42 protein-coding genes, 2 tRNA genes and 6 pseudogenes (2 of these 50 only partly in view) are annotated in these 57671 nt (G+C 34.3%); 16 read left to right on the top strand and 34 right to left on the bottom strand.

The genetic code is table 11. From position 1 onward, the window contains the following. The 4 genes in view from OOT12_RS04160 to clpB are tightly spaced (at most 27 nt apart) and all read right to left on the bottom strand, a layout consistent with a single transcriptional unit that may run on beyond the window. Positions 1 to 300, bottom strand: the 5' portion of a protein-coding gene (locus OOT12_RS04160; RefSeq protein ID WP_264375302.1) for a PleD family two-component system response regulator. It extends 1077 nt beyond the left edge of the window; 300 of the gene's 1377 nt are visible here — the first part of the coding sequence; it begins with the start codon at positions 298 to 300; the stop codon falls past the left edge of the window. Further along, on the bottom strand, positions 272 to 562 hold the full coding sequence (gene tatB / locus OOT12_RS04155) for a Sec-independent protein translocase subunit TatB (RefSeq protein WP_264375303.1): 291 nt from the start codon (positions 560 to 562) through the stop codon (positions 272 to 274). The genes OOT12_RS04160 and tatB overlap by 29 nt, the downstream gene beginning before the upstream one ends. 5 nt (positions 563 to 567) lie before the next feature. Next, on the bottom strand, positions 568 to 5238 hold the full coding sequence (locus tag OOT12_RS04150) for an NAD-glutamate dehydrogenase (protein WP_264376422.1): 4671 nt from the start codon (positions 5236 to 5238) through the stop codon (positions 568 to 570). 27 nt (positions 5239 to 5265) lie between these two features. Next, complete coding sequence (gene clpB / locus OOT12_RS04145) at positions 5266 to 7827, bottom strand: ATP-dependent chaperone ClpB (RefSeq protein WP_264375305.1); 2562 nt, start codon at positions 7825 to 7827, stop codon at positions 5266 to 5268. 98 nt (positions 7828 to 7925) lie between these two features. On the opposite strand from clpB, the pseudogene OOT12_RS04140 reads away from it, so the two are divergent. Continuing rightward, positions 7926 to 8276 (top strand): annotated as a pseudogene (locus OOT12_RS04140) (FAD-dependent monooxygenase); the annotation flags it as partial. Positions 8277 to 8507: 231 nt separating this feature from the next. On the opposite strand, the gene OOT12_RS04135 reads toward OOT12_RS04140, so the two are convergent. Beyond that, positions 8508 to 9446, bottom strand: a complete 939-nt coding sequence (locus OOT12_RS04135; protein WP_264376421.1) for a type 1 glutamine amidotransferase family protein — start codon at positions 9444 to 9446, stop codon at positions 8508 to 8510. Between the two features lie 60 nt (positions 9447 to 9506). Next, a tRNA-Phe gene (locus tag OOT12_RS04130) sits at positions 9507 to 9579 on the bottom strand. Positions 9580 to 9653: 74 nt separating this feature from the next. Between OOT12_RS04130 and coaD the strand changes: the two genes are divergently transcribed. Beyond that, a complete protein-coding gene (gene coaD / locus OOT12_RS04125; protein ID WP_264375308.1) occupies positions 9654 to 10160 on the top strand; it encodes a pantetheine-phosphate adenylyltransferase in 507 nt (168 codons plus the stop codon). A 71-nt stretch (positions 10161 to 10231) separates the two neighbouring features. Further along, on the top strand, positions 10232 to 10441 hold the full coding sequence (locus OOT12_RS04120) for a zinc-finger domain-containing protein (RefSeq protein ID WP_007302836.1): 210 nt from the start codon (positions 10232 to 10234) through the stop codon (positions 10439 to 10441). 15 nt (positions 10442 to 10456) lie between these two features. Here the strand turns inward: OOT12_RS04120 and OOT12_RS04115 are convergent, their stop codons facing one another. The 3 genes from OOT12_RS04115 to OOT12_RS04105 all read right to left on the bottom strand — a co-directional run bounded on the left by OOT12_RS04115 (position 10457) and on the right by OOT12_RS04105 (position 13968). Further along, a complete protein-coding gene (locus OOT12_RS04115) occupies positions 10457 to 11083 on the bottom strand; it encodes a phosphatidate cytidylyltransferase (RefSeq protein ID WP_007302837.1) in 627 nt (208 codons plus the stop codon). Next, on the bottom strand, positions 11073 to 11768 hold the full coding sequence (uppS, locus tag OOT12_RS04110; protein ID WP_264375309.1) for a polyprenyl diphosphate synthase: 696 nt from the start codon (positions 11766 to 11768) through the stop codon (positions 11073 to 11075). The genes OOT12_RS04115 and uppS overlap by 11 nt, the downstream gene beginning before the upstream one ends. Before the next feature lie 268 nt (positions 11769 to 12036). Beyond that, positions 12037 to 13968 carry a hypothetical protein gene (locus OOT12_RS04105; RefSeq protein ID WP_264375310.1) on the bottom strand — a complete coding sequence of 644 codons (1932 nt, stop codon included), beginning with the start codon at positions 13966 to 13968 and terminating at the stop codon, positions 12037 to 12039. Positions 13969 to 14118: 150 nt separating this feature from the next. Between OOT12_RS04105 and odhB the strand changes: the two genes are divergently transcribed. Continuing rightward, complete coding sequence (odhB, locus tag OOT12_RS04100; RefSeq protein WP_264375311.1) at positions 14119 to 15291, top strand: 2-oxoglutarate dehydrogenase complex dihydrolipoyllysine-residue succinyltransferase; 1173 nt, start codon at positions 14119 to 14121, stop codon at positions 15289 to 15291. 93 nt (positions 15292 to 15384) lie between these two features. Here the strand turns inward: odhB and OOT12_RS07465 are convergent. Both OOT12_RS07465 and OOT12_RS04080 read right to left on the bottom strand, forming a co-directional pair. After that, positions 15385 to 16300 (bottom strand): annotated as a pseudogene (locus OOT12_RS07465) (IS5 family transposase). 74 nt (positions 16301 to 16374) lie between these two features. After that, entirely contained in the window at positions 16375 to 16803 is a 429-nt protein-coding gene (locus tag OOT12_RS04080) for a hypothetical protein (RefSeq protein ID WP_264685174.1), read from the bottom strand. Between the two features lie 98 nt (positions 16804 to 16901). Between OOT12_RS04080 and OOT12_RS04075 the strand changes: the two are divergent. Next, positions 16902 to 17735, top strand: a pseudogene (locus OOT12_RS04075) (IS256 family transposase); the annotation flags it as partial. A gap of 35 nt (positions 17736 to 17770) precedes the next feature. Here OOT12_RS04075 and OOT12_RS04070 read toward each other — a convergent pair. After that, positions 17771 to 19003, bottom strand: coding sequence for an IS256 family transposase (locus OOT12_RS04070; protein WP_264685173.1), 1233 nt, complete (start codon positions 19001 to 19003; stop codon positions 17771 to 17773). Between the two features lie 74 nt (positions 19004 to 19077). Between OOT12_RS04070 and OOT12_RS04065 the strand changes: the two are divergent. Next, a pseudogene (locus OOT12_RS04065) lies at positions 19078 to 19479 on the top strand (transposase); the annotation flags it as partial. Here OOT12_RS04065 and OOT12_RS04060 read toward each other — a convergent pair. The 5 genes from OOT12_RS04060 to OOT12_RS04040 all read right to left on the bottom strand — a co-directional run bounded on the left by OOT12_RS04060 (position 19476) and on the right by OOT12_RS04040 (position 28113). Further along, positions 19476 to 20519, bottom strand: a complete 1044-nt coding sequence (locus OOT12_RS04060) for a hypothetical protein (RefSeq protein ID WP_264685172.1) — start codon at positions 20517 to 20519, stop codon at positions 19476 to 19478. The pseudogene OOT12_RS04065 and the gene OOT12_RS04060 sit on opposite strands and share 4 nt — an antisense overlap. Before the next feature lie 203 nt (positions 20520 to 20722). Next, positions 20723 to 21868: a hypothetical protein gene (locus tag OOT12_RS04055; protein ID WP_264376431.1), complete on the bottom strand. Its 1146-nt coding sequence runs from the start codon at positions 21866 to 21868 to the stop codon at positions 20723 to 20725. Positions 21869 to 21944: 76 nt separating this feature from the next. Beyond that, positions 21945 to 25160: a glycoside hydrolase/phage tail family protein gene (locus tag OOT12_RS04050; RefSeq protein ID WP_264375336.1), complete on the bottom strand. Its 3216-nt coding sequence runs from the start codon at positions 25158 to 25160 to the stop codon at positions 21945 to 21947. A gap of 320 nt (positions 25161 to 25480) precedes the next feature. Beyond that, on the bottom strand, positions 25481 to 26848 hold the full coding sequence (locus OOT12_RS04045) for an AAA family ATPase (RefSeq protein WP_264685171.1): 1368 nt from the start codon (positions 26846 to 26848) through the stop codon (positions 25481 to 25483). Between the two features lie 305 nt (positions 26849 to 27153). Next, positions 27154 to 28113 (bottom strand): ankyrin repeat domain-containing protein, encoded by a 960-nt coding sequence (locus tag OOT12_RS04040; RefSeq protein ID WP_264376432.1) that lies wholly within the window; start codon positions 28111 to 28113, stop codon positions 27154 to 27156. A 245-nt stretch (positions 28114 to 28358) separates the two neighbouring features. On the opposite strand from OOT12_RS04040, the gene OOT12_RS04035 reads away from it, so the two are divergent. Next, entirely contained in the window at positions 28359 to 28619 is a 261-nt protein-coding gene (locus OOT12_RS04035; RefSeq protein ID WP_264377293.1) for a hypothetical protein, read from the top strand. Further along, positions 28597 to 28878: pseudogene (locus tag OOT12_RS04030) on the top strand (transposase); the annotation flags it as partial. The gene OOT12_RS04035 and the pseudogene OOT12_RS04030, both read left to right, overlap by 23 nt. Before the next feature lie 115 nt (positions 28879 to 28993). Here OOT12_RS04030 and OOT12_RS04025 read toward each other — a convergent pair. Together OOT12_RS04025 and uvrA are read right to left on the bottom strand one after the other, a co-directional pair. Beyond that, the gene (locus OOT12_RS04025; protein ID WP_264375339.1) at positions 28994 to 29698 is read right to left on the bottom strand and encodes a ComF family protein; all 705 of its coding nucleotides are present in this window, start codon (positions 29696 to 29698) and stop codon (positions 28994 to 28996) included. A 51-nt stretch (positions 29699 to 29749) separates the two neighbouring features. Beyond that, on the bottom strand, positions 29750 to 32563 hold the full coding sequence (gene uvrA, locus OOT12_RS04020; protein ID WP_264376433.1) for an excinuclease ABC subunit UvrA: 2814 nt from the start codon (positions 32561 to 32563) through the stop codon (positions 29750 to 29752). A gap of 325 nt (positions 32564 to 32888) precedes the next feature. Here uvrA and OOT12_RS04015 point away from each other — a divergent pair, with 325 nt between their 5' ends. Both OOT12_RS04015 and OOT12_RS04010 read left to right on the top strand, forming a co-directional pair. Further along, positions 32889 to 34220 (top strand): ankyrin repeat domain-containing protein, encoded by a 1332-nt coding sequence (locus tag OOT12_RS04015; RefSeq protein WP_264685170.1) that lies wholly within the window; start codon positions 32889 to 32891, stop codon positions 34218 to 34220. A gap of 60 nt (positions 34221 to 34280) precedes the next feature. After that, positions 34281 to 35279 carry a pyruvate dehydrogenase complex E1 component subunit beta gene (locus OOT12_RS04010; protein ID WP_264375341.1) on the top strand — a complete coding sequence of 333 codons (999 nt, stop codon included), beginning with the start codon at positions 34281 to 34283 and terminating at the stop codon, positions 35277 to 35279. 2 nt (positions 35280 to 35281) lie between these two features. On the opposite strand, the gene OOT12_RS04005 is transcribed toward OOT12_RS04010, so the two are convergent. Continuing rightward, on the bottom strand, positions 35282 to 35638 hold the full coding sequence (locus tag OOT12_RS04005) for a TrbC/VirB2 family protein (protein WP_007302624.1): 357 nt from the start codon (positions 35636 to 35638) through the stop codon (positions 35282 to 35284). 199 nt (positions 35639 to 35837) lie between these two features. Between OOT12_RS04005 and lepB the strand changes: the two genes are divergently transcribed. Next, positions 35838 to 36623 (top strand): signal peptidase I, encoded by a 786-nt coding sequence (gene lepB / locus OOT12_RS04000; RefSeq protein WP_264375342.1) that lies wholly within the window; start codon positions 35838 to 35840, stop codon positions 36621 to 36623. Positions 36624 to 36626: 3 nt separating this feature from the next. On the opposite strand, the gene OOT12_RS03995 is transcribed toward lepB, so the two are convergent. The 4 genes from OOT12_RS03995 to iscU are packed head-to-tail and all read right to left on the bottom strand — an operon-like array spanning position 36627 to position 39723. Then, positions 36627 to 38519 carry an Hsp70 family protein gene (locus OOT12_RS03995; protein WP_264375343.1) on the bottom strand — a complete coding sequence of 631 codons (1893 nt, stop codon included), beginning with the start codon at positions 38517 to 38519 and terminating at the stop codon, positions 36627 to 36629. Then, on the bottom strand, positions 38497 to 38955 hold the full coding sequence (locus OOT12_RS03990; protein ID WP_264375344.1) for an iron-sulfur cluster co-chaperone HscB C-terminal domain-containing protein: 459 nt from the start codon (positions 38953 to 38955) through the stop codon (positions 38497 to 38499). The genes OOT12_RS03995 and OOT12_RS03990 overlap by 23 nt, the downstream gene beginning before the upstream one ends. Then, positions 38948 to 39334 carry a HesB/IscA family protein gene (locus OOT12_RS03985; protein ID WP_006012614.1) on the bottom strand — a complete coding sequence of 129 codons (387 nt, stop codon included), beginning with the start codon at positions 39332 to 39334 and terminating at the stop codon, positions 38948 to 38950. Before OOT12_RS03985 ends, OOT12_RS03990 begins: the two co-directional genes overlap by 8 nt. Positions 39335 to 39339: 5 nt before the next feature. Then, positions 39340 to 39723 carry a Fe-S cluster assembly scaffold IscU gene (gene iscU, locus OOT12_RS03980; RefSeq protein ID WP_007302620.1) on the bottom strand — a complete coding sequence of 128 codons (384 nt, stop codon included), beginning with the start codon at positions 39721 to 39723 and terminating at the stop codon, positions 39340 to 39342. A 177-nt stretch (positions 39724 to 39900) separates the two neighbouring features. Here iscU and ftsY point away from each other — a divergent pair, with 177 nt between their 5' ends. Together ftsY and OOT12_RS03970 are read left to right on the top strand one after the other, a co-directional pair. Then, the gene (gene ftsY, locus OOT12_RS03975) at positions 39901 to 40812 is read left to right on the top strand and encodes a signal recognition particle-docking protein FtsY (RefSeq protein WP_264375346.1); all 912 of its coding nucleotides are present in this window, start codon (positions 39901 to 39903) and stop codon (positions 40810 to 40812) included. Positions 40813 to 41398: 586 nt separating this feature from the next. Further along, complete coding sequence (locus OOT12_RS03970; protein WP_264375347.1) at positions 41399 to 41653, top strand: hypothetical protein; 255 nt, start codon at positions 41399 to 41401, stop codon at positions 41651 to 41653. Between the two features lie 107 nt (positions 41654 to 41760). Here the strand turns inward: OOT12_RS03970 and radA are convergent, their stop codons facing one another. Together radA and OOT12_RS03960 are read right to left on the bottom strand one after the other, a co-directional pair. Continuing rightward, positions 41761 to 43104, bottom strand: coding sequence for a DNA repair protein RadA (radA, locus tag OOT12_RS03965; protein WP_264376435.1), 1344 nt, complete (start codon positions 43102 to 43104; stop codon positions 41761 to 41763). 66 nt (positions 43105 to 43170) lie between these two features. After that, positions 43171 to 44442 (bottom strand): MFS transporter, encoded by a 1272-nt coding sequence (locus tag OOT12_RS03960; RefSeq protein WP_264375349.1) that lies wholly within the window; start codon positions 44440 to 44442, stop codon positions 43171 to 43173. Positions 44443 to 45092: 650 nt separating this feature from the next. Between OOT12_RS03960 and topA the strand changes: the two genes are divergently transcribed. After that, positions 45093 to 47543, top strand: coding sequence for a type I DNA topoisomerase (gene topA / locus OOT12_RS03955; RefSeq protein ID WP_264685169.1), 2451 nt, complete (start codon positions 45093 to 45095; stop codon positions 47541 to 47543). 184 nt (positions 47544 to 47727) lie between these two features. On the opposite strand, the gene OOT12_RS03950 is transcribed toward topA, so the two are convergent. The 8 genes from OOT12_RS03950 to OOT12_RS03915 all read right to left on the bottom strand — a co-directional run bounded on the left by OOT12_RS03950 (position 47728) and on the right by OOT12_RS03915 (position 55933). Further along, positions 47728 to 48540 carry a P44/Msp2 family outer membrane protein gene (locus tag OOT12_RS03950; protein WP_264375370.1) on the bottom strand — a complete coding sequence of 271 codons (813 nt, stop codon included), beginning with the start codon at positions 48538 to 48540 and terminating at the stop codon, positions 47728 to 47730. A gap of 100 nt (positions 48541 to 48640) precedes the next feature. Further along, positions 48641 to 50659, bottom strand: coding sequence for a type IV secretory system conjugative DNA transfer family protein (locus OOT12_RS03945; RefSeq protein ID WP_264375371.1), 2019 nt, complete (start codon positions 50657 to 50659; stop codon positions 48641 to 48643). A 30-nt stretch (positions 50660 to 50689) separates the two neighbouring features. Beyond that, positions 50690 to 51682 (bottom strand): P-type DNA transfer ATPase VirB11, encoded by a 993-nt coding sequence (gene virB11 / locus OOT12_RS03940; RefSeq protein WP_264375372.1) that lies wholly within the window; start codon positions 51680 to 51682, stop codon positions 50690 to 50692. A 1-nt stretch (position 51683) separates the two neighbouring features. Then, positions 51684 to 53192: a TrbI/VirB10 family protein gene (locus OOT12_RS03935; RefSeq protein ID WP_264376436.1), complete on the bottom strand. Its 1509-nt coding sequence runs from the start codon at positions 53190 to 53192 to the stop codon at positions 51684 to 51686. 16 nt (positions 53193 to 53208) lie between these two features. After that, the gene (gene virB9 / locus OOT12_RS03930; protein ID WP_264375417.1) at positions 53209 to 54000 is read right to left on the bottom strand and encodes a P-type conjugative transfer protein VirB9; all 792 of its coding nucleotides are present in this window, start codon (positions 53998 to 54000) and stop codon (positions 53209 to 53211) included. Next, positions 53987 to 54667, bottom strand: coding sequence for a VirB8 family type IV secretion system protein (locus tag OOT12_RS03925; RefSeq protein ID WP_007302609.1), 681 nt, complete (start codon positions 54665 to 54667; stop codon positions 53987 to 53989). Before OOT12_RS03925 ends, virB9 begins: the two co-directional genes overlap by 14 nt. 72 nt (positions 54668 to 54739) lie before the next feature. After that, positions 54740 to 55825, bottom strand: a complete 1086-nt coding sequence (locus OOT12_RS03920; RefSeq protein WP_264375374.1) for a GTP cyclohydrolase II — start codon at positions 55823 to 55825, stop codon at positions 54740 to 54742. Positions 55826 to 55845: 20 nt separating this feature from the next. Continuing rightward, a tRNA-Leu gene (locus OOT12_RS03915) sits at positions 55846 to 55933 on the bottom strand. A gap of 190 nt (positions 55934 to 56123) precedes the next feature. On the opposite strand from OOT12_RS03915, the gene OOT12_RS03910 reads away from it, so the two are divergent. Together OOT12_RS03910 and OOT12_RS03905 are read left to right on the top strand one after the other, a co-directional pair. After that, positions 56124 to 57359 carry a metallophosphoesterase family protein gene (locus tag OOT12_RS03910; RefSeq protein ID WP_264375375.1) on the top strand — a complete coding sequence of 412 codons (1236 nt, stop codon included), beginning with the start codon at positions 56124 to 56126 and terminating at the stop codon, positions 57357 to 57359. 15 nt (positions 57360 to 57374) lie between these two features. Continuing rightward, positions 57375 to 57671 (top strand): annotated as a pseudogene (locus OOT12_RS03905) (transposase) (its annotated part continues 44 nt past the right edge of the window); the annotation flags it as partial.

Genomic DNA, 57671 nt, shown 5'->3' with positions numbered 1-57671 from the left:
ATCCGCACCAGCATTAATTCCTTCCACTCTATCATGAGTGTCATGCAGCGCAGTTACCATAATTATTGGAATATAAGTCGTTAAGGGATCATTCTTTAGCTTCTTACAAACCTCAAAACCACTCATTTTTGGCATCATGACATCAAGTAAGATAATATCTGGCTGCTGTTCCGCTACTAAATCTATCGCCTCCTCGCCATCATAAGCTACAATAACTGTATAGTACTCTGCTTTTAGCTGAGCCTCCAAAAGCTTAACATTAGATGGTATATCATCTACTACTAGGATTTTTGCTGTCATTTTTTGTACTATCTAAATTGTAAGTAGGATAAAGCTTGCCATCTTCACCAATTATGTAATTGACTTTTTCAACGTTATGCTCTTCATATAATTCTTTAATTCCGGTATCCTTCAACAATTTCCTAACTCTTGATTTTACAACCCAGAAATACCTATATATATTTTTAATAAGATTAAGAAATACAGGTACTTTACTTTTATCAAGAACAATTATACTCACTAAAGCTACAACTAAAACTTCTGACAGACCTATATTAAACATTTTTCCTATGAAGCAAGTATTTTAACTCTTCTGATTATGAGTATTAATTTACTTAAATCAAGTTTATAAGCGACCATCTCATCTAAAAAGCTATTGTAGCGCTCTATATAATCCTTATCATTAATAGCCCAAGTTTGAACCTTGTCTACATGATTATCAGTAGCTTTTATAACTTTAACAGCTAGCTTATGTTGATAATTGCTTAAATCATCTAATAAATCATTAATTAAGCTGCGATCCCAATAGGAAGAATGGCTTTTCATCTTGCCAGCAACTGTTCTAATCATATCAAATCTTAGCAGCGACTTTAATTCAAAGTATATTCTACCAGCCTCAAGGATGGACAAAGATGTCTGCTCAGCAACAGATATAACGTCCAGCGCATAAATAAGAATACGTAGATCAGCAACCCTTTTTGCTAGATCTTTATTTATGTTAAGCTCTAACAAAGAAGCTAATCCATGATTATAGACCTCTAATAGGTGCTCATCTAAAATATCATGGCCTAAAGTTTCAATTGCACCCCTAAATTTTGTAACACCATCTAGTTCTACAAGATTAAGCTTACCAAGATTTTTTACTAACCAAAATGATACCCTACCAATAAATTTTTGCACACTTCTCACTACTTGCAAATATGAATCAACATCAATTTTTCCATCCAATTCATCAATTTTCTGCCAAAGGCTACTTAAATTATATAGGTGATTAACAACGATATATATGTTAACTGCTTCATGTACTTTAATTCCAGTACTCTCAACCAAATTATTAATAAATATACAGCCCATCCTATTTACTACATCGTTTGTAATGCAAGTAGAAATAATTTCCCTACAAAGTTGGTGTTTCAATATGGAATCCTTGAACTCTGTTACCATCCTTTGTGGAAAGTAATTTAGTAAGTAATCACGGCACAAAAAATCTTTTTCAGGTAGCTCAGAGTGTATAACTTCATTTTTTATTGCTGTTCTTGCATAAGACATCAGAACAGAAAGCTGAGGAGAACAGAAACCTTCTCCATCAGTTAACATTCTTGCTACCTCTTCTTCAGCTGTAAGAAATTCTACATCTCGGTTTAGCAGCCCAAATTTCTCTAAACTGAGTAATAATTTATGGTGCTGCTCCAACTTTTCTTTAGCTTGCAAGCACTCAAGAAGCAATGCTTTTGTTTCAATCCTGTTATGGTTTTCAAGTACCTTAGATGCAACTTCATCTATCATGCTAGCCAGTATTTCATTCCTTTTTTCCAAGGAAATTCCCCCTTCTTTCATAATTGCAACAAAAGCAATCTTGATGTTAACTTCAAGATCGGAACATATTACTCCTGCTGAATTATCAACAAAATCTGCATTGATGTACCCACCTCTTTTAGCATACTCTACCCTTCCAAGCTGCGTGCAACCAAGATTGCCACCCTCTATAAACATAGAAGCTCTAATATCCTCACCATTCACTCTTAACTCATCGTTTGCTTTATCACCAACCATGCCATGGCTTTCACTCTTTGCCTTAACAAATGTGCCAATTCCTCCATTCCATATGAAGTCCACTTTTGCCTTGAGCAGATACCGAATCAAATCATTTGGAGATAAGATATCTTCCACTATATCAAAGCACTTTTTCATTTCTTGAGAAATGTCTACTTGCTTGCTGCTACGCTCAAATACCCCACCACCATAAGAAATCAAATCTTTATTGTAATCCATCCAAGTGGAAAACGGTAATTCAAAGAGGCGTTTACGCTCTGCGAAACTTTTTTCTGCGTCAGGGTTTGGATCAACAAAAATATGCATATGGTTAAATGCACCAATCAAGCGCATATTTTTTGAAAGCAGCATACCGTTTCCAAACAGATCGCCAGCCATATCTCCAATTCCAATAACAGTTGCATCTTGGTAAATATCCTTATTCATTCTCCAAAAATGCCGCTCTGCTGCAATCCATGCACCTCTTGCTGTAATACCCATTTTTTTGTGGTCATAACCTGCTGATCCACCAGATGCAAATGCATCTCCAAGCCAAAAATTACATTCATAAGCTATTTGGTTAGCATAATCAGAAAATGAAGCAGTGCCTTTATCTGCTGCAACTACCAAATATGGATCATCTTCGTCATACCTAATTACATTCTCTGGTGGAATTATTTTGCCATCAACTACATTATCAGTAATATCAAGCATTCCTCTAATGAAATTCTTGTAGCATTCAACACCTTTCTCTCTTAAAGTGTTTTTGTCTTTATAAACTTGCTTTATTACAAACCCACCTTTTGCACCAACAGGTACAATGACCGCATTTTTTGTCATCTGGGCTTTCATGAGGCCCAAAACTTCAGTGCGAAAATCTTCCGTCCTATCTGACCATCTCAAGCCGCCACGGGCCAATTTCCCTCCTCTTAGATGTATTCCTTCAAAAAGGTTTGAATAAACATACAATTCACGATATGGACGCGGATCAGGTAAATCATTTATCTTACTTGAATCAAATTTTATAGATAAGTAAGGTTTATCATCCTGATAATAACTGGTCCTCAAAATGGCCATCATCAAATTAAATATCGAACGTAAAACATAATCATGTGAAGCATTGCTGATTTCCTTTAGAAGCTCCTCGATTTTTTCTGTCAAAATGCTAGTAGTTTCTGCCCTATCAATATCTATTTTAGTATCAAATCTTGAATGAAATAATTCTACTAAATACCTTACTACTTTTGGATACTCTGATACTACTTTCTGGATATATTCTGGGTTATAGCTAAATGATGTCTGCTTTAGGTAGGCGCTTAGCGCTCTAATCAGAAGCACTTCCTTCCACTCGAGCCCAGCAATAATGATCAAGCTGTTAAAATAGTCATTTTTTATTTCCTTGCTGAACACTTTTACAAGTGTTACCTCAAACTGCTCTTTTAAAGTAATGTTGTCTATTAATTCATCAACTCTTGACAACACAAAATGATGTATCCATATTCCACCGTTGATTTCTATATAATAACCATTATGAGATAGAATCTTAGCCCCTAAATTCTTAGTAACCTTTAATATCTTTGACAATTCAAGGCCTCCGTTGCTTGGAGTGTAAACCTTCAATTGATAGTTGAGATTGTCACGAGTAAGCCTCAAATCAACTTCGCTGACTTTTTTCTTTCTCACTATCTCCAATTTTTTCATATCATAATACGCATCATGAGGTTCAAAATTCTCTTGATAACTTATCGGAAATGCCTTGCAATAGCGGATAAATATATCCTCAACAGTGCTAAAAGTATTATATAAATTGTCTATAAAACGATCTTCCCACTTTTCTGTAATGTTTCTTAACTTGTTTTCGATACGCAAAACTTCATCATCAAAAACGCTAGCACTTTTGGTTCTTAGCACCACGTGTAATTTCATCAAATCATATTCATTGATAATGTGATTGTTATAAATATCTGAACTTTCTGCATTCGTTTCATCTTTCAATATATCGCGTATCTTAAACATTAGTCTTGCACTAGCATAACGCATCGGTATCAATACTATGCAACTAATAAAGTTCCCTACCTTTCTCAAAAATAATTTGACTCTTGGTCTAATCGCAAGAGACATGATCGAGGTGCAAGTTTCAAATAACTCATCTTCATTTGATTGGAATAATTCGTCACAAGAAAATGCCTGTAAAATGGAAATTAAAGCTTTATTGTTATGGCCACCAGGAACAAATCCTGCCTTTTTTTCTATTGTTGTAACCTTATCCTTTATTACCGGAATAGTTCGAATATCTTGCACTTCTGCTATAGAAGTAAATAGCCCAAAAAAATGCTGTTCCTTTATTACATCACCCTGATCATTAAATTCTTTCACTCCTATACAATTCATATAGGTACGCCGATGAACTATTGAGATTAGGTCTGATCTTAGTATGTATAAAGAATTCAAGCTTTCAGAAGAAATTGATGAATTTTGGTACTCTTCACTTGCTCTCATTAACCCGAGGCTCTCCTTACCACTTAGAGCAAGCTTCCCTTCTTTATTAGTAATGTATTCTTGATAACCTAAAAATACAAAATTGTTATTTTTCAACCAAGCTAGAAAATCTCTGCCTCCAGCATCCAATGCCGGATGCTCAAGAAGCTTCTTGAGCATCAATTGCCAGTCCTTTACAACGCAGTTAACTGCTTTTAGCGTCTTTCGTAGAGATTCTTCTAGTGTATCAACAAAGCTACCACTTATGCCTTTAATAATTACATATATTACTGACTCTTTGATTCCATTACTTTCTTCCAAAAGATGAATTTTATCTATTAGGCTATTTTTTCTTTGAACATTAATTATGCTGTTACTATAATAGCATATAGTTAAACCGTGTGACTTAATAGTGGAAATGACAGAATCCACTAAAAAGGGCATGTCATAATTTGTGATTTTAATTATAGTGAAATTGCCTTCTATTCCTGAAATATCATTTACATTACTTACTGCCAATTTACTTTCTTCTTTTTCTTTTTTAAGAATGAAGTTGTATGCATCTTCTGCAATGTATAAAAGAAATTTATCGTTGACTTTTAGGTCACTATTATAAACAAAATTATAAAAGTACTGTATAAACTCTTTAATTTTTTCTTTCTCTTTTTTATTCCCTTGATCAACTAGCTTAAATAAAGACTCAACATTAACATTATGATTTATACACATTTTTCAAAACAAAAATACACAGCGAATCTAGATCTTTTTAACTAAGATTTCGTTACCAGAAGTATACACTATTAGCTCATCTCCTTCTACTATTTCCCCCGATAAAACTAACTTAGCTAGATTATTTTGAATGCATTCTTGTATTACCCTTTTCAGAGGCCGCGCTCCATATTCAGGGTCATATCCAGTTTGTGCTATTAGTTCTTTAGCTTCTTGCGATAAACTAATACTCAGTTTACGCTTAGCAAGCATCTTTTGTAAATAAGAGAATTGAACATCTATAATTTTATCAATGTCATCTTTGGTTAAGCTGTGGAATATAATAATTTCATCCAGTCTATTTAAAAATTCTGGACGAAACGCTGACTTAACTATTTTCATCACCTCATCTTTCACAGATTCGGTAGCTCCTCTTAGCATCACCTCAGCACCAAGGTTAGAAGTTAGAATCAGTATGGTATTGCGAAAATCAATCAATTTACCGTGGCTATCGGTGAGCCTGCCTTCATCCAAGATCTGCAGCAATATATTAAATATATCTGGATTTGCCTTTTCTATCTCATCAAACAAAATTACCTGATATGGTCTTCTCCTTACTGCCTCAGTTAACCTGCCACCTTGTTCATAGCCAACATATCCTGGAGGCGCACCAATTAACTTTGAAACGGAGTGTTTTTCCATATATTCTGACATATCAAAGCGTAGAAGTGCTGATTGATCATCAAACAAAAATTCGGCAAGGGATTTTGCCAACTCTGTTTTTCCAACTCCGGTTGGACCTAAGAATAAAAATGAACCAAAAGGTCGATTAGTATCCTGAACACCAGAGCGGGAGCGCCTTACTGCATTACTTATCGCTTCAATTGCATCTCTCTGCCCTATTACTCTTTTTCCTATTTCATTTTCCATGTTAAGGAGCTTTTCCTTTTCACTATGCATCATGTTATCAACTGGAATGCCTGTCCATTTTGAAACAATATTTGCAATATCACTCTCAGTCACTTCTTTCTTTAGGAAACTATCAGTAACTTTTTCCTGATTTTTTAACTCATTTTCAAGTTGAGGAATCACACCATACATCAACTCCCCTGCCCTTCCTAAATTTCCATTACGCTGAGCCAGTTCCAACTCTTTTCTCGAGTTATCCAATTTTTCAGCTGTTTCTTGTATTTTAGCTATCTTATTCTTTTCCATCTGCCATTTACTGCTTAAGTCAGCAAATTTACTGTTTAGACTCTCAATTTCCTCATTTATCTTTTTTAAACGTTGCTTAGAGTTTTCATCACTTTCTTTTTTCAAAGCCTCTGACTCAATTTTCAGCTGTATAATCTTTCTTTCAAGCTCATCAACAACCTCAGGCTTGCTGTCCATTTCAATTCTAACCCTACTTGCTGCTTCATCAATTAAATCGATCGCTTTATCAGGTAAAAACCTATCTGTTATATATCTATTAGAAAGCGTTGCAGCAGCGATTATTGAACCATCTGTGATTCTAATACCATGGTGCACCTCATACCTCTCCTTCAAACCCCTCAGTATTGAAATAGTATCAGTCTCAGTAGGTTGAGAAATAAACACAGGCTGAAAACGCCTTGCAAGCGCAGGGTCTTTCTCTATATGTTGACGATACTCATCCAAAGTTGTAGCCCCTATACAGCGAATTTCTCCACGCGCAAGAGCAGGCTTGAGCAAATTTGAAGCATCCATCGCACCACTTGTCGCTCCTGCTCCCACTAAAGTATGAAGCTCATCTATAAACAAAATAACTTTTCCCTCTGCTTTTGAAATCTCATTAATCACTGCTTTTAGTCTCTCTTCAAACTCCCCTCTAAATTTTGTTCCAGCAATTAATGCACCAAGATCCAAAGCTAAAACTTTTGCATCACGCAAACCAAGTGGTACATCATTTGCAACAATTCTGTTTGCTAAACCTTCAACTATTGCAGTTTTTCCAACACCAGGTTCACCTATCAGTACTGGATTATTTTTTGTTCGCCTCAACGATACCTGCATAGTTCTTCTGATTTCCTCATCACGACCAATTACAGGATCAAGCTTACCTTGCATAGCAAGCTCTGTAATATCTTTTGTATACCTCTTTGCCGCATTTAATTTTTCCTCGCTATTTGGAGAGTCTGCACTGCCACCTTTTCTCATTTCTGCAATAACTGAATTTAATTTTTGCGGTGTTACACCACCTTCTGCTAAAATTTTACCTACAATTTCATCTTTTTGTGCAGCAAGGCCCTGCAGTAACCGCTCAACAGTAACAAATGTGTCTTTATTTCTCCTCGCAATACCAATTGAATCATCAAAAACTTTTGCTACCTCTCTTGAAAGCTGAAGCCCACCACTACCTGGTCCTCCAACCACTGGAAACTTTTTAATTGCACTACTCACAGCATCAGAAATATTCTGAACATTTCCACCACAAGCGCCTATCAAATCCTGAACTAAACCTGACTCATCTTCAAGCATTACTTTAAGTAAATGTTCAGGCATAAAAATCTGATGCCCAGCTCCCAATGCTTTAATTTGAGCGCTCTGGATTAGGCTTTTTGCTTTTTCGGTAAATTTATTCAAGTCCATAATACAAATTTAACTCATACTTGCTGGTATATATAACAACTACTTTCTCAATTTTAAACTTAAAGTCATTTATAAATAAAAATTTTCTAAGTTCATACAAAACAAGAAAAAGCAGAATTTTGCTTATTGGCGATGCAGCACATTCAATCCATCCAGTTGCAGGTCAAGGACTTAACCTTGGAATGAGAGATGTAGAGAGTGTTATTAGACAAATAACTGCTGCAAAATCCTCTGGCATTGATGTTGGCAGTAATTATCTATTGAAGAAAATTTCACGTGATAGATACTTTGATAATTTTACTATGGCACTTGCAACTGATGGACTAAATAGAATATTTTCCAACAGAATACTTTGCGTTAAAGTTCTGAGCAATCTTGGTTTAATGGTAGTTGAAAATTCAGATTTTCTTAAAAAAAGCTTCGTTCGACATGCTATGGGGTTTATATAAATCATTAGATTGCTTTCATCATAATCAGGTGTCATTAGAGTAGTTGACACTGGAGCCCAAATTACATAATGTCATTCCAGTGCCCAGACACTGGCATCCAGAAAAATTTATAAGCAAACTTGAGCTTATGCTAAATTTGATGAAATAAAAAACTGAATTCCATCGTCACGCACTGGAATGACAAGAAAAAGGGTACTGCCATGACATTAAATGATTTTCCTTATTTTAGCATTAAACGCGATGAAGAAAATCATTTATAATCGCTATAGCAACTAGTGTTGAAACCTGACGTACCTTTTGGCTTGACAAACGAGAGTTTTTATCTGATTTGACAACAAGGGCTTCTAGATGACTTTGAAAGTAAATATTACCATGCTTATCTTCGATAGCTTCTATTACCCCGTCATTGGCAAATGCTGCAATTTTATATCCAAGTAGCTCTAGCCTTCTTCTATTCTCTGTAGTATTACTTACTGTACCTGAATGAGCATTCGGAAAATAAGTTGAAAACCAGCCATTTTGATTAGGTAGTAAAAATCTAGCTACCACTTTTTCCAAACGACTACCTGGAACAATTTTTATCTGCTGAAGAGATATATTCTCTTTTTGTGGATAGGATGCTGATTTTAAATGATTTTTCTCATCATTAACAACATTTGTTATTTCAATTTCTTTTGCATGCATAATGTCTTTTAAACCACCGCATATGGCAAGCAAATGAATTGTAGGATTGTCTTCTACTATTTTTACAATTGCTTCATTCACAAGCTGGCGGTAAGGGTTAAGAGCTGAATGAAAGTTATCTGAAATAAATATTCTGTTTATCTTTTGCTCTTTGATAAATTTTGCAACTTCAACTTTTATTCGATCTAGTATCAGCTTTTTTGCCAATATTTCATCTTGTTTTGCGAACTCTTCTTGGATTTCTTTTAGATTAATTATTTTGTCGTAGTCAATGAATATAGTTTTAACCCCAAAATTATTGAATATCTCATAGATATTTTGAGATTCATCTGTTTGCAATAAACCAACAATTATATTATAATTTACTGCATTTTCCACTGTCAAAGCAGATAATTCTTTGTTTACTTTTTCACTATAAGCGATATTACTTAATAGTAGAAATGTAATTAATAGTATATTAAATATTCTATTGTAACATTTATACATTATTTCCTAAATAATTATATTAATATTATAATATATTATAGAACATTAAGAAAAAGAATGTGGCCTGAGCAGGAATCGAACCAGCGACACAAGGATTTTCAGTCCTTTGCTCTACCAACTGAGCTATCAGGCCAACTACGTACTTTCATTTTTAGATAAAAAACGTTATCATGTCCATCAAAAGTTTTTGAAGTATAGAAACAAAGAATGAACATTAGTAACAAAATAGGAATTTATCCTGGTACATTTGACCCCATAACTTTTGGGCACCTTGACATAATAAAAAGAGCATGTAAGCTAGTCGATAAGTTGATAATTGGTGTTGCAGAGAATGTTAATAAACATACTAATTTTGACATAAGCCTGCGCACAAGCATGGCTAAAAATGAAGTGAAAGGAGCAGGAATTGATGCAGATATTATATCCTTTAATGGGTTGCTAGTGAAGTTTGCCAAAGAGCAAAATGCTTCTGTTATTATTAGAGGACTGAGAGCAGTATCGGATTTTGATTACGAGTTTCAAATGAGTTGGGTAAATTATAAGCTCTTTCCTGAAATCGAAACTATATTTCTTCCTGCATCTGAGGATACTCAATTTATCTCATCAAGTTTTGTAAAGGAAATAGCGAGATTAGGAGGAGATGTTAGCAACTTTGTGTCAAAAAGTGTCCAAAGTGAATTGATTAATCTAAATAGGGTAGAAAATGGAGAATAAGTATTTGTTGTCTTTTTTATTTCCAAACGAGTATGTTAGATGTGTAAAATATTGTAAGCTAAAGGAGAGACATGTTAAAAGTGAGGGATAATAATGTAATAGTTTGCTGCCGTGGTGATGAGAATGATGATGGTTCTGGTCATCCAATAGTATACTTACACAAAGAAGGAGAAATGTATTGTCCTTATTGTAATAAGTCAATGGATGAAATAGTGAGTGCCGAAGAATTTCAATCTGTTGAGGTGAAAGTAATAAGCAAGAAGGAAAGAACCAAAGGTTAATAGTACTTCATTTTTTTAGCTTATGTAAATAGCAATGAGAGGGGCAGTAAAAATGAAACTATCCATACGGTCGAGTACTCCTCCATGGCCTGGTATAATACCTCCACTATCTTTAACATTGTAAACTCTTTTGATGAGTGACTCAGTGAAATCTCCAAGTTGGGCTAGAATAGCAACTATCAAACCAATTATTGGAGAATAAAAAATTGGAAATAAACTCAAAAATATTGAGCCAAAAATTGTACACACTATTCCAGCTAAGACTGCACCAAAAAGTCCTAACCAAGTTTTCCCAGGGCTAATGATTGGACAAATTCTAGTTTTACCAAAATTTTTGCCGAAAAAATAGGCAGCAATATCGATGCTCCAAATAGTTAAGATAAGCCATACTAATGCATATTTTCCCTGTGGTAGATTATATAGGCATATTAGCGAGGCATTTGGTAGTGCGATTAATAGTAATGCGAAAATGTATAAGATTCTATTGCCCTGAGTTAGATTATACCATTCAAAAGAAGATAAAACTGCAATTGAAAAAATTAGTAGATAAAATGATAAATCACTGAAATATGTAGCAAAAGAAAATATGAGTAATATTACTATTGAGGACAATATTCTAACCATAAAGTTATTATCTACCATATTTTTTTTCTCTTTTTGTATAATCTTCTAGTGCTTTGGTCAAATCTTGACAAGAAAAATCGGGCCACAAAGTATCACAAAAATACAATTCAGCATAAGCTGCTTGCCATAATAAAAAATTGCTTAACCTTTTCTCGCCACCAGTGCGAATTAATAAATCCAATTTTGGTAAATCTTTAGTATACAGAAATTTTTCAAATTCCTCTTCCAATACGCAATCAATATTTCCTTTTATGACGTTGTTGATAGCATGTATAATTTCCTGCTTTGCTCCATAACTAACTGCAACAGTGAGTAATAGACCATCGTTCTTATGTGTCACTTCTTCTGCTTTTTTGATTTGATCGAATATTTTACTGGGCAATAGACTTAAATTGCCAATAAAATTTAACTTAATGTTACAATTGCAAATGAATTTCATTTTATCTTCATTAGTTAAAGTGGAGTAAAATAAATTAAATAGGTAGTCTGTTTCGTTTTCAGGTCTGAGCCAATTTTCCATGGAAAATGCATACAAAGTTAAGTAAGATATGGCTAAGGTTGTGCAATGTTTAGCAATATCAAATGCAACTTCACTGCCTTTTCTATAACCATCAATTTTTACCATTCCTTGATTCTTTGCCCACCTACCATTACCATCCATAATAATTGCTAGATGTTTTGGTAGAGATTCTAGATTTAACATTTAAATTCAACCTGTTATTCGGTTTTACCAATATTACCTATATTAAATTAGCTTAATTTCTATATTTCTGTATGAAACGTTCACTATATTCACCTGAAACTATATTATTACTGAAAAATCATCGAAGGTCTATATTATAAAAATTTTCTCAATCAGCTGCTTAGTGATCTTACCAAGAAAAAGCGGAGAGAAAATATAGCAAAAACAGTCTAATATAGATGATTTTACGGTATAGTGAAATTATTATAAACAAATGAATTTAGTGGTGTTAGGAATACCTGGCTCTTTTATGTGGATTTATATTCTCAATAACCTGCGCTAGAGATAAATTATATAATGTTGACGTAGGTTCTTCGCATGCAATACCTTTCTTGAATATACTGGATTCTACAAATGACTTTATATCTATGTCCAGCTTTTGAGGAAGATCTTTAACGTCCATGGCAATTCCTGGTAAAGGATATTTAATGTCTATGCTCAGCTCTTGGGGAACATATTTAATTATATCTTCGTAAATACGTTCCTTGTTGTTCAAGTAATCGATATTAATATCTGTAATTTTACCAGCTTTACGCAGGATTATAGCAAGCCTCAAAGTCGACTTTACGCTAGGTTTAAAATTTTTAAATATATTGACAAATACCTTACCAGTAACATTATCTGTTATTGCTTTTAGCTCTTCATTATTGACAGAATTGATATGCTTAACAGCATTTTGATCTTTTAGTAGTATTATAATCCTTTTGCCATGCAATTTGATACTATTAAGTAGAAGTCGAAATTTTTCAGTATTAATAGAATCGATAAAATTCTGACTTTTTAGTAAATCCATAATCATGGGGCGATAAAACTTACTACTATTAGATATAAGTTCAAGTTTTTCAAGATCAATAGAATTGACTCGAGCGAGTAAACTCTGATCTTTTAGTATTTCTACAATCTCTTCATCTGTATAAAAATTATTACTTATCATGATACTAACTTTACTCCCATCAAGAGAATTGATTTGATCAAACAAACTCTGATATTTCAGTAAATTCATAATATATCCTTTATCAAGATATTTAAATATCAAGTTAAATATTTCACTATTCATCGAATTGATGCGTTTAACAACTTCCTGATTTTCTAGTAATTCTATAATAATGGTATGATCAAATTTCCTAAATACGGATTTAGATTTTTCAGAATCAATCAAATTAGTAAGCTTAATAAATTCTCGATCTTTTAGTACTTTACTAAACCTAACACTCTTAACTATGTATTTAAGCAGTCCTTCACTAATAAGATTGATGTTCTCAGCAACTTCCTTATTTTTTAGTAGTTCTACAATAACACTGGTATCATTAAACTTATCACTATTAAGTATGATTTTAGATTTTTTAGGACCAACCGAATTAATGCGTTCAACAACTTCCTGATTTTCTAGTAATTTTATGATATCTTTAAGACTAAATTTATCATTCTCAATTATATATTTCAACGTTTCTTTATCAATAAGATCGATGTTCCTAGCAGCATTTTGATTTTCTAGTAATTCTATAATACTGGTACCGTCAAACCTATCAATACTAAGTATGAGTTCAAATCTTTCATCAGTAACTGAATTAATGCGTTCAAGAATTTCCTTATTGTCGTATAACTTTGTAAAATCTTTATCAGCAAACTTCTTACTATTAGTCATGTATATAAATATTACGTGATTAATATTATGAAACTGACCATCATCAACACGTTTTTCATTAGTTCCTTTATTTCCTAGTGCTTCTTTAGCAAAGTTATTCAGATCATTTTTTTCATCTTCCTCGTAATCAGAATTATCATAATATCCATAATCTTCTTCATTTTCCTCACTATCACTACTCTCAAATTCATTATTGGTATTGCAAACCTCTCCACCTTTTAGTATTTCTAGAATATTGTGCTCCGAAGTTGCATGATTTATCATAGACCTAAACATTTCATCATCGTAATCGTTGATGTTATCAACAATTTCTTTATCTGATAGTAATTCTTCAATACCTTTGTAACTAAACTTATTATTATACTTGCATAAGATTTTAAGTTTACTGTAATTCATTGAATTGATGCCATCAACAACTCTTTGACTTGATAGTAATCTTCTGTTATAAGCCTTACATATCAGTTGAAGTTTTTCGTTATCTAAATCTTCTGCATTGCCTGCTTTATCAAAATCCATAATCTTATTTCAATTTACTTAGTATTTTAATTTTAAATATATAAAAAGAAATAATCAAGCATTATGATAAAAGGCCTAATGAATTTATTAGTTTATTTATGTTTCTTTTCATGTATAAATTTATAGAAAGTTTTATAAAGAAGTTGTTTTATGAGCAAAATTATAGAAGTCAGAGCACCAAAAACTCTTGGTGGTGAATCGGTTACGGAAGGTATAGTAAAAATAAAGAAAAATATCGGTGAAGCAATAAAAGTAGATGACTTGATCTTTGAAATTGAAACTGATAAAACGGCGCTAGAACTAACTGCAGAAGCTTCAGGACAAATAACCGAATTTTTTGTGAAAGAAGATGATGTAATCAGCCCTGATCAATTACTGGCAAAACTTGCTGTAGGAGAAGTAAAAGAAGAAGTGAAAAAAGAAGATAAAGGCGAAAGCGCTGATAAAAAAGATGCCCCTTCAGCTCGTAAAATTATGGAAGAAAATGCAATCAGTGCAGAAAGTATAAAAGGAACTGGCATGGGAGGCAGAGTAACCAAAGCAGATGTGATAGACCATATGAGTAAAGCTGAACAACCTGCGGTAAAACAATATGAATCGCCAAAAAGTGTAGCAAGTGGAGAGAGAAGAGAAGAACGAGTGAAAATGAGCAAAATAAGGCAAGTCATTGCTGCTCGTTTGAAAGCGTCGCAAAATACTGCTGCAATACTGACCACGTTCAATGAAATTGACATGAAAAATGTCATGGATCTAAGAGCAAAATATAAGGAAATTTTTGAAAAGAAATACGGAATAAAACTAGGTTTCATGTCGTTTTTTATAAAGGCAGCAGTGCAAGCACTGAAAGAAATTCGTGAGATTAACGCTGAGATTTCAGGTGATGAAATTGTATATAAAAATTACTATGACATAGGTGTTGCTGTTGGCACTGATAAAGGTCTTGTTGTACCGATTATTCGCGATGCTGATCAAATGTCATGCGCTGAAATTGAACTAACTTTAGTTGCACTTGGCAAAAAAGCACGAGAAGGTAAGCTGCAAGTATCGGAAATGGAAGGTGCAACATTTACTATCTCAAACGGTGGTGTATACGGTTCACTTCTTTCTACTCCAATAATCAACCCTCCGCAATCTGGAATACTTGGAATGCATACTATACAAAACAGGCCAGTTGCTGTGAGTAACTCAATTGAAATCAGACCTATGATGTACATTGCCCTCTCTTACGATCACAGAATAGTTGATGGCAAAGGAGCAGTTACTTTCCTTGTGAAAATCAAAAATTACATAGAAGATCCAAATAGATTGGTTTTGGAAATTTAAGCAGGTTAAAAGCGACAAGTAAGTTTTTCTGAAGTTTTCAAGGTGGGTGGCTTTGTTGAATGGCAAGGAATGAGGAGGAGTGATGGAAGAGATTTATGAGATAAGTTCGAAAATAGGCATACCGATATCAGAAAATTTGTTAATCAAGTAGCATTTTAAGAGCATCTCTTAAGAGCGGTTTATCTCAGATTTATTCTTAAAACTAAATCCAAATGTTTTTTTGAGTCTAAAGAAAAAACTCTCAATACGTGACCGTATTCCATACCCTGTCTGCCTTTTCCATTGAGTTAGATTGCATCTTTTTCTTATATTAATGTTGTTATTTCTTTCCGAGAAGTGGTCTATATTGTTACAGATTTTTGCATTCTTTCTTGGCTTTATAATTGGTTTCAAATTATATTTATTGCATAATTTATATAAACTTATTGTATCATAAGCTCCATCTGCACAAAGAGACTTAATCTTATAGATATCACCCATTTCCTTTAGTATTTTAGATGCTATCATGTGAAAGAAAATTAGTATATCGAATTGCTATTGCCTTTTTGCTGTTTTCGTCCAAAGCAACATGTAGCTTTCTTATTTGATCTGTACCATTATACTTCCTTATCTTGGCGTTATCTTTGTTATGTTGAGTACTGTTACTATAAATATGGATTACAGTACTATCTATAGCAATTTCAATATTCTCTATGTCATTTTTATCTGTTCTGTGGTCACATAATTTCAAATTAAGTTTGACGAGAAGCTTGTGAATACTTGGAGATTCTTCACTATACTTTGTAAATATCCTTTTATAAATCCAACTGCTTGCCTTAAGCCTATTCTAAATAGATTCACAACTATATGTACTGCAATAACAACCTTATCGCTATAAATCTCCAGGAATTTTTTCTGAACTTTCGTACCAGTTTTCTATAGCTTCATCGATAAAATGAAAGACATTTCCTCTTTTTTCTAAAAATTGATTATACTCTTTATGATTACTGACTTTCATCTTCTGTGGCATATACTCTACAAAATGTTCATTTCTTAATAGAGTAACCACTTTCTTTAGATTTTCTCCCTTTTTTTCTCCCATCTCTACTCGCTATTCAACAAAGCCAGCTCTGCTCTATTATAACTACTACCAATGCTGAATATTGCTTCTTGAAGAACTTTAATTCCAATAAGAGAAAAGGCCTTTATTTTTATGTCTTCTGTTCCACTTTTTCCTATATCCATTATTTTATTAGCAAACTCAGCCCATTTACCTGGCTTTCCTATTTGATTTTCTAGTCTCTCATAGTACTCTGATAAAGAGCGTTCATAAATAAAAACAAAATCTTCAACAAACTTTCTGAGCTTTTCATGCACTTCCTTTCCTTGCGCAGAAAGTCTTTCTGCTTGATTAGAAGATTCTGTTAAATGTTCTTCTAAAGTTTCAATAATCTTTTCCTTATTGGATTGCTTAGCAATATCGAGTGGAGTTTTACCTTGATTATTTTTAATGTTTTGGTCTATACCAGACACATTCAAAAGAAGTTCGACAATGTCTTGAGGGAACGTTCAAAAAAGTGTGTCAAACCGAAAAAAAAGTAATAAATTGATATAAAAAATGGAGGTTTGATATGGGTCAAGCAAATAGAACTACTGGTTTGGTAGATTATAAAGAATTAGAAACAAATATCCTGTCATCTATACGAGAAGGAAGACCATTGACAGGAAGAGATGGAGCATTAACACCGTTTATAAAAAGGTTGCTAGAGGCAAGTCTGGAAGGTGAAATAGAAAGCCACATGTCAGCTAAAAGTGAAGAAAATAACCGAAGAAATGGAAGGAATGCAAAAACTTTACGTACAAGTTCAGGCTCATTTGAACTATTAACACCAAGAGACAGAGAAGGAAGCTTTGAACCGCAAATAGTCAAAAAAAGGCAAACAAGCCTACATCCAGAACTTGAAGCAAAGGTCTTAAGCACATATGCCAGTGGCATGGGATACAGAGATATAGCTTCACATGTTGAGGAAATATATGACCACAAAATATCAGCAGCAGAGATATCCAGTATTACTGATAAACTGCTACCAGTAATCAATGAATGGCGCAGCCGCCCACTGCAATCAGTGTATCCAATAGTGTTTATGGATGGCATGTTCTTTAAGGTCAAGGAGGACGGACATTGTATAAGTAAATGCATGTATAATATATTGGGCATAAATCAAAATGGCAGAAAAGAAGTATTAGGTTTTTATTTGGCTGAAAGTGAAGGAGCTAACTTCTGGTTGGGAGTTCTAAATGACCTAAAAGAGCGAGGAGTAGAAGATATTCTAATTGCCTGCATTGATGGGCTAAAAAGCTTTCCTGCGGCTATAAATAGTGTGTTTCCTAAGGCAGAAGTACAGCTATGTATAGTGCATCAGATAAGGAATTCACTGAAATATGTATCTAGCAAAGATGTAAAAGGGGAACGTTCAAAAAAGTGTGTCAAGCCGCATTTTTAGTTCAACTCAATTTTCAATCTATCTGGAAAGAAAATATCAAGTTGAGAAATAGTTAAAGCCCAATTAGGGAGAGCCATAATCCACTTTTGCTCTACCTTTTTTATAGCACAATATACCTGTTTGTACAAGGCATTTGTACTAGTAAATGAACCCTTAGTTTTAGTAAATTTCCTGATTTGTCTATGCAACCCCTCAATTGGATTGGTGGTGTAAATCAGCTTCCTAACTTGCCCAGAATACTTAAAATAACTGGATAAGTTTTCCCAATTGTTCTGCCAGGATTTTATAACTAAAGGATACTTCTCTCCCCATTTTTCTTCCAGCTCAAGCAGATAATTCTCAGCGATCTCTTTACTTGAAGCACGATATATTTTTTTCAAATCATTCATGAAAACTTTTACATCTTTGCTAGATACATATTTCAGTGAATTCCTTATCTGATGCACTATACATAGCTGTACTTCTGCCTTAGGAAACACACTATTTATAGCCGCAGGAAAGCTTTTTAGCCCATCAATGCAGGCAATTAGAATATCTTCTACTCCTCGCTCTTTTAGGTCATTTAGAACTCCCAACCAGAAGTTAGCTCCTTCACTTTCAGCCAAATAAAAACCTAATACTTCTTTTCTGCCATTTTGATTTATGCCCAATATATTATACATGCATTTACTTATACAATGTCCGTCCTCCTTGACCTTAAAGAACATGCCATCCATAAACACTATTGGATACACTGATTGCAGTGGGCGGCTGCGCCATTCATTGATTACTGGTAGCAGTTTATCAGTAATACTGGATATCTCTGCTGCTGATATTTTGTGGTCATATATTTCCTCAACATGTGAAGCTATATCTCTGTATCCCATGCCACTGGCATATGTGCTTAAGACCTTTGCTTCAAGTTCTGGATGTAGGCTTGTTTGCCTTTTTTTGACTATTTGCGGTTCAAAGCTTCCTTCTCTGTCTCTTGGTGTTAATAGTTCAAATGAGCCTGAACTTGTACGTAAAGTTTTTGCATTCCTTCCATTTCTTCGGTTATTTTCTTCACTTTTAGCTGACATGTGGCTTTCTATTTCACCTTCCAGACTTGCCTCTAGCAACCTTTTTATAAACGGTGTTAATGCTCCATCTCTTCCTGTCAATGGTCTTCCTTCTCGTATAGATGACAGGATATTTGTTTCTAATTCTTTATAATCTACCAAACCAGTAGTTCTATTTGCTTGACCCATATCAAACCTCCATTTTTTATATCAATTTATTACTTTTTTTTCGGTTTGACACACTTTTTTGAACGTTCCCTGTAAAAGTTTTCATGAATGATTTGAAAAAAATATATCGTGCTTCAAGTAAAGAGATCGCTGAGAATTATCTGCTTGAGCTGGAAGAAAAATGGGGAGAGAAGTATCCTTTAGTTATAAAATCCTGGCAGAACAATTGGGAAAACTTATCCAGTTATTTTAAGTATTCTGGGCAAGTTAGGAAGCTGATTTACACCACCAATCCAATTGAGGGGTTGCATAGACAAATCAGGAAATTTACTAAAACTAAGGGTTCATTTACTAGTACAAATGCCTTGTACAAACAGGTATATTGTGCTATAAAAAAGGTAGAGCAAAAGTGGATTATGGCTCTCCCTAATTGGGCTTTAACTATGTCTCAACTTGATATTTTCTTTCCAGATAGATTGAAAATTGAGTTGAACTAAAAATGCGGCTTGACACACTTTTTTGAACGTTCCCCTCCGAAAGAAAATAACCCTAGTCTGCTTTTGTCTTGACCGATTAATTCATTACGAACCATTTCTACGGTATAAAATTGACCTAAATTTAAACCTACTTCACGATACCTAGAATAATGACATACTAGCGGCTCATATAATTCTCTTATCTTACCATTTCTTAGATCAACTATTTTGCGCTCTATCTTATCTAATTCCTCTATAACACTCTTCCCTTTTTTCTTCGCTTCATTATCTAACAGCTGTTTCTCTCTCAATCCTTTATAAATATCAAAAAAACGTTTTTTTTCTTTTTTCGCAAAATTAGATAAACGCTCTGCTAACTCATAGCACATTTTTTCTTGACTCAGTATTTCTCTTTTATATTGAGATAAAATATTAATCGCTATACGTGAACAACTTACTGCAATCAAGTCATTATTTAAATTCGTTTTAATAATTTTGCCGTTCTCTTGATCAACATGTGCAGTAATTTGCCCTAACAAAATTCCCTCAGGAATTGTTATATCCTTCCCTATATGAAGGTTAATGGCTTTTAAAGAATCAAAATCTATATATATTCCACCCTCATGTTCCGTAAACTGCTTTAAGAGTGCCAGAGCAATCAATCTAAAGGTATCTATTTCAACGGCAAAATACATCCTTTGCTTTTCTTCCATATTATACATATTCTCAAAGAATTCCTTTATACTGATATCCTCTCCATCTATCTTCCATCCTTGATCTATTTCGCTCCAGTCATACTGATGCAAGTCTATAACATGTACTCCTTCAAATTCTTTCAGTTTACATTTTAAATCATCTATTTGATTTTCTTTGAATCCAGGACCGTTGATAATCAAATATATATCCCTCTCTTCTTTATTTATTAATTTATGATTTTTTATTATATCTAAGTAATTAAGGTCACTGTTTTTACCATCTGGTAAAGATGCACCATATACTCTTGGTACCCAAGTTAGTATTATTGGCGCTTCATTTGATAATTTTTTTACATTACCGATCATTATTTTACCTCAACACATTAATATACTCATATTATAATGAAATTTTAGCGGCGTACAAATAAAATCTCCTAGGGGCTTAAACATTCTCGTTTCTATATGTAGGTGACTGTTTCGAAGAAAATTATTTTTCAGCTAATATTTTAACTACTTTACTGAATTTTCTAGCACCGAATCGACGATACTAGAAAGTTCTTTAATCAATGCTATATAAGTGATAGCTCTCCCATTGCTACCCTGTCTACTTCTGCTCCTTCCAGCTTGTTATCTACTCGTTCATGGTATAGATCTTTTCCTTTCATCCAGGATAAATCACTTTCTGCTGGAGTCATTCTATAGTTACCATTGTTCTCTCCAAAAGCAAATGACTTCCATTTGCTTTCTTCTTGACCAATTAATTTATCATGCACTATCCTCACAACATTTCGTTGACCTAAATTTGCTCCAAATTGGGTAAGGAAGGGAAAAAAAGCTTGTTCATATAACGTCGCTATTCTACCATTGCTTAAATCTTCTACACACCTTTCTGCATACTCTTTCTGATTCTTCACTTCTTTGATAATCCTTTTTATTTCATCTTTCTCTTCTTCCTTTTTCATCTCTTCCTCTTTTTCAAGCATACTGATGCAATCACCTAGTTTAATTATAGCTGAAGGTAAATACTCTACTAATTTACCGCACATTTCTTTTTGACTTAGTATTTCACTTTTATACTTAGATAAGATATCAACTGCTATGCTTAAATCATTTATCGCAATTAAGTCATTATTTAACTGTGTATAAACGATTTTTCCACTATCGTTAATACCTACAACAATCGGTCCCAACAATATCCCCTCAGGAATTGTTATATCCTTCCCTATATGAGTGTCAATGGCTTTTAAAGAATCAAAGTCTATATATATTCCACCCTCATGTTCCGTAAACTGCTTTAAGAGTGACAGAGCAATCAATCTAAAGGTATCTATTTCAACGGCAAAATACATCCTTTGCTCCTCTGACATATTATACATATTCTTAAAGAAGTCCTTTATGCTAATATCTTTGCCGTCTATTTTCCATCCTTCATCTATTCCGCTCCAGTCATATTGGTGTAAGTCTACAACATGTACTCCTTCAATTCCTTTCAGCTCATGTTTTAAACTATCTATTTGATTTTCTTCAAATCCAGGACCATTGATAACCAAATATATGTCCCTCTCCTCTTTATTTGTTAATTTATGATTTTTAATTATTTCTAAATAATTAAGGGTAGTATTTTTACCATTCGGTAAAGATGCACCATGCACTCTTGGCACCCATGTTAGTATTATTGGTGCTTTATTTGATAATTGATTTACACTATTAGTCATAATTTTACCTCATTATATTGCTATATTAATATTATAGTGGATTTTTTAATAAAATGTAAATCAATATACCTGTTGGTTAGCTGAAGTTCTTGATCAATAGTTTCGCTTTCGTATTATCCAATGAATCACCGTAAGTGACTGCCTTAAGATAAAACTTTCTCCCTTTTTGCACTTCAAAAGAAATTATTGAATGATCAAGTAGAATAAATTTTTCACCTGTGGTGTGTTCATATTTCTTAGTACCTTCTTGGCCTCTAATTAGGTCGATAAGCTGATATTTATTCTTACCTATGAGCTTTGCTCTTTCGAATTTTATTACCTCTTTTCCAACCAGCGCTAACACAGTTGGACTCATGACGTCTATCTTACCAAAACGCAGTACTACTGTAATTCCCTCATCGGTAAATTCGATTACATATCCGTAAGTAGATTGTATATTTGCGCTCGCGATGGGCTTATAATTTTTATCATCATACGAAATAAAGAGCGTTGCTCCTTTCCAACTTTCCTCTTCACTAATTAAAGTAAAGCTTGCGATATTATCTTTAATATACGGTAAATCTATCATTTCTACGATAGATTTACTGATGTGAGAAGGAGGGTATTCTTTAAGCATAAGTGATCTTGTTGAAGGAAAGGAGAGCTTGTATATAGAGGGATCATAACCAACTCCCATTACTTGAATGGACATGCTTTCAAACTTTGTTTTTATAATTCTCATCGTATGTCTTTTCTCGCCATCTGAAATTGCTATGACATCACTTGGTAAAAGCCATGCATATTTTATCGGTAGCTTAAAGTTGTATATATTTCTCTCTTGCCACGCAGAATAAAGTAAAACTTCAGCTATATTTTGCGCCTCCCCTTCCTCCATAATGAGCGGTATTGGAACTGTTGCAGCATTGCCCTGCTTTGGCAGTTCAGCATATTTCACATCAATTGGATAGCCAAAATTGCGGTTAAAATAAACAACATTGACTTTACTATTTAAATCTAGCTGACTAATATTAACAAGTTTTGCAACGTTATTGGTAACCATCTCGCCAATTGGTATTTCAGTTTTCACTCCCCTGCCCTTTTGAATAAATTTCAGTTTTGAGTTCTGTTCAACCACATCAAAAAAATAGCACCTTCGCAGCATTTTAATAATTGAGCGTACGGGTTGCTGATCATTTATTACATACCCAGATAGTAATCCTTTAACATCACTTGTATCAAACTGATCGCCTTTGAGACCTACCTTTTGCAACAGATCAGACAAAACATCGGAAACATTAAGTTGTGAAATTTTTCCCTGAATCCAGTGCCCTGTTTGCCAATTATGGCAGTCAGTCCACATATCACACAAGTTGGGAAAATAAGGAAATGGCCTTGCATCCCACGCCCAGAGGAACATTTTCTCCACCATTTCTGAGCTTTGCCACTTTTTTAATGTTCCTTCGATCGCAGTTTTCTGCGAAAGAAAGCTCACCTCTCCGTTTGAGTATCGTGGATATTTACTCTCTATACTACCTTTATCAACAAACACATTGGGCTCATTAGTGCAGCCGTTCATACTGGGAAATCCATATTCGGTAAACCATATTTTCTTCATTTTTGGTTGCCATTTTGTTTTACTACCACCTGGATTTACATGAACTTCACTCCACCATTTCTCGATATTTTTCCACGCATATTCGCTGTCATTATACTTTATTTTCTCAGGATCACTTTTTGAGTAATCGTAAAAATAATCATACCCTACCCCACTGCTCCAACCACCCGTTACATCTTTCGCGGAATAGCCAAAAGGAGGTTCTGGGCCATCGGTGAGTGGAAAGTAAGCATCTATGCCAATAACATCGATGAACTGTGAAGACCATAGTTCATCCATATTATACCAACCATCATATGAATGATACTCACTCCAATCGGCAGCGTAAGTTACGTTTACTTCTTTTCCAAGCTGAAATTTTACTTGCTTTGCAACTTTAACTAGCTCTGCTACTGCAGGATAGTGACCCTCTACATCTTTCACTCTGGTGAGCTGCGCAAATTCAGACCCGATTATAAACCCTTCCACTTTAGTTTGTTTGGCAATGCTCGTGTAATGCTCTATGAATTTGCTATACTGATTCTCAAAAAAATCACTTATATCCTGAGGAGTACCGCTCAATTTTCCTCGCCACTCTTTGTTTTTTGTGTCAAGCAAGAGCATTGGATAGAGCATCACCTTATAACCTCTGCTACGCAGCTCTTCTATATATCTTATTAGTGCTGCATCGCTAACTGTACCACCATATCTTGGATTGCCATGATTATCTTTTGAAATGAGCTGGGCATTATCCCTGGTTATATTTCCCACTTGCCAATCATCAGGCACTATAGCAGAATCATCTTGAAATTCAACTGCAGGATATATTTTACAATCTTTGATATTCAAACTGCTTGCAAACCAATTAACCACTACCGATGCCCATTCAACATTTGGTAAACTTTCCTTCAATTGGTCCAAAGAAAGCATAGCATCGCTCTTTTTTGTGTGATTATTGTGATTTACTCTTTGTGCCGGTCCATAGGGAATATATTGACTACTGCTTATTTTTTCTCGTGCAATTTTCTTCTGTATTTTCGTATCATACACAAACTCCCCTGAACCTGGTATGATATTGATATTTTTAATGTTTTCTGCTACTGAAAATCCACTGAGCTTCAGTGCAGTTTGCACTTCAAATGTAAACACCGGAACACGATTACTATAGTCTGCCAAAGGGAAATTTTTGATGACTATGTAAGATATTCCTCTATAAGCTGGTACATTCTTCTCACCTTCTATTGATAACATAAACGGATCAGGGTTTTGGTCTTCTCTGCCGTGGTAAAAAGTATAATCTATTTGGTCAAAGCTAAGCGATTTTATATCCGCCCAGATTCGATTTAATTTTTCTACTTTCCCCTTGCAAATTGCAATTGCGAGTGTTGCATAGTAGTTATATGTAATATTTATACCTCTTCCTGTTTTATTTTGAGTGGTTATCGCCTCCTCTTTTATTGGCTGTGACCAAATAATGTTTCCAGCAATGCGAGCAGTGCCATAGATAATTGGAATTGTTTTGCCATAAGTTGAGGTTTGAACTTGCAGATTTTTCAGCCTCGCCCCATGCGTTATCTTTTGCTCGGCATCAAGACCAAATATTGCATTATCAAGCTGTGCACCAAGCAGAGCACCGAGTTCTGAGCCAACAATCTGGCCAATTGGCCCAAAAATACTGCCCGCTTTACTTAAAATTGATGATAAAATTATTGTAGACATAATATTCTCCTTTTTAATAGATTGTTTTGAATTTTTGAAAGAAGATCCCAGACTGGGATGAAATTGGGACCTACTATATAGTAGTGTCATGCGACTGGTATCCAGGAAAAAAAGGATGTCATCCGAGTACTGGGATCCAGCCTTTCTTACCAACAAAAAACTTGGCATAACTTACGTGCTCAAAAAATTCCTGGATTCCAGTACTGGAATGACACCCTTTTAGAAGTTCAATGACCCTTCTGGATAAAAACTATTGTCAAGCACTGGAATGACATGATTCGACTTGCATGGCGTCATCCCAGACTGTGTAGTAATTCTCTTCATTCCTCGATTTGCCGCTTACTTCCTCGAGAAGATACATCACTCAATGAAGAGCTTACTGATGAACTTCTAGATAAGCTTCTAGATAAGCTTCTAGATGAGAATGAGCTTCCAGAAGACCCCTCGTTTTTAGTTTTACTGTTACGATGTTTCTTATCTGGCTCATCTTTTATGTTATGTTCCTTCTTGAAATTTTTACATAAAGTGGAAAAAGGAGTACTTTTGCCTTTACTTTTCATTTTTTCCCTCTCCTTTTCTATATACTTGGCTAAACCAATCAGATTTGCTGGTGAAAAACCATTAGTATTATTTACAATAGTTTCAATATCTCTCTGGCTTAATTCTTTTAGATATTCTTTTAGTATCCCCCTACGTATACTTTCTTTCTCTAGCCCAGGAATCTCAATTTTTCTCAAGCGCTCATGCCTAACTAGTGTTTCATCTAAATCATTCGCACAATTAGTTGTGGCAATTACTATATTTTCTTCAAGAAAGGTTTTATTCAATTTATCGAGTAAATGAGTTAAAGATTCTACATTCTTGTTCTTACCACTCTTGCGATCTAGACCAATGCCGTCAATCTCTTCCATAATAATTATACAAGGAGTGTTTTTTCTTGCCCTCTCAAAAACTTGATCTATATTCGATATATTACATAAGGAAGATGCAGAAATACGTATAACAGCAAATTGAGATTTAATTTCATTCGCAATCGCTTCACAAATACTACTCTTACCAGTCCCTCCTTTACCATTTAAGAGATATCCTCCGCTTTTTGATTTACAAATCTCTCTCAAATTTTCTTTTATGTCACTTGGTAATATAATATCACTAAATGTTGTATTCCATCCTCTTTCTTCACCTTTTGCATAAAATGCTATATTCAACTTTACTTCTACTTCATTTTTTGTTGCAGGACTATTAATTAACCTTGCAGAAAGATCACTAACCTCTTTTTTTAACCCATTCACTTCATCTTTCGTTACAAAATTCTCTGAAATTCTATGAACTTTTTCTTCTAGACCACTAAACCCGTATTTATTTTCTTTATCCTTTCCATCTTCTAATTCTTCTTTAATTGGAGTTAGCTTATTTTCTTCTTTCCTTAACCCTTTATTCGGCTCTTCGACTTCAGCTTTCGAGTTTTCTTGAGATTTTTTATTTTGTTTAATCATTTTATATGAAAACACAATTACTACTGCAGAAAGCGCAAATAAAATAAAAATAACAGGGGGAGCTATATTTAAAGCTGCAACTGAAGATAAAAATGCAACGTAAGGAGCTACAGCAAAAACTCCAGATGTAATTAATGTAAGGGAAGCAATAGCACCAGCTATAAAAAAAGTTATATTAGCTCTATTAGACATATTTTAGCTTATAAACAGTTAATTTATAAATAATACATTTAAAGAGTACAAGCTTTTCATAGTAAAGCAAGACTAACTTAAGGCATCCTTAATCAATCTATGATCGAGGTATTATGCAGTATTAAGATATAAGATGGTATGTTGTATTTTTAATTCAGTGTTCTTTTTCTATCATTCCAGGGTACTGGAATGATAAATGCTATGATAAGAAATTCAATAACTTAAAGTAGGTAATTAAAGCCTCTAATTAAGATCTAAATCTATAGTTATTATAAGCAACACTAAAGAAGTGCGGAAGTAAAAAGTTACGAAAGAGCATTATGTATAAGTATGCTTTGTAGATTCACATTTTGCCACCCTTCTGTTAAGCTTTGCCTCCCTTCCATTACGTTTTGTCGCTCTTTTATTTCTTTTATTTCGTTATCGAATTTTGACATTAGATATTTAGCATAACCAGATGTTAATGATGTTGATGCAGATACAGCTATTGCTGCCGTAACAGATGTTAATGTAATTTCCATTGTCTCGGTTATAAAAAGCGTCGATGTTACAAAATTCCCTAACATGGCAACTAAGCCACCAACAACTACACTACCTTGAACTACTTTATTTTTTAAAAACCCTTTTATACTCTCTACCGTATCTTCTTGGTGATTTATAATGGCATAATACAAAGGAGTTTTCTTCAAACTATCTTTTTCATAAACATCTGCACCTCTGTCTAGTAGAGCATCTACTATCTCTAAATAGCCATTTTTAGCAGCATAATGCAAAGGAGTACTACCATTTCTATCTTTTACATGAACACTTGCGCCTTCAGCTAACAGAGCATCTACTACCTCTACATGGTTACTTAAAGTAGCATAATGCAAAGGAGTACTACCACTTCTGTCTTTTACATTAACATCAGCACCTTTTTTTAGTAGAGCATTTACTACACCTACACATCGACTATAAACGGCATGATGCAAAGCAGTCTCTCTATTTTCACCTTCTACATGAACATCCGCATGCCTATCTAATAAAACATTCACTAAATCCTTACAGCCAGCTGCTGCAGCTGCAATTAATAATGTAAATTCGGCATCAGGATCACTTTGGATGAATGTATGATTTATACTAAAATTTTTATTTTCCCACTCTTGATACGCTATTGTATCTTCCCTTCGCAATACCTCTTTTATTTTATTAATTACGTTATCTTTATTTACACTTGCATCTTTATCAATTGCACTTAATATCTTTTTCAGATTTTCAAAATCCATCTTTACCTCCTATAACTTTACGTTGCAGTTACTACACAATTACAAACAAAAGTAAACACATTTTTGGAAATTATTTAGAAAAAGAATCCATTAAAAAAGTCAGTGATTTGCAATAAATAACTGATCTATTTAATTGAAAGAAATATGTGATGTAACTATAGTCATTATAAACAACAATAGAAAAAACACGGAAGTAAAAAATTTATATTGATCTTATCATATTTATTATTAGCATAATTATAAACATGGGAAAGCAAATACAAGTCAACTTATCTAAAAAAAATAGTGAGGGGGTCTTATCTGGCGCAAAATGGATGGCCAACCTTAGTGAAAATTATTTTGCATCATTGAATAATAACAGCATTAAACCAGCCAGCTCTATAAGAAAACTAATAGAGGCTTTTTTACTTGTTCCAATTATTACATCCAGTGCTATTACACTAGCATGTACCTATTTTTTTCTGAATGCAGTGAGTATTCAAAAATATGATTGCAGCTTTGAATAAGGGAAAAATTATGGCGCCTATGATTTTTGAAGGCTATTGCGATACAGACGTTTTTAATAGCTAGTTCAAGCTTTTTGCTGGGTGATTTTGGATAATGCAACTTTTCATAGAAAATAAGTGAATTTGTTAAAAGTGTCGGTGCTGAAGTTATATATCTGCCTCCATATTCTCCTGATTTTAATCAAACCATTGGTTTGTTATAAAAAATTTAGCCAGAAAGAATATTCAGCTATTCGAACTATTAGAAAAAGAGCTATAATTATAGACTCCGTATACACTATAACTAGACTTTTTTTTAAGAGGAATGATACAGAAGTTAGTACTAAGACACTAAACAGTTTTCAAAAATGAAAATTATACCTTAAAGCTGATTTTCATACAGTTCTTGCAAGCGATAGCACTCTCACTTCTCTTGCACCAGAGTTTAAAATTTCCTGAGAGCAAGACCTTGCGGTTGCGCCAGTTGTTACTACATCATCAACCAATATCACGATTTTGTTTTTGATAATTTCGCTGTTACTTACTTTAAAAGTATTTTTCAAATTTTTTTCACGCTGTTTAAGTGAAAGACCAGCTTGAGGTTTGGTGTGACGAATACGTTTTATTGCAAATGGTGTATAAGATAAATTAGATAACTTACTTAATTCCTTCGCGAGCAATGCTGCTTGATTATATTTACGTTTAAATAAGCGTATTTTATGTAGCGGTATGGGAACTATGACCTCTGCATTTTGAAATATGTCTTTGTTAGTTGTGTACATCCACTTTGCATAGACTTTCACATAATTTAAATTATCAAAAAATTTAAAATTTATAATCATATTTTTGCTATGTTCATCATAAGCAAAAACTGATCTTAATACTTTAAATGGTGAAGGGTTACTGATGCATTTACCACATGTATCAATGTTATCTGGAATTACTACACCACAAACATTACAGTAATGCTTAGTTAAAAAATTGATTTTTTTATTGCATTCACTACATAAATCATAACTTTTATCAATTATACGTTCACAACTTACGCATACGTTTGGAAATATGAGATCTGTAGCTTTTTTTAATAAGAGAAGATTCATGAATTAAATATGTTATGTATACCTTTTAAAATGCTCCTCATAACCTAATTATTAAGAAATAGTCGATACTTGATCCAATAAATATGTTTTAAGATACTTGCCTGTAACGCTTTTTGGAGTCTGTGCAACTTTTTCTGGAGTTCCTACAGCAACCACTTCGCCACCTTTTACTCCACCCTCTGGACCAATATCTATTATGTAATCAGCAGTTTTTATAACATGTAAATTGTGCTCAATAACTATAACAGTATTTCCTAAATCAACTAGCCTATGGAGTATTTTCAGTAAATTATTTACATCTTCAAAATGTAACCCAGTTGTTGGCTCATCGAGAATATACAATGTTTTCCCGGTAAATCGCTTTGATAGTTCCTTAGACAGCTTTATTCGTTGTGCTTCACCCCCGGACAACGTTGTTGACGACTGTCCAAGAGTTATATAGCCAAGCCCTACTTCCTGTAAAGAAATCAACTTTTCCTTTATCATTGGAAGATTTTCAAAAAAGTCACATGCTTGATCTATTGTCATATCAAGCACATCAGAAATTGATTTTCCCTTGTAAGTAACTTCCAATGTTTCTCGGTTATACCTCTGTCCTCTACATTGCTCACATTTCACATAAACGTCCGGTAGGAAATGCATCTCGATCTTTAAATGCCCATCACCTTTACAAGCTTCACATCTTCCTCCCTTGGTATTAAATGAAAATCGGCCTATATTGTAACCTCGTGCCTTCGACTCTGGGAGACCTGCAAACCAATTTCTGATGTGAGTAAACATACCAACATATGTTGCTGGATTTGATGCTGGGGTCCTACCAATTGGCGATTGATCAACTTCTATAATTTTATCTATATACTCAAGGCCTTCTATTTTGTCGCATTGACCATGCCTTGCAGATGAATGATTTATCTTGTGTGCTGAGTATTTATATAATGTTTCTATCACTAAACTTGATTTCCCTCCTCCTGATATTCCAGTAACACAAATAAAATTCCCTATAGGAAATTCAACATTTATATTTTTTAAGTTGTTCTCACAAGCATTAACTACCTTTATGAACTGAGTTGTTTGCTTTCTTCTTTTTGAAATTGAAATTTCCTTCTTTCCACTTAAATACTGTCCTGTTATGCTTTCTGAATTTTTTTGTACCTGATCTGGTGTTCCTTCTGCAACGATTTTTCCTCCATTCACGCCAGCTCCAGGACCAATATCAATCACATAATCAGCAGCCATTATTGTGTCTTCATCATGTTCAACAACAATCACAGTATTACCCATGTCTCTCAGATTTTTAAGTGTGGTAATTAATCGATCATTATCACATTGATGAAGGCCAATTGAGGGCTCATCAAGCACGTATAGCACTCCTGTTAAACCAGAGCCAATTTGCGAAGCAAGCCTGATCCTCTGGCTTTCACCACCAGAGAGAGTGCTAGATTCACGGTCAAGTGTAAGGTAATTTAGCCCTACATTCTTTAAAAATGTCAGCCTTTTGATTATTTCGTTTAATATTTTATTTGAAATTTGCCTTTGTTGTTCTGTAAGTTTGTCTGATAAATTTCCAAACCACTTAAGGGATTCATCGATGCTGAGCCTTGATATTTCACCTATATGTTTTTCGTCAATTTTCACTGTAAGTGCTTCTTTTCTCAATCTATAGCCAGCACATTCTTTGCAGTCAGTAACAGAACAATACCTATCAATAAGTGATGCATCGTAATCCATCTGGCGTTCTAGGATACTGACCAAACCTTGAAATTTCATTTCTCTAGAGCCAAAAAGTATTAAATCCTTCACTTTTTGGTCTATATTCTTCCACGGAACATCAAGGCTAAATTTGCAATTTTCAGCCAGTGATAGAATTGCATTTTTTAGCAATCCATAGTTTGTATGCACTTGACGGAACATTGATCCAATTGGCTTTAAAGCACCTTCAGATATCGAGAGCGTTTCGTCTGGCACTATTAGCTTTGCATCAACACTTAGTTTTTTACCGAGCCCACTGCATGAACTGCATGCACCGTAGGGGCTGTTAAAAGAAAACAATCTTGGCTCTATTTCTTCAAGAGTAAAGCCAGACTCAGGACATGCAAAATTCTCTGAGAAAGTTAAAGTTTGACCATTTTTATACTCGGAATTGTGGTTATCAGGTAAGTTCACTATTTCTGCATACATTAAGCCATGGCCCAGCCTCAATGCTGATTCTATACTGCCTGGTAGTCGATTTCCTATATCATCTGACATGGAGATTCTATCTGCAATAACAAAAATATCATGTTTCTTGTTTTTGTCGAGTTTAGGCAAGTCATCTATATTGTATGTTTCACCATCTATTTTTAGTCTCACGTAACCCTGCTTTTTAATTTCCAATATCTCTTTGAAGTGCTCTCCTTTTCTGCCACGCACAATAGGAGCAAGTGTATATATTTTAGTTTCTAAAGGTAATGCTATAATAGTATCTACAATTTGAGATACAGCCTGTTTCGTTATTGGCAACCCAGTTACAGGCGAATAAGGTATTCCCACTCGTGCATATATCAAACGTACATAATCGTAAATTTCAGTAACGGTTCCAACAGTTGATCTTGGATTTTTTGAGATCGACTTTTGATTAATTGATATTGCAGGAGAGAGGCCTGTGATTGACTCAACATCTGGTTTATCTTGAATATTAAGAAATTGACGTGCATAAGCCGATAGACTTTCGACGTATCGGCGTTGGCCTTCTGCATAAATCGTATCGAATGCAAGGCTAGACTTACCAGAACCACTTAGTCCAGTTATAACAACTAACTTATTTTTTGGTATATTGACATCAATACCCTGCAAATTATGCTCTCTTGCACCTTTAACTCTGATCATACTTCATGTACCTTTGACCATTACAGCCTCAAAATACATAAACTCACAACAACTTGCTACTAATTTTTTCAACTGTTATGGAAAACGAAGTAGCATAACTAGTGCAAAACATTTTGCCACACAACTATATGAACATCTGTTTTCGCCAAGTTAGTTCGTACAACAAATGGTGTCATAAAAGTATGTTTTCTACAATCTCATCAAAAACATGCTTACCAATTTTTGGAAACAGGAAATTTTATTTTATATAAAATATAGAATTTTGATAAATTTAACTTTTTTGTGAGATTATGCAGTGATAAAAATAAATTGAGAGGGAAAGGTTATGGCAATAGAGAAGGAGAAGTTTTTTGAAATAATAAATGAGGTAAGTAAAAGTGGAGGTTTGGATGAAGATAATTTACTTGAAAGAATAAAGAATGAGTTAAAAGGAAAAGATGCAGGAGAGTACAACAAGTTTAGTAAAAATTTTAGTAAAGAACATCAATTTAGTATAAAATTTTCAGAAGAAGCTGCAGAAGATTGGACGTTGTTACATCTTGCTGCAGCATGCAACAATCTTTCGATAGCGGAATTTCTAATGAAAAAGAAAGCAAGTGTTAGCGCTCGAGTAAAAGATGGTTCTAAAAATGATGGGCTAACTGCTTTGCATATTGCTGCTTCTTGTGGACATGAAAGCATGGTAAAACAACTACTAAGTGATGATCGAGTTAATCCTTCATTAAAAAGCAAAAATAAGACTCCAAGGGAGGTGGTTGGTAATATAGAAAATAAAGAAGCTATAGTAAAAATGTTAAAGGAAGCAGAACAAAATTTTTGTACAAAGCATGAGAAAAAAACTGCTGCACCAGCAGATGTTATAAATCCTGTGAAACAATATGATACCATACGTAGTGGTGCACAGGCTCCTGTTACGTGCGAAAGTAGTGACAGTGTAGTAAGTGAGCAAGACTTACGTGTTAGTGTTAAGAATATGGTAGAAAAATTTGAGTCACCGCAAAGAAAAAGTGCTACATGTAGTGGTAAACAGACTCCTATTGACGAAAGCGTTAGTAGTGACGACAACGGTTTAGCACTTGAAACTACGTTTGATACTTCTTCCTACTCCGAAATAAATTACGACGGGGCAGCTAATGAAGTTGATAACCAAACTTTAGAAAGCCTGCAAACTCAAGTTCAGTTGAAAGATAGCCAAATTCGGAAGTTAGAAAAGCCAGGTAAAGAATTAAAACATGTTGAGAAAGAACTAGAAAAATCAAAGAGTGACGTAGCTGGACATGAGAATAGGTTAGAAGTACTTGATAAACTAAGTGAAGAGAATCAATCACTAAAACAACAAATACAAGATCTAAAAAGTAAAAATACAACACTTAATAGTGAATTAAGCAAAACCAAAGCAAATAAAGTATTACTAGAAAAAACAGAAAAAGCACAACTGTCTTTCTTAAAAATTGCTTCTGTAAACTTTGCAATCATGTTGACAGTAGGTGTTGCCTTTAGTATAGCCTTCCAATTACCAATTCTATTGATGATTGCAATTTCTGTGATGTCTTCATTGATAGTCGGTGGAGTTACATACGCACTATCACCGCAACCTACTGAATTAAAAGAAGTAAGTATTCAATGCTCAATGCAACATGATGCTTGTAAAACTTAACTTGTGCGCTTCCTGGTAATTTTGATATAGTTATTTCAGTTGAAATTTACAGATTTACAAATGGCAAGCTTAAGTGTAAGAGAAGCGTTATGCACGGCAATCAGAGAAGAAATGCAAAATGACCCTGATGTATTTATCATGGGTGAAGAGGTTGCAGAGTATGATGGTGCTTATAAAGTAACAAAAGGATTACTGAAAGAGTTCGGAGAAAATAGAGTAGTTGATACACCTATTACCGAACATGGATTTGTTGGTCTTGCTGTTGGAGCAGCATTTGCTGGACTTAGGCCAATAGTGGAGTTTATGACTTTTAATTTTTCTATGCAGGCTATCGACCAAATTGTGAATTCCGCAACAAAAACAAATTATATGTCGGGTGGACAACTTGGATGCCCTATAGTATTTCGTGGACCAAATGGAGCTGCAGCAAGAGTTGCAGCACAACATTCTCAGTGCTTTGCATCTTGGTATTCGCATGTTCCAGGGTTGAAAGTAATAGCACCTTACTTTGCCTCCGATTGCAGAGGTCTGCTTAAAGCTGCAATTCGTGACCCTAATCCTGTAATATTTCTAGAAAACGAGATCGCTTATGGACATGAGCATGAAGTTCCTGACTCTGAGCTATCAAATAAAGATTATCTACTTGAGATAGGCAAAGCTGCTGTTATACGGGAAGGAAAGGATGTAACTATCACTGCTTTTTCATTGAAACTAATGGATGCGTTAAATGCAGCAGATTTACTCTCTAGTGAAGGAATAGAAGCTGAAGTTATCGACCTCAGAACCTTAAGACCACTTGACACTGAAACAGTTATTAACTCTATTAAGAAGACCAATAGATTAGTAAGCATAGAAGAGGGTTGGCCATTTGCAGGAATAGGAGCAGAACTCTCAGCCATGGTTATGGAACAAGGATTTGACTACCTTGACGCTCCGGTTGTACGGGTAACCGGCAAGGATGTCCCCTTACCTTATGCTGCAAACCTAGAAAAGAAAGCATTACCACAAGTGGAAGATATAGTTGAAGCTGTGCACCAAGTCTGCTTTAGAAAGAAATAGTCCTATTGACTCTTTTTTTTATCTCCCGTTCCACATTCTTCCATAAAAGAGGCATTTGTAGAGTTTATACCACCCATTACTTTTATGACAATAGTTTTAGCGCCAAAAAACACAGCGCAAAATACACCGAGGGCGAAAAGAGCAGGCCACGGCATTCTACCAAATATTGCAAGTAAAGCTGCTCCTATTATCACTACGGTCATAAGCGGTCCACCTATTCCCCAAACGTAGCCAATAATATTACATATTACTTGAGCAGTTGTATCGTCATTAGAGTTAGCAGCACTTCCAACATGAGAAAAAGAAATAAATAATACTATAAGTAGAATACAAAAAACCTTTCTAATTGTAGGGTTCATCCCTATACCTTAAGTTTAAATATTATAATTATATCTAAAATAGTATAATTTTCAGTAAAACTAGCATTGTGATTTATACAATATTGCATAGCAAATGATGTCTATTGGTTATCAATCACTGTCAATTACTTGAGAGCTTATTTCGACTTTCGAAAAAGAGCAATAACACCCATGAGTAAAATTTCACATTACCACTTTTATGTGTTATGATAAGCTTAAATTTATAAAGAAAATAAAATTGAAAGAATTGAGAGAGAACCGGATAGCAAGAACGAGAAAGTTTTTATCTTCACTGTTTTTTTTGCTACTAATTGCGCTATCAATACGTAGTTTTTTATTTGAGCCATTTCATATTCCTTCTGGTTCAATGAAAAGCACTCTACTTGAGGGAGATTATATTTTTACTAGTAAATATTCATATGGTTATAGTAAACACTCTTTTCCATTTTCTCCAAACATCTTTAGCGGTAGAATCTTTTATACCCCTCCGGAGCGTGGTGATATAATAGTTTTCAAGCCTACAAGAAATGACAGCATTAGATTTGTTAAGCGGGTAATAGGAATACCGGGCGATAAAGTGCAAATGATAGAGGGGGAGTTATATTTAAATGATCAGAAAGTAAAGCGAAGACAAATTGAAAATTTTTTTGATTATGAGTCAAAGCGTAATATAGCAAGATACATCGAAACACTCCCGAGCGGCAAGGAGCATGAAATTCTAATAGATAATCTTTCTAATAAGTTATCATACAATACTCCAGTTTATTATGTGCCTGATGATCAATTTTTTGTTATGGGAGACAATAGAAATAATTCTTTTGATAGCAGGTTTTCTGAAATTGGGTTAATACCAACTGAAAATATAGTTGGACGCGTAAGCATGGTTGGTTTATCGTTTAAATTAGGCAAAGTTGATTGGTTACCATTTAATTTTAGGTTACCTATTGCTCTGAGATTTGACAGGGTACTTCACAAAGTTGTATGAACTCTATCTGTCTGCTGATTCGCATAATTCTAAAGCAGAGTTTTCTAACTCAGAGATAGCATTATTAATGTTGTCTAAGTCATTTTCCTGTAAAGCGTCTTTTGCGTTCTGTAGTAAAATTTTTAACTTTTGCTCAGTGGAAACATTTTCAACTAGATGTATGAGCTTGTTACCGTTAATTTTAGCCTCTGCAAGGGAACGAGCCTTCATGTCTTCATCAAAGTTACTTACTGACTGATTGACCATATCTTGAATATCTTCTTCACTTAAGCCAGAGCTTGAATTTATTTCAACTGTCTGTTCGACTCCAGTAGTTTTTTCTCTTGCAGTGACAGTCAATATTCCATCAATGCTAACTGTAAATCCTATTTCAACTTTTGCAGAACCTGCAGGCAATTGTGGTATACCTTTGAGTTCAAATCGTGCTAGAGATTTATTATCTTTTATCATTTCACGTTCTCCTTGACAAACGTGAATTTTCATTGCTGTTTGCCCGTTAGCGTAAGTTGTAAACTCTTTTATTTCTGAAACTGGTAGTGGTGTATTTCTTGGTATAATTTTTTCAACTATTCCCCCCATAGTTTCTATGCCAAGTGATAAAGGCAGCACATCAAGGAGAATATTCCTATCTTTTGAGTTTGAAGTTAAATAATGAGCCTGCAAAGCTGCCCCATTGGCAACTGCTTTGTCCGGATCCACATCATTCAGCACTTTATTGCCAAAGAGTTTGATTAGTGAATTTTGCACTAATGGCACTCTAGTTGCGCCACCAACTAAAATTACCCCTTTTATATCATCGATTTTAAGATCTATGTTGCTTATAGTACGAGTAACTATATTTATAGTCTTATTAACCAAAGGACTGATTGCTTGCTCGAATTCTTCTTTGGTAATTTTGCACTTAAATAATTCACCATTGATGCTGAATTCAAAAGTGCCAGAGGTATCTTCACTTAGGTACTCTTTTATAGCACGTATATTGCAGATACCAGTTTTAGTGTATGAATGTTGTAATTTGTAGGTAGTTGTATCAGATGGTGTCATTCCAGTGCTTGACACTGGAATCCAGTTCTTATTATATAACTTTCTGGTGTGTTCACTTGCAATCAAACTTTCTGGATCCCAGACTGGGATGACACTAGAGCATTTTTTATTTAAACCTACCTGTTCTCTATACTTTTCAAGCACGATTAAACTAAGTAGATGATCAAAATCATCACCACCAAGTTTAGTATCACCACCAACTGCAAGAACTTGAAACACTCCTTGATGTAATTTTAATATTGAAATGTCAAATGTTCCACCACCGAGGTCATAAACTGCATATATGCCACTGTTATTGTTCTTTCCAATGGAGTAAGAAAGTGCTGCAGCGGTTGGTTCATTAATGAGGCGAAGAACATCTATGCCAGCTAATTTTGCTGCATATTTGGTTGCGTTACGTGCTGAATCATCAAAATAAGCTGGTACAGTAATCACTGCTTTGTTAACTTTCATCCCTGTGAATTTTTTTACCCTCTTGCATAGAGTTTTGAGTATCTCAGCAGAGATCTCAATAGGAGTGAGATACTTTTCTTCTGAGCATTTTACCCTAATAACTTTTTCACTTTCGTTATCTATTTCACAATTGATACCTTCTTTATGCAAGTCTTTAACACTTTTACCCATTAAGCGTTTTATAGAGCAGATAGCGTTTTCGCCAACATCGTAGCCTACTTTTAGTACATCCTTTTCATATGAAATGACAGAAGGTAATAGTTCACGACCTTGCTCATCTTTAAATATTTCTACATTGCCAGCTTTATTTACCATGGCAATTAAAGAGTTAGTAGTTCCAAGATCTATACCAAAAACTACCTCATTTGAACTTGGTTCAGAAATTTGAACTGGCCGCATTTTCCTTCATCTCCTCAAATGACTTATATAAATATCTCAATCTAAAAACTTGCGTAGCAGCTTCATCAAAATTTTTTGTAGCAAAAGCATTAATTAGGTTTTTAGTACAATCTTTTACCTTTTCATCAATCATCCTACTTGCAAATTGTAAATCATCGCAGTCTAGAAAGTATTCTCTTATTTCCATTGATTCATTTAATATTTCAGGATCAAGATGCTCTTTTTTGCTTTGTACGTCAAAAAGATCCAACAAATGTTCGGCACGCTTTAGCGGTGACTTCAGTACCTGATAAGCTTTGTTGATACTTTCCATATTTTTGGACTCTCTTTCATTTATATCAGTTTTGCTTAGCTCAATATATTTTTTCTCCAGCTCATCAAAGCTGATGTTAAAAGCCGGTTCAATTCCAAATAATGTGAAATGGTTGCTAGACATGAAAACTCTCTCCACAACCACATTTTCCTTTCTCATTAGGATTTTTGAAAATAAAACCTGATGAGAATTTTTCCTCTACATAATCCATTTCAGAGCCAAGGATAAACATGATAGATTTTGGATCGATCAGCACCTTGACTTTTTGATCATCACTGCAGCTTTCTTCAATTACCGACTCCAAAGGACGAACATCATATGCATATTCAATATCATATTTTAAACCAGAGCATCCTTTTTGCTTAATTAGAACTCTTATTCCTATTGCTTCTTCAAGGTTAGCATGCTTCTTTTTGTCCAATAAAAACCTTACCCTCTCTACTGCATTTGCAGTTAGAGTGATAGGTTTTTTAACAGAATTTACTCCTTGAAATTCACTCATGTTCCTCAATGTTTTTGTTTATTTTGATAATCATGAATAGCAGCTTTTATAGCATCCTCAGCAAGTACTGAACAGTGTATCTTTACTGGCGGCAAAGACAATTCTTCCACTATTTGAGTGTTCTTTATCTTTGTTACATTCTCAATAGTTTTCCCTTTGATCATTTCTGTTAACAAAGAGCTTGAAGCAATGGCAGAACCACAACCAAAAGTTTTAAATTTTGCGTCTTCAATAACACCTTTATCGTTGACCTTTATTTGCAGTTTCATTACATCTCCGCATGATGGTGCACCAACTAAACCAGTACCAACATTTGGATCATTTTTGTCCAAAGAGCCAACATTCCTTGGATTTTCGTAATGATCTAAAATTTTCTCATTATAACTCATAGAACTACCCGTAAACCATTACTTACATTATAACATATTTAGGTTAAAAACTAAAGTAAAATACACTAGCAAGCGGTACATTTTACTCACAAAATATATAGGTTACTAGTGTATTTACTTTACAAATACATATAGTGCATGTCATTCTTTATATGGTAATTTTAGAAGGAGTATTTCTTGAGTTTATTCAGTAATCTTTATCAAGGACTATTAAAAACCTCCTCCCGTTTTAGTGATGGAGTAAAAAATATTTTTTCTGGCAAAAAAAAATTAGATCAGTCGCTTTTAGATGATCTGGAAGAGCTGCTGATCAGCATGGACATAGGTCATAAAACTTCTAGATTGCTTATTGATAAGCTCGCAAGTATCAAATTTGAATCAGAAGTTGAGCACAACGTTATCACACAGCAGTTAATGAGCGAAATAGAAGCAATATTAAACCCTGTTGTGCAGCCGCTCATTTTGAATAAAAAACCACACATAATAATGGTATGCGGAGTGAATGGTAATGGAAAAACTACAACTATAGGTAAACTTGCCTATAAATATAAGGAAAAAGGAAAATCCGTTATGCTTGTTGCGTGCGACACATTCAGAGCTGCTGCGAGTGAGCAATTAAATATTTGGGCAGAACGTTCTGATTGCTCTATTGTTACTGGAGAGCACGGTAGCGATTCTGCAAGTGTGGCATATAGAGCTGTAAATCAAGCGATCAAAGATAGCGTTGATGTTGTTTTAATTGATACAGCAGGAAGGCTACAAAACAATGTAAATCTCATGCAAGAGCTGTCAAAAATACATAGAACGATAAAGAAATTGGATGATACTGCTCCTCATGATGTTATTTTAGTTCTTGATGCAACTACTGGCCAAAATGCTTATAGCCAATTAGAGGCGTTTAGTAAAATGGTTGGTGTTACCGGGTTAATTGTAACAAAGCTAGATGGTACTGCCAAAGGTGGAGTAGTGATTGGGCTTGCAGAAGCTTATAAGGTGAAATTACACGCTATAGGAATTGGTGAAAGTATAGAAGACCTGAGGGAATTTACTGGCAAAGAGTTTGCTGAAGCGCTGTTTAAATATGATTGAAGATCTCTTTAATTTTCTCATATGACCAAGCTTAATTATCATGAGAAGCCGTTTTTAGATGGTATAATTCCAGTACTTCCTATTTGAGTAGCCTTTTCTTGTCATCCCAGTCTGGGATCCAGATTGCAAGTGGGTTGGGTGAGCCGTTAACGTATAAAAATTACTTCCGCATATTTTCAATCTCATTATAATTACAAATAGAGATATTTTAAGAGCTCAAAATCTATCTTTAGTCTGCAGACTTTTTAATCAAACTTATTAAAAAATGTATTCTTCAGTGTATATCTGTCGTATGTGCACTGCATTTTTTTTCTAACTCTTTTTTATACAGGAGGATTTTATGTCCAGAATTCAAGATACTTGACCTTTACTTTAGCCAATAAAAATCAATGGGCGCCCATGGTTTTTATAAAGAAAGTATAAGAAAAAAAATATTTTAAAGAATATGAAATAAGGATCTAATATGTTTTGTGGGCAACCAAAAACCACTTCAGCTTGTCACTCATGCCTAAAAAGTAATTATATTAATGTAATATTCATACTTATATTCTAATATAAGTATTGGCTTTTAATTAAGGAGTATATTATGAAACAACAAGCACCAACAGAATATGCAAAATCTCGATGTGAAATGAAATGCTATAACTACAGAGACGGCTATACAGATCAATACTATCGATGCGTCGACGAATGCATTCAGAGGCACAGTTCTGAAGTTTTTAAACCTCATTCACAAATTAGTGAGAAATTAGCAGCTAGCGCAAAAAGTCTCTTTGATGAGAGCGAAAAATTATCGCTTATAGCAGAGGAAATATATAATCAAGATCCAATGAATTTTTAATTACAGTAAAAACAGTAAAAAAAGAAGCCAGTGTCACCTACTCAGATGACATTATGGAAGCTGGGATGACATCCTTCTCACAAGCAAAATGTTCATGCAGATAATATTTAATTGTGATTGAAGATCTCTTTTAACTCTTTTATATGACCAAGCTTAATTATCTCAATATCATGAGAAGAATAATTGCCATTTTTAGGCATAATCGCTTTTTTAAATCCTAACTTTTGTGCTTCCCTTAGTCTGAGATCAGCATGCGAAACATTTCTAATTTCTCCTGAAAGTGCAACCTCACCGCAGATTATTGAAGAAATTGGCAGCGGTAAATTTACTAAACTTGAAATAAGGGAAGCAGCAACAGCAAGGTCAGCTGATGGTTCCTGTATTTTGAGTCCTCCCGCAATGTTTAGGTATACTTCTTTATCATGCAAAAACATTTTACAACGAGCACTTAGAACCGCGATTATCATAGCTAATCTATTAATATCCCAACCAACTACTGCTCTTCTTGGAGTTGCCATATTAGTCCTTGCTATTAATGCTTGCACTTCCATTAAGATTGGTCTTGAGCCTTCAACTCCTGCAAATACGGCGCTGCCAACTACTTCTCTATCATGTACGGTCAAGAATAATGATGATGGATTATCAACAGGCATGAGTCCTGCTTTAGACATCTCAAAAACACCAATTTCATTTGCAGGGCCAAATCTATTTTTAATAGTACGTAAAATGCGATATTGATTACTATTTTCACTCTCAAAATATAGTACTGTATCTACCATATGCTCCAGGGTTTTAGGTCCCGCTATTTGTCCATCTTTCGTTATATGACCAACTATTAAGAGAGAAACACCATATTGCTTTGCAAGAACAGTCAATTCATGAGCGCAGGTACGGACTTGAGTTACAGTTCCTGGTGCTGATGTGACTTTGCTATCATACATAGTTTGTATAGAATCAATTATCAAGAACTTAATACTTTTATTTTTCCTTATTGTTGCTACTACATCAGTTAAAGATACTGTAGATAAAAGCTTAATTTTAGGTTCATTTATCTTAAGACGCTTTGCTCTGAGGCTCACTTGCTCTAAAGATTCCTCGCCAGATACATAAAGACATTCAAAAGAGGAAAGTTGTACAACATTAGCTGCAATCCTAAGCAAAAGAGTAGATTTTCCAATTCCAGGTTCACCACCAATTAAAATGCTAGCACCTTGAACGATACCTCCACCAAAAACTCTATCTAACTCTTCTATTCCTGTTAAAAAACGATCGGGGGTAATAATTTCACTATCTGATAACGCTTTTATTGAAATTGGTGCAGATGTACTTCTCGTTTCTGTTTTTAGTACTATTTCTTCGACAACCGTATCCCAACTGTCACATGCAATACACCTTCCTACCCACCTTCCAGTGCTATGACCGCAGAATTGACATACGTATGCAGTTTTCATAAAAGCCAAAATTATAATTGTAATAAAAATTAGCTAAATAAGTGAAATAAATTTAAATAGAGAAAATTACCAATCACACTTTTTATCTTGTGGTTTTATTTGCAATATTGCTACTAAGCTGACTAATAAGCAAAAAATTACATAAAGCCCAGCAGCAAAGTCTATTTTAGGAAACATTATAGTAAACCAAGTGCATATCATAGGAGTAAATCCTCCATGCAAGGCAAAAGAGATGTTGCGTGATAAGCTAACACCACTAAATCTAACATTAGTAGGAAAAAGCTCAGCAGTAACTATCCCTATAGGATTAATACCCCTCTCGATTATAGAAAGAGCCATCACACTCAACATAATTATTAGGTAGCTTTTATAGTAATATGCAATAGATAACATAGGACAACATATTACCATTGTTATCACTATAAATAAGATTGCAGTGCGTTCTCTTCCTGTTTTATCAGCTAAAATTCCAAGCACTATTGAAGATATCGGCATTAATATACTGGTTATAATGAGTACAACTTCGTTGACATACGTTGTTACATAAGTTTCAACAGACACTATTTCTTTTGCAATTGTTCTAAGAAATATGGTAAATCCAACAGCAACATTAACAGGTACAGATATTAAAATGGCAAGTATCAGGGCTCTTTTATAGCGTTTTGTAAGCTCTATTATTGGTACATTAGGTAAATTTCTTTGTTCTCGATTTTTTTCATACGCTGGAGTTTCTCCTAGTGTATATATACTATATGCGCTTATTAATCCTAAAATGGCTGAAAAAATAAACGGCAGCCTCCAACCCCAAGCGTTAAAATCAGTGGTTTTTTTACAAATGATCACTGCAACCACAGAGAGCAATATGCCAATGGAGCGACCAAAACTTATTATTCCAAAAAACATTCCTAGTTTTTTCTTATTAGGTAAATGCTCTATGAGATAAACAGAGCTACCTCCTTGCTCAGCGCCAAGTGCAACCCCTTGTATCAGATGGATTGTAAGAAGCAACATAGTAGAGGTTATTCCTATTTTACTATAACTTGGAATAAACGCAACGAGACTAGAAGGAATCGATATTAGCAAGATAGCAATCGTTAACGCCATTCTCCTTCCATACCTATCACCAATGTGACCAAATACAGATGCACCAAGTGGTCTTACCATTGCACCCATTCCTGCAATTCCAAACAATTGCAATATGCTGTAGTAGATATCTTTTGCATAACAAAATTCTCTACTAATTATATTAACCAGATCAATAAAGAGCATATGGTCATACCATATTGCGATTCTACAGAGTATTGTTGCAATCAATACTCTTGTTTGTTGATTGTACACTTAGTTTAATTTGTAAATGTCTACTTATTTTTATTTTGGCTGCTTTTTAGAACTTTGCAACCCAAGCGTATGGCTTATATGTAAATATTATTAAAATTGGAACTTGCATAACCAGCCAGTCTGGGATCAAATAAAAAAATCTGGTCATCCGCTGGAATGACATGGTGGAATGTGTCATTCCAGTACTCCTTTTCTTGTCATCCCAGTGCTCCGACACTGGGATGACACCTCTCTTAAATTACTTTAGCTACAAACATCAAGAAATTTACCAAGTAGAAAAAAGACAAAAGAACCCCCCTATTAGCTAGTTGTGACTCCTGAAAATTGGCCTGTCTTAAACAGCCCGTTTCAGCTTATATGGTTAAAAAACTGGAAGTTTTGTAAAGAAATAAGATGCACATAGTGCAAAAAATTAAAAATAAGACGACAACTGCGTTATGCTTTTGTCGTTTAATCTCCACAGACGAAGATAAATAGTATAGCGTTATCCTTATGGTAAGGGAGTTGGGAAAATTTGTAAAGTAGGCTCTTTCATTAGGTTTTTTGCTAACATTAAAACAATTCACTTAAAAAACTGAGAAGACCATTAAAATATTTTTTTACTTTTTATTCTATATATTTCAACATATTACCTTTAAGTACTAATAATTATGGCATTATTGATAGTTGAGTCGCCGGCAAAGGCAAAGACGATAGGTAAATATTTGAGTAAAGAATTCAAAGTGGCTGCATCCTTTGGCCACGTCAGAGATCTGCCAGCGAAAAATGGTTCTGTTGATCCTGATAATGACTTTACCATGAAGTATGAGATTATTGAAAAAGCAGAAAAGTATGTAAAAGAGTTAGTCAAGGAAGCTAGTAAAACATCAGATATATACCTTGCAACAGATCCAGACAGAGAAGGAGAAGCAATAGCTTGGAATGTGATAGAGGCACTAAAGGAAAGAAAAGCAATCAATGATGAAAGCAACATTCATAGAGTAGTCTTTAACGAAATAACAAAAAGAGCAGTGCAAGAAGCTATAAAAAATCCACGTGAAATTAATATGGACTTAGTGCGTGCACAGCAAGCACGCAGAGCTTTGGATTATCTAGTTGGATTTAGCTTGTCACCGCTGCTGTGGACAAAATTGTCGGGAAGCAAATCTGCAGGGCGAGTGCAGTCTGTTGCATTAAAGCTTATATGCGAACGAGAAAATGAAATCAGTAAGTTTATAACACAGGAGTATTGGAGCATAAAGGCAGAAATGCAAAATAGCAAAGATGAGGCTTTTTTTGCTATGCTAAGCCACTATGAAAATAAAAAGCTAGAAAAATTTGATATTAAGAATGAAGAAGAGGCAAAGAACTTAGTCAGGGAGATCGAGTCAAGGCAGTATGCTGTAAGCACAGTAGAACGCAAGCAAGTTAAGAGAAACCCGCTTCCTCCATTTATCACCTCAAGTCTTCAGCAAGATGCAGTGAATAAACTGTATTTTAATGTGAAAAATGTTATGCGAGTAGCGCAAAATTTATATGAAGGTATCAATATTGGTGGTGAAACCGTAGGGTTGATAACTTATATGCGTACAGATGGGTTTCATATTGCAGATGAGGCTATAAACTCAATCAGGGGATCAATTAAGTCATTATATGGTGATAAATATTTACCGCAGTCTCCTCGTAAATATGTAAAAAAGGTCAAAAATGCTCAAGAAGCACATGAAGCAATCCGGCCAACTGATATTAATAGAACACCGGGTAGTATTAAGGATTACTTAACGCCAGAGCAATTTAAATTGTACGATTTAATCTGGAAAAGAACCATCGCAAGTCAAATGGAATCGGCGATTCTTGATCAAGTGGTAGTTGGAATTAGTTCTATTGACCAGAAAGTGATTCTGCGAGCAAGTGGATCAAGTATATTCTTTGATGGTTTTTATAAAGTCTATCAAGATAACATGGAAGCCGAAAATGAAGGCCTGCTACCTGCCATGAAGGAAGAGGAAGCGTGCAAGTTGATTTCTGTTGATCCGAAACAGCACTTTACTCAACCGCCACCTCGTTATAGTGAAGCGAGTATAGTAAAAAAAATGGAAGAAGTCGGTATAGGTCGCCCATCAACTTATGCAACAATTATTTCGGTATTACAAGATCGTGAATATGTTTCATTGGATAACAAAAGATTTATTCCAAGCAGCCGCGGTAAGATCGTGACTATATTTTTGGAAACTTTTTTTCAGCGTTGTGTAGAGTATGACTTTACAGCACAAATGGAAGAAAGGCTTGATTCAATCTCAAATGGACATGCAGATTGGAAAAAAGAACTAGGCTATTTTTGGGTGCCATTTTTTAATCATGTAAATTCTGTTAAGCAAATGACACATGATGAGATTTTTAGTGGTATTCATGATTTGGTAGTCAATTGGTTTTGCTCAGAGGAAGGAAAGGAAGAAATAGGTAAAAAATGTCCTAATTGCTCTGATGGTATATTGAAATTAAATTTTGGAAAAGCCGGTGTGTTTCTTGGATGTTCTAACTATCCTGCATGCAATCATACAAAAGAAATTACGGGCAGTAATGACAATTCAGAATATCCAAAAAGTTTGGGTATAGATGATGTGACAGGCCAAGAGGTAATGATCAAAAAAGGTCCTTTTGGACTTTATCTGGAGTTTAATAGTGAGTCAGAAAAGAAAAAAAAGATTTCTGTACCAAAAGATATAAATGTTAATGATATTGATCTAAATACCGCCACTCGATTACTTTCCCTGCCGAAAATAATCGGAGAACACCCAGAAACTGGAAAGGAAGTAAAAATAGGTCTTGGACGATTTGGGTACTATATTCTCTATGATGGTCGATACTTTTCTCTTAAAAAAAGCTCTAAGGAGGTATTAGACACACAATTAAACGAAGCTATACAAATTATTGAGAGCAGCCCACGCAAAGAGCTAAAATCTCTTGGTTTTAATGAAAAGGGAAAAGAAGTTTTTATCTGCAACGGTAGGTACGGATTCTATATAAAATGCGGTAAAACAAACGTTGCTTTGGGCAAGAATGCAGATATTGAAAGTATAGATCTGAAGAAGGCTTTAGAGTTAATTAAGAATAAAAAGTAGACTTCTTGCATAACCATTCTTTATATGTTCTTTATTGTTGTTCCAGCGCTACACGCTGGAACTGAGAAAAAAGAGCCTGAATTACAAGAAAGAAAATATTCAGATAACGAGAAAGTTGTCACCTGGTTAGAAGCTACAGTCGTGTGACGCAGACGTGCTACCAGGAAAATAGTCTCTATCAGAGTTAAGCTTTGCTTGCAAAATGAAAAGTAAGACCAGCTTCTATACCGTGTGTGTGAAAAAAGCCATTCTGTATGGTAGTAGTCATTTTATTATCACCTGTTTGTTGAGCCATTTTGTTTGTTTTAGCATCCAACTTTAAAGTTTCCGGTTTGTATTCACTGCTACCAATAACACCAAAACCTCTATATCCGATATGCATATTTACATCTTCATTTATATGATAATCAAAGCCAGCCTTTAATTGACCTGCAGGTCTTATTGACGATTTTTCAAACATTGTCATTCTTGTTGCACCAACTCCAATACCAACATAAGGAGAAAAAGAGAAACTCTCACTTTTCCAATGATGATAAACATTTGCCATTACAGATATGTTCTCAATTTTGTCATGGTTAATAATTGATCCATATTGATTGCCGCCTTCTGTGTACGATATTGTCATCTGGCCGCTTGTTAAACCAACATTATCCACTTTCACGGAAGAATACATTCCTTCTAATTCAGCTCTATAGCTATTATTACCTAATTCCCCTGTATAACCAAGTGCTACATTTGCAGCAAAAGGTGGATTATAATCTCCTTCATACTTGTTTAGTAGCTGACCTTCTGTACTCTGAGCACCCCTGTCATTTACAGATACCTTATTGGCATCTGTAGCATCTTTACTTCCAATTTTTGCTTTCAACTTACCAAAGTTCAAATATTGACCGTAATATCTAGTACCAAAGTAAAATCCTTCCGTTTCACTTGCAAAAGATTGTTGTGACAACAATAAAGCAAGTGCTGTAACTGCTAATGTTTTTTTACTCATCATGACTATTCCTCTAGTTAAAATAGCTAATCTAGTACTAATTAATTAAAAATGATTTAATATGAAAAAACTAATTATTTTCTAAGCTAAAAAATAGGTAAAATTAACCTCTATCCTCGATTTTATTGCCGTCTAGTTTGTCCTCATCTTCAAATTCATCATCATCGTCAAATTCATCCTTACTGTCTTCATCATCAAACCCATCATCGTCTTCCTCATCATCAAAACCATCACCACCTTCAAATTTATCATCAATATCCTCGTCTTCAAATCCATCTTCAATCTCTGGCTCATCGTATACTGCATCTTCAGTTTTAGCTTCAACAGGATAATCAGCATCTTCAATAGCATTACTCTCTTCTTCATTACTAATCTTATCTTTGTTAGCAGCAGAAAAGACCTTGTTTGGATCATATGGCTCTTGTGTAGGCACACGTGTTGGTTTAATCAGCCTTCTTGTGAATGTGCTATCACTATAGTACAAAATTTTCTTTGACTTAATTGGATAAGTCGATTCTATCAAAATTATTTGATCATCACGTGGCAGCATAATAATTTCTTGAGGTAAGAGCAATGCTCTCTGTGTTTCAGAGATATGCAATGATCTTGATGCAGGATTCAAGTCTAAAAATTTAGGTTTATTTAATGATTCTTGTTGTACAGTTTTGTTTCCTATAAGCTGAGATATCAAATTAGCCGTTTCAATATTATTGGCTGCAAAAGTTATTCTATAGGTTGAGTTTGATAAAAAGGAGTTCATTCCTGCTTCTTCATATATTCCTTTAAGCTGTTCAGTATCTTGAACAATTAAAAATAACCTTACTCGATAGCCACGAAAGTATGCGATGCCCGTTTGAAATTGCTCCATTTTTCCAAGTGTTGGAAACTCATCCATTAAAAATAATACGCCGTAAGGCTCGTCATCCGATGGCAATTTTCTACATAAAAACTCAGTTGCCTGTTGGTAAAAAACCTGCATTAAAGGCCTGAGCCTAGTTAAGTTATCAGGAGTTAAACCAACATAAACTGTAGTTTTCTTCCTTTTAAAATCCAAAATATTAAAATCACTTGATGCAGTTGCAGTATCGATCAATGGGTTTGCCCACAATTCAAGAGACGAGTTCATAGTTGACACAACACCTGATCTTTCTTTGTCAGCCTTTTGCAAAAAAGCTGCTATGTTCATATACGCTACCGGATGTATTATTTTACCCATTGTGTCCAAAACTACAGCAAGATTGTAAACTACGTCATCGCTACGCATCGTACGCACAACCTCACCAAAAGATTTAACTTTCTCTGGTGCAGCAAGTAAATATAGTACCACCCCAACAAATAAGCTTCTTGCTTCGTTTTGCCAAAAATCTTGTTCAGGCATGATTAGGTTAGCTATTTTTTGCACATCGTCAACCATCTGTCCAGGTTTTTCACTAATCCATTCCAGTGGATTATAACAATGGCTTACCCCATCTGGCTGCGCTGGGTTCCATACATATACTTTTTGTCCTTGTCGCTCTCGCCAACCACTTGTTATTTCATAGTTTTCTAATTTTATATCATGCACAATTACCGAATCATTCCAAAATAACAAATTAGGAATTACAAAACCAACACCTTTACCAGAGCCTGTAGGTGCAAAGAGCAACGCATGCTGAAACCCATCAGCAATAAAATATCCTCTCTTATCTTTACCAAGCAATAGACCTTTTTTGCTTCTTAATCCCGCTTTTCGTATGTCTTTCTCTGATGCCCACTGTGAATCTCCATGAAGTGATTCTTTCTTTTTAAATGGCCGCCACTCAATTAGTCTTTCTCTCACATTCCACAAAATAATCATCAAAACAATTTGAGGCAGTAGAGAAGATACAACTAATTTAATTTTGAGCTCAAAGCTATATAGCTCTGGATGATGCCAACAATATTGTATATGATCAAAAATTGTCGGCCAGAGAGCTTGAGGAAAAGGTGTCAAGCTAGGATTAATTGCTCTAAAATCTACACCATCTGGACCGTCAACAAACAGGTAGAATAATATACCAGACAAATAGAAGCAAAATTCAAGTATGCTAAAAGATACTACACCTCCTATGAGAATATTGCGTAGGTGATTTCCATTACTCATAAACTACTTTTTCTTAACTTACGTATAAATTTAAGTATTTTCATTTGAAGATCTAGTAAATAATATTTCAGAAATGCTTCTTTTGCCTCCACTGGTTCTTTTTAGCTGAATAACAATATCAATTACATTTCTAATGTATGGTATGATCTGATCTGGGGGAATTCCAAGATTTGCTTGCATAACCATAAGTTTTATTTGCTCAAGAGCCATTGCCGGACTATCCGCATGAAGAGTTGATATTGACCCTGGGTGGCCAGTGTTTATTGCTCTAAGAAAACTAAAAGCTTCTGCTCCACGCAGCTCACCAACTATTATTCTATCTGGTCTTAAACGTAAACATGCCTCTATCAAATCTTGAGTGGTCACTTTTGCCCTGCCTTGCCCTCCTTTAGAAGCAATTAAATGTACTTTATTGGGATGATCATTCAAAACTATCTCTCTTGCATCTTCAACAGTAATAATTCTTTCTTCAGATGGAATAGCACGCAAAGTAGCATTAGTAAAAGTGGTTTTACCAGTGGAAGTTCCACCACTAATTATGATATTTTTCTTATTTATTACAGCATATTCTAAAAACTCTTTTATTTTTTTTTGTTTCAGTAGCAAATCTAGGTGACGATCTACTGGATTATTGGTCACTCCTATAACAGTTTCAGAAAAAGCCCCCATTTTTTCATAATCATCCAATGCCAATTGCATAGAAGAAGGTTTACGAATTGAAATGACTACTTTATCAGGCTCACATGCTGGAGGAAACACTATCTGTATACGATAACCATTTGGTAATGTAGCTGAAAGCAGCGGTGTCTCTTCGCTCAGTTTTTGTTCTGTAGCTTGAGCAATCAACCTGCTAAGAGATTTTAAATGATTAAGATCAAATATTTCTAACTTTTCGCATCTTATTTCACCGCGATTTTCAATCCATACTTCCTTCGGTTTATTTATTGATATTTCATTTACACCTTCCTCTTGAAATATCCCTTGTAATGGCTCCAAGTATGTATCAAGTGCAGCATAGTTCATTTCAGTTATTTAATATTGACTGTGGAGGAAATACTATATCTTGGTTAACAAATACTTTCAATGCAGTTCCTTGATTAACATAAATAGTTGGTTTTTTATCTACACTCCTATCAACTATATCTCGCATGTCTTTGGAAAAATCATTAATTGATTTTTCAATTGCACTTTCATAAACTGACTTACTTTTTTTCTGAATTTGCTTTAATAATGCCTTCACATCTTCTAAAGTAATAGGGATATCCTCTTCAGTAACTTTTTGACCTGCAAGTGCTGTGCTTAGAACCTTCGCGATCTCTTCTTTCATGATCTCAAATAAATTTTGCTCGCTAGAAGCATCTTGAATTCTACTAATAGCTCTAGGACCTAATTTCCATTCTTCTTTTTTAACGGCTTTAATTGCTGTTTTAATATCACCTTCCCCCAATCCATTTACAATCACTTCTTTGAAAGAGAAAATGTCTATTTCAGTGCCAATGATAGATTTTACTGCGTCCATAACAGTTAACACATCGACAATATTAGAAGCCTTTTGTCCTATAATAGCTGAGCCAATTGAGATACTGGCAAGTGCTACTGAAGAAAACAACGCACTTGCTATTTTATTATCAACTATTCCAGCTATCCCTGCCCTTCCAATCTCATCGGTACCAGATGATGCAATAGCAACATCTATACCATGAGGAAGAATGATCCTATTCCAATTTATGTTCACGCGGGCTTTTGCAACATTTGAGTCGAATGAATAACCACCTATTAACCTTGAACCTTTTGGTATTAAAATTGTATCACCAGTTTCTGCATAAACGTCTCTACTAACAACAGCACGGAGCATTCCTTGTAAGTCAGAACTTATTGCAGTTTCAAGAATAGCGTCAATAACTTTACCTTGAATAATCATTAAACCAAGCTTTCCTACTTTGGTAGCTTTGCTCGATTGTGCTGAGGTATTGGATAAAACAGCATCTGTAGCTTTACCTTCCCCACTACTACCTGAAATTGCTAACATTTGTGCACTACGTCTGTCTCTAGGATAACCGCCACCCCCTATTGTAGGAAATGAAGTAGGCAAATTGCTAATAACATTACCAGAAGGAAAATTTTGCTTTGGTAAAACAGGTATATTTGACAAGGGAATTTCTTTTAGTTGCTCTTCTTTTTTTGTCACTTCCTCTTTTTTGATTTGTTTTACTTCTGGTATGACTTGTGGAATAGGAAGAGGAGGTAAGGGTGGCAAGAGATCAGTTACTACTCTTTCGGAAACTATTGCATTATCTGGAACTTGTTCTAACTTTCCTTTCAATTCTTGAATGTTTTGCTTTGTTTCCTCTTTTTTAACAATCTCTGGACCCTCTTTATTAGAAGGACTAAAATAAAGATAGTACACTCCACCAACTAAGAGCGCTACCATAACTATCATCAATGCCTTATAACCTTGATTAGAGCCAACTGTTACTACCTTGCTTTCTATCTCTGATTCATCTTCTACACTATTATGCCTTTCTTTACTCATATTATATGTACCACAACTAAAGTGACCTATTTATAACTTCAACTTCACTACCTTCATAACGCATTAATAGCTTTTTATGTACTCCTTTTATTATAACATAATCATCAAATAACAGCCTTTTACAGGATTCGCCTTCTATAAAAATCTGAGGAATTTTATTACTATTTCTAAACTTTAAATAGGTTAAATAACCATCATCGAATAACTCAATTGGAACTATATCTACGTTACCACCTTCATCAATATATGTATAGTTGTACCTCGTATTATTTTCTTGTATTATTTTTTCTGGCTTTTCTGTAATGTATTGCATTTGAGTAGGCAAAGAAACCTCATCTAAATCAACATCAAATTCATCTTCTTCTTGAGGATAATAAAAACGTATTACGTAAGATATATCCTTTTCAACGGAATAATCATGATCCACTTTTTTAGCATCAGCATCTGGGTATTTATCGTAATTTGGTCTTGAAATTAGATCAAAAATGTAATTTCTCTTTTTAGTTGTCGTAATAATCATGTTAGTGCGACTACTGACTTCAAATGGCATGACAAGCAGTTTATTATCATAAGGATTAATTTTCCAACTTGATGCATCACCAACAGCAATATTTTTGACTTTTTCCCCTTCTGCAAACTCAATATAAGAATAGTAACCTTGACTAAAAATTACTGTAAACACCTCATTAGGGCTATATACAAAAGTCTTTATTCTACTATCTACAGAAATAGGTTTATTATTAATAGATGCATTTAAGTTGCCACTTATTAGTAAAGCTAAAACTAACAATATCCTACACATATTCATCATCTACTCTATATGAAATAACTTGAAACCCTAACGGGTTAATATATCTTTGCTGATCATTCATTTCAAGCGATGCATATTTATACGACATCACAACTATCTTATTTTTCCTTGAGGAATTTCCATCTTTTCGTGTAAATTCTATAGAAAATCTCACTTGAAGAGCATCATTACCTAATTTTTGAATTGAACGAATTTTCAACTCACCTTTAGCATCTGAATATAAATTAAAAAGGTCATTCATATTCTGCGATTTTATATAATTGCTAAATTCACTATATACACTAGGCGAAGAAAACAACCTTACTTTTGTATAATAATTATAATTATAATTATATGGGTCAAAAACCTCCCTTGCTTTTATATACTCTGAAATAAAATAATCGTTCAGCGTTTCATTTGCAGAATATTGTTTTACTGTAACAGGATCAACCAATTGCACTATTCCTGACTTTTTATCAATTTCTATAACGAATGGCTCAATAGTGCTACTTGTGCTAATTTTAAATATAGCTAATATGCTTATAGAAATTGCAACTAGTAATATTAATGTAAATAAAAGTAAAGTATTTCTCTGAGCAACAACTGTGCTATAGCGACTTGAATTCCAATTTATATCCTTATCCAATGACTCATTACTTTTTTCTTGTTTTAAAAATTTCAGCATCTCAATATTCTTAAAAATCTTAACTTATATTAATTAACATAGCAAGCTAACAAAGTAGTTATAACAAAAAAGCTAATAAACCCTTAATCCATGGCCTAACTTGCCAAATTTTGTTTCCATATATGAATCATTATATTCATTGCGTTCCATAATAAGTGGTATACACTTTGTAACTTCTATACCGTTATTTTTCAACTCTGATAACTTTCTACCATTGTTTGTAAGTAATTGTATTTTGTTAATGTTCAATTTCTTAAGTATTTTAGCTGCAACAGCAAAGCTCCTTTCATCATCTTCAAAACCCAATACTCTATTTGCATCAACAGTATCAAGATTATATTTTCTTTGCATACTGTATGCTCTTAACTTATTAGTTAAACCAATGCCTCTCCCATCTTGCATCAAGTATAATATAATGCCATTCCCAAAGTCGGTCATTATTTGAATCGCTTGATGTAACTGGCTTCTGCAATCACATGATAAGCTGTCTAATAAGTCTCCTGTATAGCATGAAGAATGAATTCTCACTAATGGCTCATTATCTTTATCTGGATTGCCAATGATAATTGCATAATGTTCTCTTCCGCCACTTTTGGTTCTATAAGATATGATATCTACTTCTTGAGTCTGTTTTAAAAATAATGATGTTTTGCACACTTCATACACACTATGATTTTGTTGAAAATCATTCACAAGTAACGTATTTAGTGCAATAATGTCATTTTCTTCACACCAATTTCGCATTTCATGTTTATTCTCAAAAGTCATATCAGCCACTAACGCGTATGGCAATAATTCTGAGAACTTAAGCAAGGCAACAGCATACGCATCTATTGTCTTTGAGCATTGCAACTCTTTTATCCAATCTTCCTTTGAACAGTTTATTAAATGGAGCAGTTCATCAAAATTGCTTATCAATAGACGTTTGCTACTATGTTCTTTACTCTGACATATGTATTTTACCTTACTTGCAGTCAAAGTAACATACACATTACCTGATATAAGCTTATATTGACTAAATAAATTTTTTTCTAAAGTTTCAGCAGCAGCAAACAATAGATAGTTATTTTCATCATCATATATTAAAATTGGAAGACCACGCCTGACTTCACTGATGGCCCTTTCTACTTTATTTCTACTTTGATTTCCTATAAACATTTCACCTACACCAAACAACTTGGTGCGGTCGAGAAGACTTGAACTTCCAAGGCTTTGTGAGCCACAGCGACCTCAACGCTGCGTGTCTACCAATTCCACCACGACCGCACTTTATTCTAGTTTCTATATAATTACTTTAAATTACTTAATCATTTTAGGATTTTTCATCTAAAGTGTCAATCTGATACTAGGATAATTTAGGAAATGCCTGTATAATTTAACTATGAATTTTATGGTTACAAACTTTAATCATTTAAGATAATCTTACTACTAATTCTTAATTTAGGTCTTTATACAAATGAAAATAGCTAATATCTTCATTTTTTTAATTCTATCTCTTACAATTAGCTTTTACCCCACTCATGCACAAATATTGTACACATGGTCTCAAATCATTCCAGAAAATAAATTAAGCATACGTGCGATTATAGACAATAACATGTGTCCCATTGCTTACGTCGATAATAAGGCAGTAGAAATGCTAAGTCGCAGCTCAATTAACAATACCGAAACAGTTTGTGAACTGATAGTAGAAACAAATGCTCAAAACATTAGTATTGACAATATAAAAGTTCCCGTATTAGCGGAAAAGATCAGCAAAATTGCCTTCATTGGCGATACAGGATGTAGAATAAATATGTTATTTCAGCAAGAATGTAATTCTGTAGATAACTGGCCTTTGAAAAAAAATTTAGATTCAATCGCTTTTCATAAACCAGATTTAATTATCCATGTTGGTGATTATCATTATAGACAAACAAAATGTAGAAACACAAAAAAGTGCAGCGATATTTATGGATATAGCAAAGAAGCTTGGTACGCTGATTGGTTTGAGCCTGCAAAAGATATTTTAACACAATCTCCTTTTCTTTTTGTTCGTGGAAATCATGAGAGTTGTAATAGAGCTTATGAAGGATGGTTCAGATATTTAGATTCATACCCCTTTTTCCCTCAAAAATGTGAAGATCTTATTTCCAGTTGGTTCTTAGATGCTGGGCCGATGAAGTTTTTTATCTTCGACTCTTCATCCGGTGAGGAAATTTTTACAACCCAAAGCACAGTTGATGCTTTTGAGAGGCAGTTTGATAAAGTGATACAAGATAAGCCCACGTGGTTTTTGACTCATAAACCACTTTGGAGATCTCCAAAAAAAGAATTTTTGACATTAAAAAGCCATGGTAATCTTACACAAATTGAAGCTTTTGGAGATAAATTTCCAAGCAATGTTACTACCATAGTTTCTGGCCACATTCATATAGCCCAGATTTTATTAATGGATAATGTTCCAGATCAGATTATAGTTGGAAACGGCGGTGCATTATTACACGCTCAAGATCAAGAACCTGTCTATCAAAACGTAGAATTTAACTATCCAAATAGTAGAAATTACTTAGCACACGAAGTTAGAAACTTTTTCGGCTTTGGCTTTGCAATATTAGGTTTAGACGATCACAAATTTACTTTCTATAACCAAGATAATAAGGAAATGTATTCTGCAAACCTAACGAAAGACTTTAAACTTAAAACAAATTAAAATTAGGACTATTTAAGGACGCAGAAAAAACGTGCTGAGCTTAAAAAACTCATAGCAACAAAAAACACTGAAATTCTTGTATATATCGACTAATCTGGAATTGATAACACAAAAGTCAGCGTATTAGTATGATTGCAGCTTTGAATAAGGGAAAAATTATGGCGCCTATGATTTTTGAAGGCTACTGCGATACAGACGTTTTTAATAGCTAGTTCAAACTTTTTGCTGGGTGATTTTGGATAATGCAACTTTTCATAGAAAATAAGTGAATTTATTAAAAGTGTCAGTGCTGAAGTTATATATCTGCCTCCA

Origin of the sequence: Wolbachia endosymbiont (group B) of Parapoynx stratiotata, assembly GCF_947250635.1 — a bacterium.
In the GTDB taxonomy this organism is placed as follows: domain Bacteria; phylum Pseudomonadota; class Alphaproteobacteria; order Rickettsiales; family Anaplasmataceae; genus Wolbachia.
Note: the sequence above shows the minus strand (reverse complement) of the source record. Positions and strands in the feature narration are given on the sequence as shown.

Excerpts from the sequence above, each read along its gene's own strand:
- tatB (WP_264375303.1), bottom strand. The coding sequence starts at position 562 with ATGTTTAATATAGGTCTGTCAGAAGTTTTAGTTGTAGCTTTAGTGAGT.
- OOT12_RS04150 (WP_264376422.1), bottom strand. The coding sequence starts at position 5,238 with ATGTGTATAAATCATAATGTTAATGTTGAGTCTTTATTTAAGCTAGTT.
- clpB (WP_264375305.1), bottom strand. The coding sequence starts at position 7,827 with ATGGACTTGAATAAATTTACCGAAAAAGCAAAAAGCCTAATCCAGAGC.
- OOT12_RS04135 (WP_264376421.1), bottom strand. The coding sequence starts at position 9,446 with ATGTATAAATGTTACAATAGAATATTTAATATACTATTAATTACATTT.
- coaD (WP_264375308.1), top strand. The coding sequence starts at position 9,654 with ATGAACATTAGTAACAAAATAGGAATTTATCCTGGTACATTTGACCCC.
- OOT12_RS04120 (WP_007302836.1), top strand. The coding sequence starts at position 10,232 with ATGTTAAAAGTGAGGGATAATAATGTAATAGTTTGCTGCCGTGGTGAT.
- OOT12_RS04115 (WP_007302837.1), bottom strand. The coding sequence starts at position 11,083 with ATGGTAGATAATAACTTTATGGTTAGAATATTGTCCTCAATAGTAATA.
- uppS (WP_264375309.1), bottom strand. The coding sequence starts at position 11,768 with ATGTTAAATCTAGAATCTCTACCAAAACATCTAGCAATTATTATGGAT.
- OOT12_RS04105 (WP_264375310.1), bottom strand. The coding sequence starts at position 13,968 with ATGGATTTTGATAAAGCAGGCAATGCAGAAGATTTAGATAACGAAAAA.
- odhB (WP_264375311.1), top strand. The coding sequence starts at position 14,119 with ATGAGCAAAATTATAGAAGTCAGAGCACCAAAAACTCTTGGTGGTGAA.
- OOT12_RS04070 (WP_264685173.1), bottom strand. The coding sequence starts at position 19,003 with ATGGGTCAAGCAAATAGAACTACTGGTTTGGTAGATTATAAAGAATTA.
- OOT12_RS04060 (WP_264685172.1), bottom strand. The coding sequence starts at position 20,519 with ATGATCGGTAATGTAAAAAAATTATCAAATGAAGCGCCAATAATACTA.
- OOT12_RS04055 (WP_264376431.1), bottom strand. The coding sequence starts at position 21,868 with ATGACTAATAGTGTAAATCAATTATCAAATAAAGCACCAATAATACTA.
- OOT12_RS04050 (WP_264375336.1), bottom strand. The coding sequence starts at position 25,160 with ATGTCTACAATAATTTTATCATCAATTTTAAGTAAAGCGGGCAGTATT.
- OOT12_RS04045 (WP_264685171.1), bottom strand. The coding sequence starts at position 26,848 with ATGTCTAATAGAGCTAATATAACTTTTTTTATAGCTGGTGCTATTGCT.
- OOT12_RS04040 (WP_264376432.1), bottom strand. The coding sequence starts at position 28,113 with ATGGATTTTGAAAATCTGAAAAAGATATTAAGTGCAATTGATAAAGAT.
- OOT12_RS04035 (WP_264377293.1), top strand. The coding sequence starts at position 28,359 with ATGGGAAAGCAAATACAAGTCAACTTATCTAAAAAAAATAGTGAGGGG.
- OOT12_RS04025 (WP_264375339.1), bottom strand. The coding sequence starts at position 29,698 with ATGAATCTTCTCTTATTAAAAAAAGCTACAGATCTCATATTTCCAAAC.
- uvrA (WP_264376433.1), bottom strand. The coding sequence starts at position 32,563 with ATGATCAGAGTTAAAGGTGCAAGAGAGCATAATTTGCAGGGTATTGAT.
- OOT12_RS04015 (WP_264685170.1), top strand. The coding sequence starts at position 32,889 with ATGGCAATAGAGAAGGAGAAGTTTTTTGAAATAATAAATGAGGTAAGT.
- OOT12_RS04010 (WP_264375341.1), top strand. The coding sequence starts at position 34,281 with ATGGCAAGCTTAAGTGTAAGAGAAGCGTTATGCACGGCAATCAGAGAA.
- OOT12_RS04005 (WP_007302624.1), bottom strand. The coding sequence starts at position 35,638 with ATGAACCCTACAATTAGAAAGGTTTTTTGTATTCTACTTATAGTATTA.
- lepB (WP_264375342.1), top strand. The coding sequence starts at position 35,838 with ATGTGTTATGATAAGCTTAAATTTATAAAGAAAATAAAATTGAAAGAA.
- OOT12_RS03995 (WP_264375343.1), bottom strand. The coding sequence starts at position 38,519 with ATGCGGCCAGTTCAAATTTCTGAACCAAGTTCAAATGAGGTAGTTTTT.
- OOT12_RS03990 (WP_264375344.1), bottom strand. The coding sequence starts at position 38,955 with ATGTCTAGCAACCATTTCACATTATTTGGAATTGAACCGGCTTTTAAC.
- OOT12_RS03985 (WP_006012614.1), bottom strand. The coding sequence starts at position 39,334 with ATGAGTGAATTTCAAGGAGTAAATTCTGTTAAAAAACCTATCACTCTA.
- iscU (WP_007302620.1), bottom strand. The coding sequence starts at position 39,723 with ATGAGTTATAATGAGAAAATTTTAGATCATTACGAAAATCCAAGGAAT.
- OOT12_RS03970 (WP_264375347.1), top strand. The coding sequence starts at position 41,399 with ATGAAACAACAAGCACCAACAGAATATGCAAAATCTCGATGTGAAATG.
- radA (WP_264376435.1), bottom strand. The coding sequence starts at position 43,104 with ATGAAAACTGCATACGTATGTCAATTCTGCGGTCATAGCACTGGAAGG.
- topA (WP_264685169.1), top strand. The coding sequence starts at position 45,093 with ATGGCATTATTGATAGTTGAGTCGCCGGCAAAGGCAAAGACGATAGGT.
- OOT12_RS03950 (WP_264375370.1), bottom strand. The coding sequence starts at position 48,540 with ATGATGAGTAAAAAAACATTAGCAGTTACAGCACTTGCTTTATTGTTG.
- OOT12_RS03945 (WP_264375371.1), bottom strand. The coding sequence starts at position 50,659 with ATGAGTAATGGAAATCACCTACGCAATATTCTCATAGGAGGTGTAGTA.
- virB11 (WP_264375372.1), bottom strand. The coding sequence starts at position 51,682 with ATGAACTATGCTGCACTTGATACATACTTGGAGCCATTACAAGGGATA.
- OOT12_RS03935 (WP_264376436.1), bottom strand. The coding sequence starts at position 53,192 with ATGAGTAAAGAAAGGCATAATAGTGTAGAAGATGAATCAGAGATAGAA.
- virB9 (WP_264375417.1), bottom strand. The coding sequence starts at position 54,000 with ATGAATATGTGTAGGATATTGTTAGTTTTAGCTTTACTAATAAGTGGC.
- OOT12_RS03925 (WP_007302609.1), bottom strand. The coding sequence starts at position 54,667 with ATGCTGAAATTTTTAAAACAAGAAAAAAGTAATGAGTCATTGGATAAG.
- OOT12_RS03920 (WP_264375374.1), bottom strand. The coding sequence starts at position 55,825 with ATGTTTATAGGAAATCAAAGTAGAAATAAAGTAGAAAGGGCCATCAGT.
- OOT12_RS03910 (WP_264375375.1), top strand. The coding sequence starts at position 56,124 with ATGAAAATAGCTAATATCTTCATTTTTTTAATTCTATCTCTTACAATT.